This is a genomic window from Candidatus Poriferisodalis multihospitum, assembly GCF_028283155.1.
Classification (GTDB): Bacteria; Actinomycetota; Acidimicrobiia; order Acidimicrobiales; family Poriferisodalaceae; genus Poriferisodalis; species Poriferisodalis multihospitum.
The window spans coordinates 1-42,537 of record NZ_JAPYOK010000073.1 but is presented as its reverse complement, the minus strand read 5'-3'; the positions used below and the strand labels follow the sequence as shown (position 1 = coordinate 42,537).

33 protein-coding genes, 2 tRNA genes, 1 other RNA gene and 1 pseudogene are annotated in these 42,537 nt (G+C 68.8%); 25 read left to right on the top strand and 12 right to left on the bottom strand.

Annotation, left to right across the window (positions count from 1 at the left end):
• The 4 genes from VI480_RS06935 to VI480_RS06920 form a co-directional block, all read left to right on the top strand.
• Nucleotides 1-626 (top strand): NAD(P)-binding protein (locus VI480_RS06935; protein ID WP_323672092.1); only part of this gene is annotated, 626 nt, incomplete at its 5' end.
• Nucleotides 514-1,224, top strand: coding sequence for a hypothetical protein (locus tag VI480_RS06930; protein ID WP_323672091.1), 711 nt, complete (start codon nt 514-516; stop codon nt 1,222-1,224). The genes VI480_RS06935 and VI480_RS06930, both read left to right, overlap by 113 nt.
• Nucleotides 1,225-1,389: 165 nt before the next feature.
• A complete protein-coding gene (locus VI480_RS06925) occupies nt 1,390-3,003 on the top strand; it encodes an AMP-binding protein (protein ID WP_323672090.1) in 1,614 nt (537 codons plus the stop codon).
• A gap of 24 nt (nt 3,004-3,027) precedes the next feature.
• Entirely contained in the window at nt 3,028-3,846 is an 819-nt protein-coding gene (locus VI480_RS06920) for a PaaX family transcriptional regulator C-terminal domain-containing protein (protein WP_323672089.1), read from the top strand.
• A 118-nt stretch (nt 3,847-3,964) separates the two neighbouring features.
• Here the strand turns inward: VI480_RS06920 and VI480_RS06915 are convergent, their stop codons facing one another.
• Nucleotides 3,965-6,319 carry an FAD-dependent monooxygenase gene (locus tag VI480_RS06915; RefSeq protein ID WP_323672088.1) on the bottom strand — a complete coding sequence of 785 codons (2,355 nt, stop codon included), beginning with the start codon at nt 6,317-6,319 and terminating at the stop codon, nt 3,965-3,967.
• A gap of 165 nt (nt 6,320-6,484) precedes the next feature.
• Between VI480_RS06915 and VI480_RS06910 the strand changes: the two genes are divergently transcribed.
• The 9 genes from VI480_RS06910 (at nt 6,485) to VI480_RS06870 (ending at nt 19,865) form a co-directional block, all read left to right on the top strand.
• Nucleotides 6,485-7,195: an SDR family oxidoreductase gene (locus tag VI480_RS06910; RefSeq protein WP_323672087.1), complete on the top strand. Its 711-nt coding sequence runs from the start codon at nt 6,485-6,487 to the stop codon at nt 7,193-7,195.
• Nucleotides 7,192-8,016 (top strand): enoyl-CoA hydratase family protein, encoded by an 825-nt coding sequence (locus VI480_RS06905; RefSeq protein WP_323672086.1) that lies wholly within the window; start codon nt 7,192-7,194, stop codon nt 8,014-8,016. Before VI480_RS06910 ends, VI480_RS06905 begins: the two co-directional genes overlap by 4 nt.
• Before the next feature lie 49 nt (nt 8,017-8,065).
• Nucleotides 8,066-8,473: a RidA family protein gene (locus tag VI480_RS06900; RefSeq protein ID WP_323672085.1), complete on the top strand. Its 408-nt coding sequence runs from the start codon at nt 8,066-8,068 to the stop codon at nt 8,471-8,473.
• Nucleotides 8,474-8,523: 50 nt separating this feature from the next.
• On the top strand, nt 8,524-13,380 hold the full coding sequence (locus tag VI480_RS06895) for a hydantoinase B/oxoprolinase family protein (protein ID WP_323672084.1): 4,857 nt from the start codon (nt 8,524-8,526) through the stop codon (nt 13,378-13,380).
• A 114-nt stretch (nt 13,381-13,494) separates the two neighbouring features.
• Complete coding sequence (locus VI480_RS06890) at nt 13,495-15,774, top strand: beta-propeller domain-containing protein (RefSeq protein ID WP_323672083.1); 2,280 nt, start codon at nt 13,495-13,497, stop codon at nt 15,772-15,774.
• Between the two features lie 48 nt (nt 15,775-15,822).
• Nucleotides 15,823-16,749 carry a PAC2 family protein gene (locus VI480_RS06885; RefSeq protein WP_323672082.1) on the top strand — a complete coding sequence of 309 codons (927 nt, stop codon included), beginning with the start codon at nt 15,823-15,825 and terminating at the stop codon, nt 16,747-16,749.
• A 74-nt stretch (nt 16,750-16,823) separates the two neighbouring features.
• The gene (gene aroC / locus VI480_RS06880) at nt 16,824-17,927 is read left to right on the top strand and encodes a chorismate synthase (protein WP_323672081.1); all 1,104 of its coding nucleotides are present in this window, start codon (nt 16,824-16,826) and stop codon (nt 17,925-17,927) included.
• Nucleotides 17,928-17,937: 10 nt separating this feature from the next.
• Entirely contained in the window at nt 17,938-18,678 is a 741-nt protein-coding gene (locus tag VI480_RS06875; RefSeq protein WP_323672080.1) for a sulfite exporter TauE/SafE family protein, read from the top strand.
• A 32-nt stretch (nt 18,679-18,710) separates the two neighbouring features.
• Nucleotides 18,711-19,865, top strand: a complete 1,155-nt coding sequence (locus VI480_RS06870; protein ID WP_323672079.1) for a PatB family C-S lyase — start codon at nt 18,711-18,713, stop codon at nt 19,863-19,865.
• A 123-nt stretch (nt 19,866-19,988) separates the two neighbouring features.
• Here VI480_RS06870 and VI480_RS06865 read toward each other — a convergent pair whose 3' ends face one another.
• The 4 genes from VI480_RS06865 to xseA form a co-directional block, all read right to left on the bottom strand.
• Nucleotides 19,989-20,819 (bottom strand): SURF1 family protein, encoded by an 831-nt coding sequence (locus tag VI480_RS06865; RefSeq protein ID WP_323672078.1) that lies wholly within the window; start codon nt 20,817-20,819, stop codon nt 19,989-19,991.
• Nucleotides 20,820-20,828: 9 nt separating this feature from the next.
• Nucleotides 20,829-22,790: a S9 family peptidase gene (locus VI480_RS06860; RefSeq protein WP_323672077.1), complete on the bottom strand. Its 1,962-nt coding sequence runs from the start codon at nt 22,788-22,790 to the stop codon at nt 20,829-20,831.
• A gap of 282 nt (nt 22,791-23,072) precedes the next feature.
• Complete coding sequence (gene xseB / locus VI480_RS06855) at nt 23,073-23,315, bottom strand: exodeoxyribonuclease VII small subunit (RefSeq protein ID WP_323672076.1); 243 nt, start codon at nt 23,313-23,315, stop codon at nt 23,073-23,075.
• Between the two features lie 6 nt (nt 23,316-23,321).
• Complete coding sequence (gene xseA, locus VI480_RS06850) at nt 23,322-24,716, bottom strand: exodeoxyribonuclease VII large subunit (RefSeq protein WP_323672075.1); 1,395 nt, start codon at nt 24,714-24,716, stop codon at nt 23,322-23,324.
• A 107-nt stretch (nt 24,717-24,823) separates the two neighbouring features.
• On the opposite strand from xseA, the gene VI480_RS06845 reads away from it, so the two are divergent.
• Nucleotides 24,824-24,913: transfer RNA gene (locus VI480_RS06845), tRNA-Ser, on the top strand.
• Nucleotides 24,914-24,955: 42 nt separating this feature from the next.
• On the opposite strand, the gene tadA is transcribed toward VI480_RS06845, so the two are convergent.
• The 4 genes from tadA to ffs all read right to left on the bottom strand — a co-directional run bounded on the left by tadA (nt 24,956) and on the right by ffs (nt 26,722).
• Nucleotides 24,956-25,402: a tRNA adenosine(34) deaminase TadA gene (tadA, locus tag VI480_RS06840; RefSeq protein WP_323672074.1), complete on the bottom strand. Its 447-nt coding sequence runs from the start codon at nt 25,400-25,402 to the stop codon at nt 24,956-24,958.
• Between the two features lie 55 nt (nt 25,403-25,457).
• A complete protein-coding gene (locus VI480_RS06835) occupies nt 25,458-26,456 on the bottom strand; it encodes a sterol desaturase family protein (protein ID WP_323672073.1) in 999 nt (332 codons plus the stop codon).
• A gap of 19 nt (nt 26,457-26,475) precedes the next feature.
• Nucleotides 26,476-26,564: transfer RNA gene (locus VI480_RS06830), tRNA-Ser, on the bottom strand.
• 59 nt (nt 26,565-26,623) lie between these two features.
• Nucleotides 26,624-26,722, bottom strand: an RNA gene (gene ffs / locus VI480_RS06825) — signal recognition particle sRNA small type.
• Nucleotides 26,723-26,824: 102 nt separating this feature from the next.
• Between ffs and dnaX the strand changes: the two genes are divergently transcribed.
• From dnaX to VI480_RS06810, 3 genes are all read left to right on the top strand, one after another.
• Complete coding sequence (gene dnaX / locus VI480_RS06820) at nt 26,825-28,597, top strand: DNA polymerase III subunit gamma/tau (protein WP_323672072.1); 1,773 nt, start codon at nt 26,825-26,827, stop codon at nt 28,595-28,597.
• A 102-nt stretch (nt 28,598-28,699) separates the two neighbouring features.
• Nucleotides 28,700-29,293, top strand: coding sequence for a recombination mediator RecR (gene recR, locus VI480_RS06815; RefSeq protein WP_416246660.1), 594 nt, complete (start codon nt 28,700-28,702; stop codon nt 29,291-29,293).
• A 92-nt stretch (nt 29,294-29,385) separates the two neighbouring features.
• Nucleotides 29,386-29,775, top strand: coding sequence for a hypothetical protein (locus VI480_RS06810; protein ID WP_323672071.1), 390 nt, complete (start codon nt 29,386-29,388; stop codon nt 29,773-29,775).
• Between the two features lie 61 nt (nt 29,776-29,836).
• On the opposite strand, the gene VI480_RS06805 is transcribed toward VI480_RS06810, so the two are convergent.
• A complete protein-coding gene (locus VI480_RS06805; protein WP_323672070.1) occupies nt 29,837-31,033 on the bottom strand; it encodes an acetyl-CoA C-acetyltransferase in 1,197 nt (398 codons plus the stop codon).
• Between the two features lie 160 nt (nt 31,034-31,193).
• Here VI480_RS06805 and VI480_RS15645 point away from each other — a divergent pair.
• From VI480_RS15645 to VI480_RS06765, 6 genes and pseudogenes are all read left to right on the top strand, one after another.
• Nucleotides 31,194-32,470 (top strand): annotated as a pseudogene (locus VI480_RS15645) (zinc-binding dehydrogenase).
• Nucleotides 32,467-32,901, top strand: coding sequence for a methylmalonyl-CoA epimerase (mce, locus tag VI480_RS06785; protein WP_323672068.1), 435 nt, complete (start codon nt 32,467-32,469; stop codon nt 32,899-32,901). The pseudogene VI480_RS15645 and the gene mce overlap by 4 nt, the downstream one beginning before the upstream one ends.
• A 145-nt stretch (nt 32,902-33,046) precedes the next feature.
• On the top strand, nt 33,047-34,126 hold the full coding sequence (locus VI480_RS06780) for a BMP family ABC transporter substrate-binding protein (protein WP_323672067.1): 1,080 nt from the start codon (nt 33,047-33,049) through the stop codon (nt 34,124-34,126).
• A gap of 62 nt (nt 34,127-34,188) precedes the next feature.
• Nucleotides 34,189-35,343 (top strand): ABC transporter permease, encoded by a 1,155-nt coding sequence (locus VI480_RS06775; protein WP_323672093.1) that lies wholly within the window; start codon nt 34,189-34,191, stop codon nt 35,341-35,343.
• Nucleotides 35,340-36,389 carry an ABC transporter permease gene (locus VI480_RS06770; protein WP_323672066.1) on the top strand — a complete coding sequence of 350 codons (1,050 nt, stop codon included), beginning with the start codon at nt 35,340-35,342 and terminating at the stop codon, nt 36,387-36,389. Before VI480_RS06775 ends, VI480_RS06770 begins: the two co-directional genes overlap by 4 nt.
• Entirely contained in the window at nt 36,386-38,035 is a 1,650-nt protein-coding gene (locus VI480_RS06765) for an ABC transporter ATP-binding protein (RefSeq protein ID WP_323672065.1), read from the top strand. The genes VI480_RS06770 and VI480_RS06765 overlap by 4 nt, the downstream gene beginning before the upstream one ends.
• On the opposite strand, the gene VI480_RS06760 is transcribed toward VI480_RS06765, so the two are convergent.
• On the bottom strand, nt 38,032-40,086 hold the full coding sequence (locus VI480_RS06760) for a bifunctional aldolase/short-chain dehydrogenase (RefSeq protein ID WP_323672064.1): 2,055 nt from the start codon (nt 40,084-40,086) through the stop codon (nt 38,032-38,034). The two genes, VI480_RS06765 and VI480_RS06760, sit on opposite strands and share 4 nt — an antisense overlap.
• A complete protein-coding gene (gene mtnA, locus VI480_RS06755; RefSeq protein WP_323672063.1) occupies nt 40,080-41,204 on the bottom strand; it encodes an S-methyl-5-thioribose-1-phosphate isomerase in 1,125 nt (374 codons plus the stop codon). Before mtnA ends, VI480_RS06760 begins: the two co-directional genes overlap by 7 nt.
• 91 nt (nt 41,205-41,295) lie before the next feature.
• Between mtnA and VI480_RS06750 the strand changes: the two genes are divergently transcribed.
• On the top strand, nt 41,296-41,502 hold the full coding sequence (locus VI480_RS06750; RefSeq protein WP_323672062.1) for a hypothetical protein: 207 nt from the start codon (nt 41,296-41,298) through the stop codon (nt 41,500-41,502).
• A 16-nt stretch (nt 41,503-41,518) separates the two neighbouring features.
• A partial coding sequence (locus VI480_RS06745) for a fatty acid--CoA ligase family protein (protein ID WP_323672061.1) occupies nt 41,519-42,537 on the top strand: 1,019 nt, incomplete at its 3' end.

The window sequence follows — 42,537 nt, the reverse complement described above, 5'->3', positions numbered from 1 at the left end:
TGACGCAGCGCAGGATCGCAATCATCGGCGGCGGCATGTCGGGGCTGGGCGCAGCGTGGGCGCTGGCACAGCATCCGGACCGGTTCGACTTCCGGCTGTTCGAGGCCAACGATCGCCTCGGCGGCAACGCTTTCACCGCCGACATGCCGCAAGACGACGGCACATCGATCCCGTTCGACATCTCGGTCACGGCGCTCATTCCGTCGGTCTATGACCACGTCCTGCTGCTGCTGGAGCGCTTCGGCATCGAGCTGTTCGAGACGAAGTTCAACTACAGCGTGAAGTACCAGGGCGGCAGGTACGCACACGACTTCGACTCCGCCATCAGGGACCAGCTGCAGCCCGAGATCGAGCGTTTCCAGCGCCTGCTGCGACGGCTGCACTCGTTCGGCCGCCTCACCCGGGCACGGTCGAAGCTTCTCAATGCGCTGAACCCGTCTGGAGTTCTTCGACATCGAATCGGCGACGCCCATGCAGACCTGGGACCAGGGCACGCGGCGCATCTACGAATCCATGACGGCGGACTTCACGGACAAGATCCTCCTGAACCGGCCCGTGCGCAAGGTGTACCGCGGGGCGTCGGAAGTGGTGGTGGAAGACGCCGACGGGGCGCGCGAGACCTTTGACGAGGTGATCTTCGCCGCCAACGCCAACCAGACCCTGATGATGCTGGACAAGCCCACGGCGCTGGAGCGCTACCTGCTGACGTCGGTCCGCTACGAGAGCGAGCTGCACAACCACACGCTGGTGCACTGGGACTCGTCGGTCCTGCCCGACGACGAGGTGGAATGCCTGCGAACTCGCACCAATCACGTCGAGCAGTACGGCGCCAGGCCCGACAACTACGAGATCACCTACATCATGCACAACCAGCAGCCCTGGGCTCACGGTTCCGACAAGCCCTGCCTGGTGACCTACAACCCGATCTCGCCCATCGACGACGCCAAGGTCATCAAGCGCTGGTGGTTCCAGCACGTCGTTCACGACATACGTCAAGTGGCCTTGCTCGTGCCGCTGTTCCGCTTCGTCCAGGGCAGGCGCCGCAGCTGGCACTGCGGGGCCCACACGCTGGTGAACAGCCAGGAGACCTGCTTCGTGACGGGGCTGGCGGCAGCCACACAGCTCGGTGCGGACTACCCGTTCGATGATGCGAACGCCCGCGAGGTGTTCAACTACTACGGCGGCATCCTGCACGGCTCCCGATTCCGGCGGATCAAGGCCTAGCCGCCCGCACGGCCGCCCGCATCGTGCGGCTGCGGCGGTCGAGCCGGGCGTCGTCGCGTACCTGCGGGCGCACTTGGAAGTTCTTGCACTGCGCCACGTCTCGATATAGCGTTCGATTAGAGATCGTCACTTCAACAGCACTTCAAAGGCACGGTGCGGTTGGACATGAGCGCAGACTTGGAAGTAGCGACAGCGCACGTCGACCGTTTCGTGCTGGACGGACTGCCGCCCGCCGAGCACTGGCCCGAGATCCGGCTCGACGAATCGCTGTACTGCTACCCGGATCGGTTGAATGCCGCTGCCGTCTTGCTGGATGGAGCGATCGAACGGGGCTGGGGACCTCGTCTTTGCACGGGACTCGGCGACGACGTGTGGACCTATGCCGAGGTGGCCGACTGTGCCAACCGCCTCGCTGCGGTGCTCGTCGACGACTACGGCATTGTTCCGGGCAATCGGGTGCTGCTGCGGGGGCCGAACGCCCCGTGGATGGTGGCTGCCTGGTGTGCGGTGCTGAAGGCGGGCGCCGTGGCGGTCACCACCATGCCGTTGCTGCGGGCCGGCGAACTCGCCATGGTGATCGCAAAGTGCCAGCCCGCCGTTTCGCTGTGTGCCGAGGGCCTTGAAGTCGAGCTCCGTCGGGCAACGAACGGTCAGATCGCCGTCTGGGGCCCGAACGGAGGTCTCGACGCAGCGGCCGCGGGCAAGTCCGGCGACTTCCCCGCAGTGGACACGGCCGCCGCGGACCCGGCATTGCTGGCTTGCACCTCGGGCACCACCGGCGTCCCCAAGGTCGCAGTGCACTTCCATCGTGACCTGCTGGCGATTGCCGACGGGATGGAGCCGATCCTGCAGGCACGCAGCGACGACGTGTTCGTCGGGAGCCCACCGCTGGCCTTCACGTTCGGTCTCGGCGGGGAGGTCGTCTTCCCGATGCGGGCAGGTGCGTGCACGTGGTTCTGCGAAGAGCCAGGCCCCGCCGCGCTGGCGGAGCTCATCGCCAAGCGACGGGCCACCGTGTGCTTCAGCTCGCCCACTGCGTACCGGGCGATGGCGGCGCTCGATCCCCGACCGGACCTGTCCTCGCTGCGCTGCGGCGTGTCGGCCGGCGAGTGGCTGCCGCAGTCGACGTTCGAGCTCGTCGAGCGCGAGCTCGGCCTCAGGCTGACCGACGGGATCGGCGCAACCGAACTGCTGCACATCTTCATCTCGGCGGCCGGTGACGAGATCCGGCCCGGTTCGACCGGCAAGCCACTGCCGGGGTGGGAAGCGGCGATCTTCGACGCCGGCGGCACTCCCGTCCCAGACGGTGAAGCAGGGCTGCTCGCTGTGAAGGGGCCGATCGGCTGCCGTTACCTCGACGACGAGCGTCAGACCGTCTATGTGCGCAACGGCTGGAACTTCACGGGCGATGTCTATGTCCGCGACGCCGACGGCTACTTCTGGTACCAGGCCCGCGCCGACGACATGATCATCAGCGCCGGCTACAACATCGCCGCCCCCGAGGTGGAGGAGGCCCTGCTGAGCCACGAGGCAGTCGCCGAGGCGGGAGTGATCGGCACGCCTGACGCACATCGGGGGATGGTGGTTCATGCATTCGTCCACCTGCGCGACCCATCGTCGGCCACCGACTCGCTGGTGTGCGAACTGCAGAACCACGTGAAGGCCTCGATTGCCCCCTACAAGTACCCTCGCCGGATCACCTTCTGTGCCGAGCCGCTGCCCACGACGCCGACAGGGAAGCTCCAGCGGCGTGGGCTGACGGCGCTGGCCGGCGAGTAGCGGCGGGACAGGGTCCAGGACCCTATGACGAAGTCACCACGAGACCGCATTCTCGATACCTACGGGCTGTTCGCCCGTGACTACGGCGGCTGGGTCGCCGTCAGCGGACTCATCGCATTGCTGCGCGAGCTCGACGTCGACGCGCAGGCAGTGCGATCCGCGGCGTCTCGCATGAAGCGTTCGGGCCTGCTGGTACCCGAGCGAGTCGACGGCAAAGCTGGCTACGCGCTGAGCGCCGACGGGCGGGAGATCCTCGAAGCCGGCGACCGGCGCATCTTCGGCAACGGAGCTCGGCCCAGCGACGACCGATGGCTGCTGGTGCTGTTCTCGATCCCCGAGCCAGAGCGCAGCAAGCGCTACCTCATCCGTTCAAGGCTGGCTCGCCTCGGGTTTGCGCCGGGCCCCGCCGCGTCGTGGTTCGCGCCGGCCTCGCTCGCAGACGAAGCCCGCACGATGCTGCGGCGCAGCGGGCTCGACGGCTACGTGTCGTTCTTCGAGGGCGACTTCCGCCCACACGGCGATGAGCCCCATGTCGCGGCCGGGGCATGGGATCTCGACGTGATCAACAAGATGTACGGCGAGTATCTGGCAATGCAGCAGCCGATCTTCGAAACGTGGATGGCCCAGCCCGGCTCAGATAGCGACGCATTCGCGGCCCACATGAACAACATCAGCGCGTGGCGACCCCTGCCGTACGCCGACCCCGGTCTGCCGCCCTCAGTCACACCAGCCGGCTGGCTCGCAGACGAAGCCCGCGAGACGTTCACCAAACTGCACCGCCAGCTCCGCCCCGGAGCCCACCGCTTCTACCTCCAAACGCTCGCCACCGCCACCCGCCGCTAACCGACCGAGCCCAAACGCACAGGTGCTCTAGCGGCGGGGGCGGCAGGGAATTCTGCGACGTTGCGACCTGCCGGATCGCTGGTCGCAGAATTCCCTGCCGCCCCCGCTGCGGGCGCGACTACCGCAGGTCGCGATCGATCAAAGCGTCCGGCACCTGCTCGCGCCGGCGGCTCGTACGCCCCTGCCAGTACTGGATCGGCCAAGGCTGCTCGCTGCGGCCGAGATCGATCGCCGCATTCAGCGTCCAGTAGGGATCGACGAGGTGCGCCCGGGCGATCAGGCAGATGTCGGCTCTGCCCGCCATCAGCACGGTGTTGACGTCATCGATGCTGGAGATGGCGCCCACGGCCATCGTCGGGATGCCGACCGTGTTGCGGATCGCCTCGGCGAACGGCGTCTGGTACAGCCGCCCGTAGGCGGGTTGACCGGAGGGGTCCACCTGGCCGCTGGAGACGTCGATGATGTCCACGCCGGCGCCCTTGAGCATGTCGCTCAGCTCGATGGCCTCCGATCGGCTGAACCCGCCCTCGATCCAATCGGTGGCCGAGATCCGCACCGACAGCGGCTTGGCATGCGGCCAGGTCTCCCGAACCGCCTCGGTGACGCGCAGCAGGAAGCGGGCCCGGTTCTCGAGCGAGCCGCCGTGGTCGTCGCTGCGCTGGTTCGTGACCGGCGACAGGAATGACGAGAGCAGGTAGCCGTGCGCGGCATGCAGCTCGACGAGGTCGAACCCGGCGTCGACCGCTCGCCGGGTGGCCGCCACAAAGTCGTCGAGCACGGCATCCATCTGGGCATTCGACATCTCGGCCGGCATCTGGCTGCCCGTCCGGTATCGCATCGGCGACGCAGAGACAAGCGACCAGTTGCCGGCTTCCAGCGGGACGTCCTCGCCTTCCCACGGCACCTTCGTGGAGCCCTTGCGGCCGGCGTGCCCGAGCTGCATCCCGATCTTGGCGCCGGTGAAGTCGTGCACGAAGCGGGCGATGCCGGCCCACGCCTCGGCCTGCTGGGCGTTCCAGATGCCGGTGCAGCCGGGAGTGATGCGCGCGTCGGGTGAGGTGCAGGTCATCTCGGTCATCACGAGAGCGGCACCGCCGACGGCGCGGCTGCCGAGGTGCACCTTGTGCCAGTCGTTCGGCATACCGTCGACGGCGCTGTACTGCGCCATCGGCGACACGCCGATGCGGTTGTGAAAGGTCACGTCCCGCAGAGAGAACGGGTAGAAGATCGGCGGCGTGTCGGGGGTCGGCGGTTGGTGAGCGGGCGGCTGCTGCCCTGCGAACCACTTCAGGGTCTCTTCGTGGTAGCGGGCGTCGCGCTCGCGCAGGTTGTCGTAGGTCACCCGCTGCGACCTGGTGAACAGCGAGAACGCGAACTGCTCGAAGGGCCGGCGGCGGTGGTGATCGACGTGGCTGAACCAGTCCTCGCTGGTGGCCGCGGCTCGCTGCAGGCTCTCGATCTGGGGCCGCCGGTCGGACTCGTAGTTCTTGAGCGCAGTGGAGACGTCGCCAGTCTCGGCCACGGCATCGGCGAGCGCGATGGCATCCTCCAGCGCCATCTTGGTGCCGCTGCCCACCGAGTAGTGAGCGGTGTGGGCGGCATCGCCTAGCAGAACGACGTTGTTCACGACCCAGGAACCGCACGAGATCCGGGGGAAGCTGATCCATCTCGAGTTGTTGCCGATGAGGGGCCGGCCCCCCAGGTGACGGCTGAAGATCTGGCTGCACCAGTCCAAGGCGTGCTGATCAGATTCGCCTGGGCTGAGGCCTGCGTCGTGACCTCCGAGCTGCAACAGTTGCCAGGTCGCTTCGGCCATCTCCACGATGAACGTCGAACGAGTCTCGTCGTAGGGGTAAATGTGCGCCTGCACGGTGCGATGCGCCGCGTCATCGCTGTGTTTGATGTCTTCGCTGTGCTCGATGTCTTCGAGGAACAAGTCCTCGAAGATGAACGTGAACCGGTCGAAGGGGGCGTCGGTGCCAGTCCAGATGTACCTCGCCGAGCCGCCGCGAATTACCGGGTGCAGGTCGTCGGCGTAGCGGGTTCGGGTGCCGCTGTTGACGCCGTCACCGGCGACGACCAGGTCGACCTCGCCTGCCAGGCCATCGACATCAGCCTCGGTCTCGAACTCGACACAAATTCCGAGCTCGAGGGCTCGGCTCGTCAGGATCTCGAGCAGCCGCACCCTGGACAGCGCGGCGAAGCCGTGACCGTCGGAGGTGATCGTCCGTCCCCGGTAGCGGACGTCCATCGCGCCCCAGTAGCGGAACTCCGATTCGATCGCAGCGATCGAATCGGGATCGGTCTCGGCGATGTTGGCGAGCGTCTCGTCGGAGAACACCACGCCGAACCCGAACGTGTCGCCGCGGCGGTTGCGCTCGTACACGGTGATGTCGTGGTCCGCGTCTTGCTTGGCCAGCAGGATGCTGAAGAACAGGCTCGCCGGACCGCCCCCGATGCAGGCGATCTTCATCGAGGCATCCGTTCGGGGTTCATCGTCGGCTGGACCATCCATGACATCGCGGGAAATTTGCGATGTGAAAAACAGTAGTACGGTCTTGGGAATGGTGAGCCCCGCCGCTGTCCGCCAGCACTCGCCCGCCCATCTAGCCGGCGGGTGTGCCCTCGAGGCGGCGGCATGAGCACCGTGGTTGTCACCGGGGGGACCCGCGGGATCGGCGGGGCCATCAGCGCTGAACTTGCCGCCGAGGGTCACCGTGTCATCGCGCTGGCGACCACTGAACCCCCGGCGCCGCTGGACGGCATCGACGCCCGTATCTGCGACGTGACCGACGAGCAGCAGGTCGCCGCAGTGTTTTCTGACATCGGCGCAGTGGATGTCCTCGTGAACAACGCAGGGGTGTCGGGATCGAATCGGCTTGGCCGCACAACGCTGGAGGAGTGGAACCGCAACATGTCGGTCAATGCGACCGGCGCGTTCCTGTGCACGCGAGCGGTGATCGACCGGATGCTGGAACGCAACGCCGGCAAGATCGTGACCGTTGCGTCTATCGCCGGTGTCGAAGGCGCCCCTTACATCGCCGCCTATGCGGCGTCCAAGCACGCGGTCATGGGCCTCATGCGAGTCGTGGCGGCCGAAGTGGCCGGCACCGGGGTCACCGTCAACTCGGTGTGCCCCACCTTCGTCCGCACCGAGATGACCGTGGCCACCATCGCCAACATCGCCGAACGGACCGGCAAGAGCCTCGCTGATGCCGAGATCGCACTGGCCAAAGCCACGCCGCACGGCCGGATCATCGAGATCGCAGAGGTCGTCGACGCGGTGATGGAGCTGCTGGCCGGCGACCTCAGCGGCCAAGAGCTCGTGCTCGACGGGGGCCCGTCATGACATTTCGCGCGTCAGCAGCCTTCACGGACGACTGGGAGCACTTCGACGTCAGCCTCGACGACCGGGTGGCCACGATCACGTTCCAGCGCCCCGACAAGCTCAACGCTCTGACCTTCGATGTCTACGCCGACCTGCGGGACCTGTTCCGGGAGGCGCCGCTGCGCGGCGACATCGACGCCATCGTCATGACCGGCGAGGGCCGGGGCTTCTGCTCGGGCGGGGACGTCGGCGAGATCATCGGCGAGCTGGTGAAGTTCGATCCGAAGCAGCTGCTCGAGTTCACCCACATGACCGGCGCGGTGATCCAGAACATGCGCGAGTGCCCGATCCCGATCATCGCCGCCATCAACGGCACGGTCGCCGGGGCGGGAGCGGTGATCGCGCTGGCGTCGGACTTCCGCATCTGCGTGCCCCACGCCAAGTTCCGGTTCCTGTTCACCAACGTCGGGCTGTCGGGCGGCGACATGGGTTCTGCGTACCTGCTGCCCCGCCTCGTCGGGCAGGGGCGGGCCACCGAAATCCTGATGCTCGGCGATGCCGTGACTGCCGACGACGCGGTTCAGATCGGCCTCGCGAACCGGGTCGTCGCCCCCACCGAGCTGCTGGAGGAATCCACGGCGCTGGCGCGGCGGCTCGCTGACGGGCCCCGGCTGGCCTATCAGGCCACCAAGCTGCTGATCAGCCGGGAGGCGGACATGAGCCTGCCCGCCGCCATCGAGCTGGAAGCCATGACCCAGGCGCTGCTCATGCGCACCGACGATCACGCAGAATTCCACCGTGCATTCGGCGCTTCGGAGGCGCCGAACTGGACTGGACGATGAAACGAAGGCGCGAACACGCACGACGATCTCGAGACGCAGGGACGCCACAATGACGACACCGCACCGGATGATCAGCCCCGAATCGATGTCCCCCTCGCCGGGCTTCTCCCACGCGGTCGTGCTGGCCGACGGGCGGACGGTGTACCTCGCTGGCCAGATCGCGGCAGATCCGACTGGTGCCGTGGTCGGCGACACATTCGCCGAGCAGTACGACGTGGCACTGGGCAACGTCGTCGAGGCGCTGGCGCATGCCGGCGGCGAACCGCACGACATCGTGTCGATGGTGGTGTACGCGACCGATGTGCAGGCCTACCGCAGCGATCTTCGCGGCGTGGGGGCCGCCCATCGCAAGCATCTCGATCGACACTTCCCGGCCATGGCGCTGCTGGGGACGACTGGGCTGGTCGAACCCGATGCGATGGTGGAGATCATCGCCACGGCCGTCGTGCCCGGTTGAGAGCAGGCCGTGAGACGGACCTCGCCAAGGACGGCACGTAGGGTCCTGCCATGAGCCGAGCAACCCTTGGCTGGGACTTCTGGGTGGATCGTGGCGGCACCTTCACTGATGTCGTGGCCCGGCGGCCCGACGGCAGTCTCGTCTCGCACAAGCTGCTGAGCGAGGACCCGCGCCGCTACGACGACGCAGCCACCACCGCCATCGCCGACCTGCTCGAAGTGCCTCGGGGCGAGCCGCTGCCGCCGGACCGGATCCGGTCGGTGAAGATGGGCACCACGGTGGCGACCAATGCGCTGCTGCAGCGCCGCGGCGTGCCGACCCTGCTCGTCATCACGGCGGGATTCGGTGACGTGCTGCGCATCGGCTACCAGACCCGCCCGCATTTGTTCAAGCTCGACATCGTGCTGCCCGAGATGCTGTATTCGGAGGTGCTCGAGGTCGACGAGCGCATCGCCGCGGACGGCACGGTGCTGTGCCCGTTGGATCTGGCGGTGGCCACAGACAGCATGGCCGCGGCGCGTGAGCGCGGCATGGAGGCCGTAGCCATCGTGCTGGTGCACGGCTACCGGCACATCGGGCACGAGGCAGTGCTGGCCGCCGCTGCGCGCGAGATCGGTTTCAGGCAGGTCTCGGTCAGCCACGAGGTGGACCCGCTGGTCAAGATCGTCCCCCGCGGCGACACCACCGTGGCCGACGCCTACCTGTCCCCGATTCTGCGGAGCTACGTCGATGCCGTGGCATCGAGAATCGGCACAGTCGACGCGGTCGCGTCGAGAATCGGCACCGCCGCATCTTCTGAAGGGCCGCAGCTGCAGTTCATGCAGTCCAACGGCGGTCTGGCCGATGCTCGGCGTTTCACCGGCCGCGATGCATTGCTGTCGGGTCCTGCCGGGGGTGTCGTCGGCATGGCCCGCACCGCCCAGGCAGCCGGCTTCGAGCGGCTCATCGGCTTCGACATGGGAGGCACGTCGACCGATGTCTCACACTTCGCCGGCGAGTTCGAGCGGGCGAACGAGACCGAGGTGGCGGGCATCCGCGTCCGCACCCCGATCATCGACATGCACACGGTCGCCGCAGGCGGCGGATCGCTGCTCACCTTCGACGGCAGCCGCCTGCGCGTCGGCCCCGAATCGGCCGGCGCCGATCCCGGACCGGTCTGTTACGGCAACGACGGTCCGCTCGCGCTCACCGATGCCAACGCGGTGCTGGGTGTCATCCGGCCCGAGTACTTCCCGGCTGTCTTCGGCGCTGACGGCAGTCAGCCGCTCGACGCTGAAGCTGCCGCCCGCGGCATCGCCGATCTGGCCGACCGGATCGGCGACGCGAGCGGCGTGCGACGCAGTGCCGCTGAGGTGGCGTTCGGTTACGGCGAGATCGCAGCCGAGAACATGGCCAACGCCATTCGCAAGATCAGCACTGAGCGGGGCCACGACATCACCGCGTACACGCTCGTCTGCTTCGGCGGTGCCGGCGGCCAGCACGCCTGCCGGGTGGCCGACCGGCTCGGCATCACCACCGTCCTCATCCACCCGCACGCCGGAGTGCTCTCGGCGCTCGGTATCGGGTTGGCCGATGTCACCGACTTGCGTGCCGAGCCGGTCGAATCCCCCCTGGATGAAGAACTCATTGACGAGCTGCACCGGCGACTGGCCGCGGCCGCTCCTGGGGCCATCGACGCCGTGGCTGCAGCGGGCGTGTCGCCCGATCGGATCGAGGTGACCGGCCGTCTCGCCGTTCGCTACCGAGGCTCGGACACGACACTTGAAGTGCCATTGGGCACAGCGGATGAGGTTGCACGCGACTTTGCGAATGCGCACCGGACGAGGTTCGGCTTCAGTCCGCCTGGGGCCGCGAACTCTGCTACGGCGCTGGTGGTCGATGCGCTGCATATCGAGGCCCGCGGCCAGGCCGTCGATCCGCCGCCGGCCGCACCGCCGGCGGGCGACCGCGAGCCATTGCTTGCCACGCACCCGACCTACATGGGTTCGACCGCAGACGCCGCATCAGATGGCGCAGCGTCGGCCGATGGCGAGACCCGGCCGACCTGCGAGCGCTACGACACGCCGTTCTGGGACCGCACCGCCATGGCGCCCGGCACGGTGGTGGCAGGCCCGGCGGTCATCGTCGAGCCGAATGCCACGACGGTGATCGAGCCGGGCTGGCAGGGCACCATCACCGGCCGCGGAGATCTCGTGCTGGATCGGGTGGTGGCCCGACCCTCACGTGTGGCGATCGGCACCAGCGTCGATCCGGTGCAGCTCGAGATCTTCAACAACCTGTTCATGAACATCGCCGAGCAGATGGGCGTGGTGCTCGAGCACACCGCGGTGTCGGTGAACATCAAGGAGCGGCGCGACTTCAGCTGCGCGCTGTTCGACCTCACCGGCGAGCTGGTGGCCAACGCACCGCACCTGCCGGTGCACCTCGGCTCGATGAGCGAATCCATCCGCACCGTCATCGAGCAGAACCCCGACATGTCGCCCGGCGACGTGTTCGTGCTCAACAACCCTTACAACGGCGGCACGCACCTGCCGGACGTGACAGTGGTGCGGCCGGTGTTCGACGCCGCAGGCCACGAGCGCATTTTCTATGTGGCCTCCCGCGGTCATCACGCCGACATCGGCGGCTGCGTGCCCGGATCGGCGCCGGCCGACTCCACCACGATCGACGAGGAGGGGCTGGTCCTCGACAACCTCCAGATCGTGACCGAGGGGCGCTTCCTCGAGGACAAGGTGCGCGAGGTGCTCGCCAGCGGACCGTGGCCGGCGCGCAACCCCGACCAGAACATCGCGGACCTGCGCGCCCAGGTGGCTGCGTGCGAGCGAGGCGCAGTCGAGCTGGCGCGCATCGTCGACTACTACGGCCTCGACGTCGTGCACGCCTACATGGGCCACGTCGCCGACAACGCCGAGGAGATGGTGCGCCGAGTCATCGACGCACTCGATGACGGCAGCTACCGGATGGAGCTGGACGACGGCAGCGTGATCTGCGTGCGCATCTCGGTGGATGCCGACCAGCGCAGCGCGGTGGTCGATTTCGCCGGCACCAGCGGCCAGCATCCGGGCAACTTCAACGCTCCGGTGGCGGTGTGCCGCTCGGCGGTGCTCTACGTGTTCCGCTGCATGGTCGACGACGCCATCCCGCTGAACGCCGGCTGCTTGCGGCCACTCGAACTCGTGGTGCCCGATCCGTCGATGCTGTCGCCCCACCCGCCTGCAGCGGTCATCGCCGGCAACGTCGAGACGTCCCAGCAGATCACCGATGCGCTGTTCGGCGCACTGGGCGTGGTGGCGGCCTCGCAGGGCACCATGAACAACTTCATCTGGGGCAACGCCGCCCACCAGTACTACGAGACCATCTGCGGGGGAGCGGGTGCCACCGCGCGCCGCCCGGGTGCCGATGCGGTGCACACGCACATGACCAACACCCGCCTCACCGATCCCGAGATCCTCGAACAGCGCCACCCGGTGCTGCTGGAGCGATTCGAGGTGCGCCGAGGCTCGGGCGGCCGTGGGGCGAACGACGGGGGCGACGGCGTCGTGCGGCGCCTGCGCTTCGGCGAGCCCATGACGGCCAACCTGCTGTCGAGCTGCCGACGGATCGCCCCGTTCGGCGTCGCCGGCGGCGAGGACGGTGCGCGCGGGCGCAATCTGCTCGAACGGGCACATGGCACCGTCACTGAGCTGGCCGGCTGTGCCCGGGTGGAGGTGGGCGAGGGTGACGTCGAGCTCGTGGCCCGGATGGCCGAGCTGGGGCCTGCATTTGCCGAGCGTGCGCCCAAGTACGACCGCGATGCCAGCTTCCCGCACGAGAACTGGGCCGATCTGGCCGATGCCGGGTTCCTGGGCCTGTGCGTGCCCAAAGAGGTCGGCGGGCTGGGTGCCGATTTCGTGGGCTACGCGCTCGTGGCCGAGGAGATGGGTCGGCACTGCGCCACCACGGCATTGACGTTCAATATGCACACGGCGACAGCGCTGCTCTCGGGCCCGATCGCCGACGCCTTGCTGGCCGGCGAGCGCGGACGCGAGCTGGATCCCGACGGGGCCATGGCCGCGCACCTTGCCGAGACCCGCCCGCACCTGTGGGAAGGCATGACTCAAGGCACCGTCATCCATTCCCAGCCGTTCTCCGAGGGCCAGGCGCCGGGCGCCCGATCGGGCTTCAGCACCGTGGCGGTGCCCACCGAGGGCGGCTATCGCGTGACGGGCCGCAAGATCTTCGCTTCGCTGAGCGGTGCTGCTCACGTGCACAACGTGCTGGCGGTGGTGGAGGGCGATCCCCACATCCGCCTGCTCGGCGTGCCGGCCGACGGCGACGGCGCCGAGATCGTCGGCGACTGGGATCCGATCGGCATGCGCGGCACCGACTCCCGCACGCTGGTGATGGACGGCGTGTTCGTGCCGGCCCGCAATGAGGTGCTGCCGCCGGGCATGTTCAACGCGATGGTGGAGCGCTTCCCGCAGTTCTACATGACCTTGTCGTTCAGCTATCTGGGGCTGATGCGGGCCATCCTGGATGCCACCCGCACCTACCTGCGGGGCGAGTCGGGGGTGAAGGCTTCACGCGATCATCCGATCAAGCAGACCGGCTGGGCGCAGCTGCAGCTCATCTACGACCGGGCGCAGTCGCTGACCTACCGGGTGCTCAGCGAGCTCCGGGCCGATCCCAGTCCCGAGGAGCTGCGGCGGGCGCATGTGGCGACGGTGACCACGATGGAGAGCGCCCCGGAGATGGCATCGCTGGCGTTGCGCACCTGCGGCGGGCGATCGCTGCTGCGGCCCGGCCGTCTCGAGCAGCACTACCGCGATGCCCGCTGCGGGGCCACGATGCTGCCGTGGAGCACCGAGGAGCTGCTGGTGCGCCTCGGCCGCAACGGCCTCTACGACGACCTCACGGACGACAGCTGAGCCGAATCAGCGTGACTTTCGATCTACGCACGCGTCAGCCGGAGAAGCGGGTCGTCATCGCAACGTAACGTCGGGCGTGGAACCCTCGAGGGGCGCGTGGCGTCGTGTGAATTGATGACGAACCCACCCAAGCGCAACAGAACCGGACGGGCGCTCGCGGTGCTGGCTGCTGTGAGCCTGCTGGCCGCAGCTTGCGCCAGCGACCCGAGTGACGGTGCCGTCGACGAGCCGGTACCGGACACCGCCGAACCCACGCCGACTGACAACGCGGACGACCCCGAGCCTGACCCTGACTCGTCTGACACGGCCCGTGCCGGGACCGACGACGACCCGGCTTCCGCCCCCGATGAGCCTGCCGGCGACGACCTCTCTGAAGAGACACCAAGCGGCGATGAGCCCGGCACCGATGAGGCCGGCGCCGCGGTGGCGGCAGCGGCGTTGCGCCAATTCGACGAGTGCGATGCCGTGCTCAGCTATGTCCAGGAGCACGCGGCTGCGGCTGTGGGCCCGTGGGGCCTGGGCGGCGACTTCGGCTTCGGGGGCGAGGTGCTGGAGGCTGAGGCGGCTGCCGATGACTCGGCGGGGGCCGGAGCCGTCTCGGCGCAACCGGGGGTCGACTACAGCACGTCCAACGTGCAGGAAGCGGGAATCGACGAGCCCCACGTCCTCAAGACCGACGGCCGGCGCATGGTGGTGGCGAGCGAGAACCGCGTGCACGTGGTGGACGTGACGGGCCCCGAGCCGACACTGGTCGCTTCTGTCCAGCTCGACGACCACTGGGTTTCGAACCTGCTACTGCACGGCGACCGTGTGCTCGTGTTCGCCTCGCAGTGGGACATCGTCGTGCCGTTCGTCGAGCCGGGCGGCGAGACCAGCGGCACCGAACCGGCACCGAGCTGGGGACCCACGACCGAGGTCGTCGAGATCGATCTGAGCAGCTCCACTCCGCGGGTCACCGGACGGCTGGACATCGAAGGCAACTACATCGGTGCTCGCCTGACCGATGGCGTGGTGCGAGTGGTCACCACCTCACGCCCCCGTGCGATTCACTGGGCCACCCCCGAAACGGCCGACCTCGGCGCGCAGGAACGGTCGGCTGGGATCAACCGTGATCTCATCGCCGGCACCACGCTCGACGACTGGCTGCCGCGCTTCGTCTTGAACGACGCCTCCGGCACGGCCGTCGCAGGCGGGCGCCTCGTCGATTGCGGTCGCGTCTGGGCACCCCCGCACTACGCAGGCCCGGGCACGCTCAGCGTCACCACCATCGACATTGCTGCCGACGGTCTGGCCGGGGCGATGGACACCACGACGATCATGTCCGACGGCAGCACGGTGTACGCCTCGCACGATCACCTTTACGTGACCACGACGCGCTGGCACGACTGGGGCGTCGAGCCGGCAGGTCCCGGCGACGGCGCACCCGTCGAGACCGAGATTCACATGTTCGACACCAGCGGGCGAGCCACGAGCACCTACGTCGGCTCGGCGTCTGTGACGGGCACGGTGCTGAACCAGTACTCGATGTCTGAGCACGAGGGCCATCTGCGCATCGCGACCACCACCGCCCAGCCGTGGTGGACCTGGCGCGCAGAGGTCGCCCCCGAATCGGAGAGCCTCGTGACGGTGCTCGCGGCCGGACCCGACGGCCTCGCAGAGGTCGGCCGCGTCGACGGGCTCGGTGTGGGCGAGCGAATCTACGCAGTGCGGTATCTGGGCGAGGTCGCCGCGGTCGTGACGTTCCGCCAGATCGATCCGTTGTACCTGCTCGACCTGTCCGACCCGACCGCGCCCGCCGTGCGCGGCGAGCTGAAGATCACGGGCTACTCGGCGTATCTCCATCCGCTCGGCGACGACCTGCTGCTCGGCGTCGGCCAGGAAGCCACCGAGGAGGGCTTCACCGTGGGCACCCAGGTCTCGCTGTTCGACATCGCCGACCTGGACCGGCCGGAGCGCATCGCACAGTGGACCGCGCCGGGCGGCCACAGCCAGGTGGAGTTCAACGCGCTCGCCTTCCTGCATTGGCAGCCGAGCGAACTGGCCGTGCTGCCGCTGAACCAGTACCCGTTCGACGACAGCGGCAGCGAGCCCCCGTTCCTCGGCGCCGTGGCACTGGGCACGGCAGGCGCGGAGCTCACCGAGCGAGCACGCCTCAGCCACGCCGACCCGCCGGTGCGCAAGTGCCGCGAGTCGCGGGAGATCCTGGTCCGACCTGATGGCACCGAAGAGCCCGGCCCGTGGGAGCGCTACTGCTGGTTCGACACCGACTGGCAGGCGCAGGTAACCGCCAGCGCCGTGGTCGGTGACCGGCTCTACCTCGCATCGCACAAGGCACTCGAATCGGTCTGGCTGGACTCGCTGGAGCGTGCTTCGCTGCTCACCTGGGCGCGCTGACCGACAAATCCGGGCGCGATCTGCGCACGCATCGGCCATAGTGAGGCCGTGACCGGGGCCGAAGATCCATCAGAGCAACCGATCGTCGTGTGGGACGGTGCGCCGAACCTGCACAACCCGCTCCTGCTGGTGGCGTTCGAGGGCTGGTTCGACGCCGGCGAATGCGCCACTGGCGCGCTCACGTGGATCCGTGAGCGAAGCGAGGCACGGCGGGTCTGCCATATCGACCCCGAGGAGTTCTTCGACTTCCAGGAGAGCCGCCCGCACATCGAGATCGCTGCCGACGGGGAGCGACGCATCCGCTGGCCGGAGATCGAGTGCCACGTCGTGCCGGCTGCCCCGCCGCACGACCTCGTGCTGCTGTCGGGCATCGAGCCGCGGATGCGCTGGCGCACGTTCTGCGAGGGAGTGGCGGAGATCGCCCGTGGACTCGGCTGCCAGATGGTGGTGACGCTCGGGGCCATGGTCGCGGGCGTGGCCCACTCGCGGACCGCCTCGGTCAAGGGCAGCGCCGCCAACGGGGAGCTGGCCGCTCGCCTGGGCCTCGACAGCCCCACCTACCAGGGCCCCACCGGCATCATCGGCACGCTGCACGACGTGCTGGACCGGGCTGCGTTTCCTGTGGTGTCGCTGCGCGTGGGGGTGCCCCATTACGTCGCGGGCCCGCCGAATCCCAAGGGCACGCGGGCACTGCTGGCCCATTTCGAGACCGTCACCGGCGTGCGGACCGGGTACCGCGAGCTGGACAGCAGCGTGCAGACGTGGGAGCAGCGGGTCGATGAGGCGGTAGCGCGAGATCCCGAGATCGTGGCGTATATCCGGCAGCTCGAATCCGAAGCAGACCGCACTGCGGAGGAGAACCTGCCGAGCGGCGACGACATCGCGCTGGAATTCCAGAAGTTCCTGGCCGAGCAGCGCGAGTCGCCGCCCGGCGAGACGCCCCCGGACGAGACAGCGCCCGACAATCGAGACTGAGCGCAGCGGCCCGCCGGTCGCAGAATTCGCAAAATGCCGCCGTTGGCGCGCAGTTGCCGTCGTAGGGTTCTGACATGGGCGGCAGCACGTTCGGGGAGCGCTTCGCGGTCACCACGTTCGGCGAATCGCATGGCGGGGCGCTGGGGGTGATCATCGACGGCTGCCCGGCGCGCATCGAGTTGAGCGAAGCCGATGTGCAGGTCGATCTCGACCGCCGCCGTCCCGGCCAGAGCCGCATCGTCACCCAGCGCCAGGAGGCCGACCGGGTGACGATCCACTCGGGAGTCTTCGAGGGACTCACGCTGGGCACGCCGATCGGCATGACCGTGGCCAACACCGATGCTCGGCCTGGCGCATATTCCGAAATGGCCACCAAGTACCGGCCGAGCCACGCCGACTACACCACCGAGGCCAAGTACGGCATCCGCAACTGGCAAGGGGGCGGGCGTGCATCGGCCCGTGAGACCGTCGGCCGGGTTGCGGCGGGCGCGGTGGCTCGCAAGATCCTGGCAACGGTCGGGGTGGAGGTGCTGGGCTGGGTCAGCTCGGTGCGCGACATCACTGCCGACGTCGATCCCGCGGAGCTGACCCGCGACGACGTCGAGGCCGACCCGACCCGTTGCCCTGATCCCGCCGCCGCAGCCCGCATCACCGAAGCCATCGACGCTGCCCGCCACGACGGCAACTCGCTGGGAGGCGTGGTGGCCTGCGTGGCGCGTGGCGTGCCGCCGGGCTTGGGCGAACCGGTCTTCGACAAGCTCGACGCTGAGCTTGCCGGCGCGGTGATGTCGCTGCCGGCTGCCAAGGGCATGGAGATCGGCAGCGGCTTCGCCGGCACGCTGATGACCGGTCGCACGCACAATGATGAATTCGCGCCCGGCCCCGACGGACGGCCGGTCGCCGTGACCAACCGCAGCGGCGGCATCCAGGGTGGCATCAGCAACGGTGCCGACATCGTGCTGCGCGTGGCCTTCAAGCCCACGGCCACGATTGCCTCCGAGCAGAAGACGGTCACGAACGCCAACGAAGCGACCGTGCTGGCCGCTCGGGGCCGGCACGATCCGTGCGTGCTGCCGCGGGCGGTGCCGATGGTCGAGGCCATGGTCTGCTTGGTGCTGGCCGACCACCTGCTGCGCCAGCAGACCACCCAGCTCGCCGCGCCACCATCTTCTGGCTGACGGAGCGCCGATGGACGCCGCCCAGATCGCGCTCGTCGCGGGCGCGGGCGTGGTTGCCGGCGTGGTGAACGCAATGGCAGGCGGCGGCTCGCTGCTGACGGTCAGCTTGCTCACGGTGGTCGGCGATCTCGGCGGGCTGACGGCGAACGGAACCAACCGGATCGGCGTCGTGGTCCAGAATGTGGCGTCGGTGGCGGGCTACCGCTCCGAAGGCGTCTCGGGGTTGCGCCGCTCGGTGCCCGTGCTCATCCCGGCCGTAGTGGGCTCGGTGATCGGCGCCTATGCGGTCTCGAGCCTGCTGAGCGACACGGCCTTCGAACGCGTCTTCGGCATCTTGATGGTGCCGCTGCTGATCCTCAGCCTGAAGCCTCCCAAGGCCCGCAGCGAGCACATCACCTGGCCGATGTGGCTGACCGTAGTGGTGTTCTTCCTGATCGGTGCCTATGGCGGTGCGTTTCAGGCCGGCGTGGGGCTCGTGCTGGTGTTGGCGCTGTCGCACGCCGGGCTCGACTTGGTGAACGCCAACGCGGTCAAGGTGGTGGTGATCGCCGTGCTGACGGTCGTCGCGGTGCCGGTGTTCATTTTGAACGACCAGGTGCACTGGGGCTTCGCCCTGATCGTGGCGGCGGGTTTCGCCGTGGGCGGCTGGCTCGGTGCGCGCTGGGCGGTGCGCATCGGCGAGCGGCTGATCCGCCCGGTCCTGGCCGTCGCAGTCCTCGGCCTCGCCGGCCGCATGATCGGCCTGTACTGAGAACCTGACGGCTGGGCGCGTAGGGTCACGCCGTGATATTCGAACTGGACGCTGAACGGGTTCGGAACCGCCCCGGCATCAAGTGGGGACGCGAAGGCCCGGACGTGCTGGCGGCATGGGTCGCCGACATGGACGTGGAGCTGCCCGCAGTCGTGCTCGACGCCGTGCGCGAGCGCATCGACTCGGGCGGCCTGGGCTACGACTTCTACGACCAGCCGATCCCCGTGCTGCGGGTCTTCGCCAAGCGCATGAGCGAGGCGTTCGGCTGGCAGGTCGACCCGCTCGACGTCGTGCGGGTGCACGACGTGATCCAGGGCTTGGAGCTGGCCATCACCTACTGCACCGAGCCCGGCGACGGCGTCATCTTCCAGACGCCCGCCTACCCGCCGTTCTTCTCCAGCGTCGAGGGGCACGGGCGCCGGGTGGTACCCAATCCGCTCATCCGCCACGACGACGGCTGGCGGCTCGACCTCGACCACTTCGAATCGGTGGCTTCGGCGCCCGATGTGACCGCGGTGATCCTGTGCCAGCCGCACAACCCGTGCGGCATGGTGCTCGACGCCGACGACATCGCTGCGGTGATCGACATTGCCGAGCGCCACGACCTGGTGGTGATCTCCGACGAGATCCACTGCGACTTGGTGTATGCGCCCCGCCGGCACCTCCCGGTGGCTTCGGTCAGCGAGCTGGCCTCGGAGCGGACCGTCACCGTCACCGCTGCCACGAAGTCGTTCAACATGGCGGGCCTGCGCATGGCGTTCCTGCATTCGGCGTCGTCGCGCTACGGCCCGATTGTCAAGAAGATCCCCAAGCGGCTGATCGGCGGCATCGGGATCCTCGGGCAGGTCGCCACCATTGCCGGCTGGACCGAGGCGCTCGACTGGCTGGACGAGCTGGTGGCCGGCTTGGACAGCAATCGCCGCCTGCTGGCGGAGCTGCTGGATGAGCGGTTGCCCGAGGTGCAGTGCCGGCCGCCCGATGCCACCTACCTGGCGTGGATGGACTGCCGCGAACTGGGCCTGGGCGACGATCCCGCTTCGGTGTTTCTGGGGCGGGGTCGCGTGTACTTGAACTCCGGGCTGGACTTCGGGCCCGAGGGCGCGGGCCATGTGCGGCTGAACTTCGCCACCTCCCCGGCCATGCTCGATGAGGCCACCGCTCGCATGGCCAAAGCCATCGGCCGCTAGGCAGCGCTCGCCCGCGGCGGAGGCGGCAGGACCCTCGGCGACCAGCAATCCGGCTGGTCGCAACGTCGCCGATTCTCCTGCCGCCTCCGCCGCTATGACGTGGGTGCCGTACCGTGCATGCGCTCAGTCGTCGGCGATCTGCTCGGAGTCGCCTTTGCGGGCTTGGTGGCGGAGCACGAGCGTGTAGCCGACAATGGCTACGGCGGCGAAGCTGAACCACTGGAACGTGTAGCCGAGGTGCGGTCCGGCGTCGAGCTCCGGCGGCAGGGGCTGGGGCACCGCAAGACCGGGCATGTTCGCTCCGAGTTTGATCCGCGAGCCGCTAGCGCGCCGTGCGCTGACGAGCTCGAGATACACCGGTACGAGGTCGAGCGTGGTCTGCTGATCGATGCGTTCGACGTCTGTCCTCGCGAGCGAATCCAGCCGTCCTTGAGCTGGGTCGGACGGTCCGAGCAGGCCTCGCTCCTGGCTGACGCGGACGCGGCCAGTGATCTGGCTGGTTGGCCCGAGCCGGGATCCGACGACGCCGACCTGGCCTTCGAGCCACGCTGCACAGGCCCGCTGAGGCAACCACCCTGCCGTGAGAAGCACGCCGAATGGCTCAGAGTTGTCACGGGATGTTGCCGCCGCCGGCAGAGCAATGTGGCAACCGGCCTGGCCGTTGAGACTGCGGTTGCGGATCAGCACGCTGTCTTGCCAGTCGAAGCGCTCCACCTGCAGGGTCACCAATCGGTGTTCGAGCTCGTCTGGGAGATCAGCGTCGTTAACGGCGTCGAAGAAGCGGTCGGCGTCGAGCGGTGGCATCTCCGTTCGCTCGGCGACAGCGGCGTTGCGGTCGCTCACTTCGTTGTGGCGGCTGAGCTGCCAGAAGCCGGCGATCACGAAGATCACCAGCAGGCTGGCGGCAAGTGCGTGGCCGGCCAGCCAGATCGGCTTCCGGGCGAAGCTGTACACGGCCTGAACCTATTGGGGCTGCTGCTGACGACCGCCGCGCACCTCGACGCGGGCGATGTCGCCTGCTGGCTCGAAGCCCAGCACCTGGCCGAGGAAGGACAGCTCGGCTTCGAGCGCCGCCACAATGTTGGGCCCGCGCCGGAAGCCGTGCCCCTCGCCCTCGAACAGCAGGTAGGCGTGCGGCACGCCCGCATCTGCCAAGGCCGCCACAACCTGTTCGGACTGGCTCTGGGGCACCACCCGGTCCTCGGTGCCCTGCAGCACGATCATCGGCGTCCGCAGCTGGTCGGTTCGCCAGATGGGCGATCGCTCCCGGTACAGGTCGGCCTGCTCGGGCCAGGGACCGATGAGTCCGTCGAGATACCGGGCCTCGAACTTGTGGGTGTCGCGGGCGAGGGCCTCGAGATCGGCGACCCCGTAGCGGGAGATGCCGGCGGCGAACACGTCGCTGCCGGTCAGCGCGCACAGCGTGGTGTAGCCGCCGGCCGAGCCGCCCTTGATGACCAAGCGCTGGGAGTCCGCAGCACCCGCGGCGGCCAGGTGGAGTGCCGCGGCGATGCAGTCCTGCGTGTCGACGACTCCCCACTGGCCCCGCAGCAGGTTGCGGAAGGCGGTGCCGTATCCGGTGCTGCCGCCATAGTTCACGTCCACCACGGCAATGCCGCGGGTGGTCCAGTACTGGATGCCCAGGTCGAGCGAGCTGCGGGCCGAGCCGGTGGGCCCGCCGTGGCTGAGCACCATGAGCGGCGGTGGATCGTCAGGCTGTGCGGTCACGGCTGAGTTGGCAGGCGGGAAGAAGAACGCGTGAGCTTGGCGTCCCTCGTTGCTGTCGAAGGTGAATGGCTCGGGGACCGACACATCGCTGGGCTCGAGTGCTGATGGTTCGCTCGCGCTGAGCTGGCGGTGGGTTCCGTCGGATGCGATCTCCATGACAGCTGCGCGACGGGTCCAGCCGGCCGCCACGGTGACGACCGATCCGCCGGCCGTGACCACCAGGCGACCGAAGTCGGTGAACCCGCTCGGAATCTCCTCCAGCTGCCCGTCGCGGATGATGCCCAGGTGGCCGACACCGCCTGAGGTCCAGGTGCACCACAGCATTCCGTCGATGCTCCAGCCGTAGGTGGCCTGCGCGAAGACCCATGCCGGCACGCCGAACTCGCGGCCGTGCTCCCCGCCGGCCGCTGCGTCGCCGAGCATTGATTCGGTGGCACCCGTCTCGGTATCGACGCGGTGGATCGACCACCAGCCGTGGACATCGGTGACGGTGTGCAGCTCGCCGTCGGGGCTCCAGGCCGGTTGGCTCAGGGCGGGGCCGTCGACCAGTACCCGGTCGGTCCCTGGCACCGCCATGCCGCCGTCCAGGTCCACCAGGTGCAGGCGCACATGGTCCCACGGCATGTTGGGGTGATCCCAGCTCAGGTAGGCCAGTGCGCTGCCATCGGGTGACGGTCGTGGCGACGAGTAGAAGTCGGCGCCGGTGGCCACCACGCTGACCGTCCCGTCGAGGTGGATCGCGACCAGCTCATTGCGCGGCTCGTTCCCGGTGCCGTCATGGGATTCGCGCACCCATACGCTGACCGGGCTGACGGCCGCGCCGCCGGGACTGCCGGGCGGTGCGGGCACCAGCGCGGGGTCGGCGTATCGCAGCCCCCGCGGGATGTCCGGTTCTGGCGTCACCGCACGCGGCGCGGCCGCTCCCGTCGCGTCGAACAGCCGCACCCGGTGGTCGCTCATGCAGCTGGCCAGCACGAAGTGGCTGCCGTCGGCTGCTTCGAACGGCAGCCAGGCGCCGCCGCCGTATTCGTGGACGGCAGTGCGGATGTCTGCCTCCGCGGAGTGGGGAACGTCGACGGGCCCTGCACCGGGCTCGTCGAGTCGCACCCGCACCACGGAACCTCGCCCGTGGTCGAGGGGTCGCTCTTCGACCCAGTAGGCCCATGCGCCGGCTATGCGCGGCTCGGTCCGTCGCACAGCACCTGCGGCAACATCGGCCGCCTGCAGCGGCGACGGCCACGCACCATGCAGAAAATCCCCGGTGTTACTGGGGTATCGGGCCGCATCATCTTGACAATTCGATGGCGAACTCATAGGTTCCTCATTGGTTCAGACGAGCCGTCGCGGTCACTCGCAGTGGGCAGACTCCGCGGCGGCGTGAGCGTGCGCTCCGGGTTTTCCACCGGCCCGTGACGCGCCAGTGGACCGGGGGAGCGCCCACCAACTCCCTCGGTCCACACATGCCCGTATGGCCATTTCTCAGGAATCTTCCTCGACCGTGGTGGCCGGATCGTGCTGGGCGAGGATGCTTGTCAGCGACAGCTCAGTGGCACGCAGGCGCCCTTCGCAGTGCGCGATCAGCAGCGAGGCTCGTTCGACCTTCGATGCCAGCGTGTCGATGTCGACATCGTCGTTCTCGAGGCTGGCCAGGATGGTTTCGAGCTCGGCCATTGACTCGGCGTAGCCGCCGAGGTCGCCGTCATGTGTCACAGCATCGGTCATGGGTTCTCAGTCCCTCAGGTCGGTGGTCTCGGTTGTCGGTTTGCCGGCCGGTGCGCTCGCCTCCGCACTGACCGTGCTTGCGAACCTGGCGCGGGCTGTCTCGGTGACGATCGTGTCGCCAGTGGCTGGCATGTCACGCACGATGCTGCCGTCGGCCGCTCGCGTGATCGAGAAACCCCGGGCCAAGGTTCGCTCGGGCGCAACTGCCGACACCAGTGCCGATGCAGAACGCAGCTGAGCCTTCGCGGTGCCGAGGCGGCGCGCCGAGGCCCGTTCCAGCCGGGGTCGCAGGGCACGGAGCGACACCGTGCCGCGCTGCACATGGGCATGACTGCGCTGCAGCGACCGGCGCGCGCCGGCGAGCTTGCCGGCTGCAGTGCGGCAGTGACGCTGCGTGTGGTGGCCCAGCCGTAGTCGGGCCTCGCCGAGCCACGCCCGCGGGCGGGCGAGGCGGCGTTCGGCCAGCAGGCGCAGCACACTCCGTGCCGTCGCCAGGCGTTCGTCGAACCCAGCCACATGGGCAACGAGCGCGGCGGCGCAGGCGGTCGGCGTCTTGGCAGCCGTGTGCGCTGCTTGGTCGGCCACCGACGTGTCGGTCTCGTGGCCGATCCCGCAGAACACCGGCAGCGGGCACAGCGCGATGGCCTTCGCCACGCTCGCGAGGTCGAACGCCAGCAGGTCGGTGCGGTCGCCCCCGCCGCGCACCACAGCGATCACATCGACCTCGGCCCGCCCGAGCGTGCGCAGCGCCGCCACTAAGTCGGCCTCGGCCGTGACGCCCTGCACCCGGGCGTCGCACAGCAGCACTTCGAACGCGTACCCGCTGGCCCTGAGCTCATGGACGAAGTCGGCGTGGGCCGCGCTGCCGTCGGCCGTGACGAGCCCGACGCGCAGCGGCACCAGCGGCAGTGGCAGAGCGGCATTGCGTCGCAGCAGGCCCGATTCGGCAAGCTCGGCAAGGATCCGCTCGCGATCGGCTGCGAGCACGCCGAGCGTGAAGTGCGGGTCGACACCGCTCATGATGAGCTGCACCTGCCCGCTGCCGGCGTAGTACTCCACTTCGGCGCGGATGCGCACCTCGATGCCGTCGTCGAGTGTCAAACCGCCTGCTGCAGCGAGGTCGCGGTTCACCAGGCGCTGGCGCCCCTTGAACAGCGCCACCCGCATGCGTGCGCCCCGGCGATCGTTGCCGGAACCGGGCTCGATGAGGTTGAAGTAGATGTGGCCGCTCGCCGCCACCGAGTAGCCGATGATCTCGCCGCGCACCCAGACCTCGCCGGGAAAGGCCCGCTGGATCGTCTCGCCGACGGCGGCCGTCAAGTCCGAAACCGACCACGTGCCGTCGGGCTGGCCTGCCGGGTCTCCGGCCGCGGCCCTGGTGCCTTCGACAGCGCTGCTCACGGCTCTGAGGCTGTCACGAATTCGTCCGCGTCGCGACCGAATTACGCCGCGCCAGCCGGGCTGCAAGCCGAGCGGTCAGCCGCGCAGGCGTCGATAGGGTGCGCTGCGGAAGGTTGCCAGAGCGGACGAATGGGGCGGTCTCGAAAACCGTTGTGGCCTTCGGGTCACCGTGGGTTCGAATCCCACACCTTCCGCCATCTGCTGGCGCTGGCAAGCGCCGCGTGGCAGCGAGCAACCGCTCAGCGGTAACTGCCGAAGAAGTCGCTGAGCAGCTCGCCGCACTCCTCCTCGCGCACACCGCCCACGACCTCGGAGTTGTGGTTGAAGCGCGGGTCCACAAGCAGGTTGTAGAGCGTCGCCGTGGCGCCTGCCTTGGGGTCGTAGGCCCCGAATACCACCCGGGGCACCCGGGCCGCGAGCAACGCCCCGGCGCACATGGGGCATGGTTCGAGCGTCGTCGCCAGGGTTGCGCCGCTGAGCCGCCAGTCGCCTATGGCCGCGGCGGCATCGCGCAGGGCCAGCACCTCGGCGTGCGCGGTGGGATCGTTGGTGGCCTCGCGCTCGTTGTGGCGCGCAGCGATCACCTCGCCGTCGACGATCACCACAGCGCCGACCGGCACCTCGCCCGCCGCCGCAGCCTGCCGGGCCTGTTCCAACGCCAACTCGATGGCTGTTTCGTCCGTCACACCAGCAGTGTGGCCGCTGCTGCGCGGCGTCAGGCAGCAGTGTCGGGCAGCGGTTTCAGGCGGCAGTGATGCCCCGCCGCCTCTTCGCCCGCTCGCGCATCCGGGCGTGGGCCTCGGGTGTGCCGTCGTGGAAGGTGCCGAACAGCTTGTCCAGCGGCACGGGCCGGTTGCCGTAATTGCACTCGAAGTAGCGATGGTGCAGGTGGTGGAAGTAGTCGGCTCCGGCCATCGTCGGCCCCTCGCGCTTGCCGATCTCGAATCGCTCGAATCCCGAGTGCGAGAACGAGGTGGCCACAGCGTTGGACAGCAGGGTGAGGATCAGGATGAAGGGGTGAGCGGGCACCACCCACCACAGCACGATCATGCTGAGGTACATCATGTGCTCGACGGGGTGCATCGACAGCCCGCTCCACGGCCCGGTGTTCACGTTGCGGTGATGCAGGTAGTGCACGTGGTCGTACACCCAGCGCATGTGCAGCACCCGGTGGATGCAATAGAAGTGCACCACCGACCACAGCGACGCGATCACCGTGAGCGCGCAGATGTAGGGCCACCAGGTGCCCCACTCCACCGACGGAATCCAGTCGTTGGCGTAGAACCACAGGGTGAGCGCCTCATATGCCGACCAGACGCCGCAACCGCTGACCAGGCACCAGAAGATGTTGTCGCGGGTCTGGTTGTTCCACAGGAACGCCCGGTTGGTGGTGCTGAGCCACTGGCGGTTGTACTTGTAGCGCTGCTGCTGCACCCGCCGGACGTACAGCGCAACGTGCAGCGTCCCCGCGACCAGCGTGAACAGCACCGCGTTGCGGACGTAGATCTCCAATATCCACCTGGGGTGCAGGCTGGCCATGCGCTCCATGGAAGGCGTGAAGAAGTTCCACACCACCGCGGACATCGCCACCCAGAGCATTCCCTGCGGGAGCATCATCAACGAGATGTGCCGAAGCGTCGCCAGCGGCCGCGGCGGCCAGTCCAGGATCGTGGACACCGAGATGGGCAGGTCCGGCTCGTAACCCTTGGCGTCCCGAGTGGGCAGCCCGGAACTGGTCATCACTGCTCAGTCTGACATGCGGAGAGTGTGGGATTCGAACCCACGGAGGCCGATGAAAGCCTCACACGCTTTCCAAGCGAGCCCATTCGTCCACTCTGGCAACTCTCCGTACCGTTGCAGGGATCGCACGACGATCCCTGCGAAGCAGGCGTGTCGCCGTCTGGCGAGGCGGCCAGGCGATCTGCGGCACACAACGAGGTCCGCTGAGAGCTGCTGCCTCCCGGCCCTGACTCGGTTCACGGGTCGCCGTCGCACAGGACCCGGCCGCCACGTCAGACGGCGACACGATCCGAACGATAACCGCAGAGCGCTTGGCCGCCCAACCAGCGGGCGCAGCAACTGGCTGGACTGCTTAGGATCGCCGCGAGATGCAGCACCAGTCGCTTTACCGGAGGTTCCGGCCTCAGCGGTTTGCGGAGGTGGTCGGACAGCCGCACTTGGTTCGGGCCTTGCGCAACGCCGTACGCGAGGACCGCGTCGGTCACGCGTACCTGCTGAGCGGTCCTCGCGGCACCGGCAAGACCTCCACCGCTCGCATCCTGGCCAAGGCTCTCAACTGCGAGGCGCTCACCGGCGACGGGGAACCGTGCGGTATCTGCGACAGCTGCATTGCCGTTGCCGCGGGCACCTCGATGGACCTCATCGAGCTCGACGCTGCGTCCAACAACTCGGTGAACCACATCCGCGACATGACCGAGAAAGCGGCCCTGGTCAGCTCGGGGCGTCGCAAGGTGTACCTGCTCGACGAGGTGCACATGCTCTCTGCGGCGGCGTCCAATGCGCTGCTCAAGACCTTGGAGGAACCGCCGTCGCACGTCGTGTTCATTTTGGCCACCACCGATCCGAACAAGGTGCTGCCCACCATCCGCAGCCGCACCCAGCAGTACGAGCTGTCGCTGGTGGGTGCGGACGAGATGGCGCCGCATGTGCGAGCCATTGCCGAAGCGGCAGGTGCGCCGGTCGATGATGCCGTCGTCGACTATGTGACCGAACGGGGTGCCGGGTCGGTGCGCGATGCGCTCTCGGCGCTCGACACGGTGCTGGCGGCCGGCGGCATCCCCGACGATCGCGCCGATGTGAACGCGCTGGTGCAGGCGCTGGCACGCGCCGACCTGGCCGCGACGCTCATCGCCGTGGCCGAGGCCACGGCCGCTGGCGTCGACGCCCGTGATCTGGCCGAGCGCACCGCACGCCGCCTGCGTGACATGTTCCTGGTGGGCGCAAGTGTGGAGCCCGCTGAGCTGCCGCAAGCCGACATCGTCTCGGCGCGAGAGCTGAGCGACGTGATGGGCCGCCGCAGAAACGTGCGGGCACTCGAGGCGCTCGGCAGCGCCCTGGCGCAGATGCCCCAATCGGCCGACCGCCGCCTGACTCTCGAGACAGCGCTGGTGGGCCTGCTCGCCGACGAAGCGCTAGGTGCTGGAGCGCCCGAGGCTGCGCCGCCCGCCTCTGCGCCAGCCCGTGGCGGAGCCGGTGCTCCAGCGCCCCCCACCGCCGGCCCCGCTGCCGCCCGGGCAGCAATGGCCGCAACCACAGCGCCCCCCTCGCTGGATGCCCCACCCGCTGCTGCGCCGGTGCCTCCCGAACGGCAGCCGGACACGTCGGTCGAGGCGGCTGTCGCGCCCGCACCCCCCGTAGCGCCGCCCGACGCAGCATCGCAGCCGCCCAGGACGGCCGAGCCCGCACCGAGCGCTGGCTCTGCGATGTCGGCCGCCGCGCTCCAGCGCATGTGGGAACCCCTGGTGGTCGGGAAGCTGCGTCCGGTGGCAGCAGGCCTGTTCCGTGACGCGACCGTTCTCGCCCACGAGCGCAATGTGGTGACCGTCCGGCTGACTGAAGGCGTGCCCCTCGCTCAGGCCCGGCGTAGAAGCAATGAGGTGGAGCCCATCTTGTCGGAATTGCTCGACCAGACTGTGCGTCTTGAGGTGAGCGACGCGGGCGGTGTGCCGGTGCCGGCCAGCGCTGAGCCACCGCAATCGGCGGCGTCGACCTCAACCGAGGACGCCTCATCCTCGGCCGCGCAACAGACCGCGGCCGGCGGCCCGACCGCATCAACAGCCTCGCAGGAGGACAAGGTGCAGCGGATCGTGGATCGCTTCCCGGGCTCGGTGGTGGTCCGCGACGACGAGAGTGCGGACTGACAGCCTTGAGACTCGAACTGGTAGGTGCGCATGCCATAGCTGCGGAGGCGGCAGGGGACTCTGCGACGTTGCGACCTGCTGGATCGCTGGTCGCTGAGGGTCCTGCCGCCTCCGCAGCGGGCTCGCCTAGACGAACTCAGCCGCCTGCCCGGCATCGGCCCCAAGGGCGCCCAGCGCATCACGTTCTGGCTGCTCAAGCGGCCGGCTGCCGACGCTCACCGCCTCGCCGCAGCCATCACTGCAGCGAAGGACCGGGTGGGTTTCTGCAGCCAGTGCTGGAACCTCAGCGAGACCGACCCATGCCCCACCTGTGCCGACCCGGCGCGGGCCAACGGGATGATCTGCGTGGTGGAGGAGCCGCGGGATGTGGTGGCAATGGAGAAGGCGGGCTTCCGGGGCCGCTACCACGTGCTCGGCGGCGCCCTGAACCCGCTCGAAGGCATCGGGCCCGAGCAGCTGCGCATCCGCGAGCTGCTCGCCCGCCTCGACAGCGAGTCGGTCGCCGAGCTGATCGTGTGCACCAACCCGAACATCGAGGGCGACACGACCGCCATGTATCTCGCGCGCCAGCTCGAGCCGCTCGGCGTGCAGGTGACCCGGCTCGCCAGCGGCCTGCCCGTCGGCGGCGACCTCGAATACGCCGACGAGCTCACGCTCGAACGAGCCCTGAGCAACCGCCGCACCCTCACGCCCTAGCAACCCAGCCGGTAAATCGCTGGACGGGTGAGCCGTGCCTGCCTACGGTCCGGCGGGCACTTCCCCGGCGGCCTGCACTCCCAAGGAGTGCCATGGCTGCCTTCGATCCCCACAACCGAACATCACACGACTTGCCGGTTGCGGTGTTCCGTCCGTCGCCTGCCGAACGTGTGATGGTGGCGGGGCCGTGCCACGCCCGAGCACTGTGCCTCAGCGCTGGCGCGTCGCCGCGAGGCGTCGCTGCGGTGTTCGTCGATCCTTGCGGGGTGCTGCTGGCGATCGCCACCGCGCCAGCGGCCGTGGTCGGTGCGATGCTGGTCGACCCGGCTCCGTTCGCACGGCTGACCGAGCTGCTCAGCGCGACCCGCATCTACTTGGAGGTTCCCGCCGCTGACGCTGCCGCGGTCAGCGATGCCGTGCAAGCCGCGCTCTGGCCGCTCTGTGTCGCCACCGAAGTGCTCGCCCGACCCGAGGCCGCCTGATCCGGCTCGCGCCCCTGCCGTTGCGAAGCGTCGGTGAGGTGGGATCGACTGGACTGGGCGGCTATGCAACCCGCAGGATGACGGCATCGCCTTGGCCGCCGCCTCCGCACAGCGCCGCTGCACCAAGGCCGCCGCCGCGGCGGCGCAGTTCGCTGGCGAGGGTGAGTGCCAGACGAGCACCGGACATGCCGATGGGATGGCCGAGCGCCACCGCACCGCCGTTTGGGTTCACGATCTCCGGTGCCACGCCTAGGTCCTCCGTCGACGCCACGGCTACCGCAGCGAAGGCCTCGTTGATCTCGAACAGCGACAGGTCGGACACGTCGAGGTCAGTGCGGTCGAGCGCACGGCGGATCGCATTCGCCGGCTGGTGCAGCAGGCAAGTGTCGGGCCCCGCAACCATGCCGTACGACACGACTTCGGCCAGCGGCTCGATGCCGCGCTCGGCAGCCGCCTCGGGCGACATGACCACCAGTGCGCAGCCGCCGTCGGAGATCTGCGATGCATTGCCGGCCGTGACCGCACCGTCGGATGCGAACGCCGGCCGCAGGCCGGACAGGCTCTCGGGCGTCGTGCCGGGCCGGATGCCCTCGTCGTCGAGCACCGTCAGCGGCTCGCCGCGGCGCTGGGGGATGCTGACGGCCACGATCTCGTCATCGAAGCGGCCGTCCTTCTGCGCTGCCGCCGCGCGCTCGTGCGACTGGGCGGAATACTCGTCCATCGCGCTGCGCGAGATCCCCGCACTGGCCGCATCCCGCTCGGTGCCGTCGCCCATGTGACCGTCGTCGAAGGCGCACCACAGGCCGTCGTGGATCATCGCGTCGAGCACCGCACCTGAGCCCATGCGCATGCCGTTGCGGCCGTCCGGCAGCAGGTAGGGCGCATTGGTCATCGACTCCATGCCGCCGGCCACGACCACGTCGGCGTCACCGGCTGCGATCATCTGGTCGGCCATGTAGATCGCGTTCAGACCCGACAGGCACACCTTGTTGATGGTGATGGCCGGCACTTCCATGGAGATGCCGGCATGGGTCGCAGCCTGCCGGGCCGTGATCTGCCCCTGACCGGCCTGCAGCACCTGTCCCATCACCACGTAGTCGACATCGCCGGCCGAGACGTGGGATCGCTCCAGTGCTCCTTCGATCGCAATGCCGCCGAGCTGCGCGCCGGTCAAGCCGGCCAGCCCGCCGTTGAACTTGCCGATCGGCGTGCGTGCGCCCCCGACGATGACCGAACCAGCCCTTGCACCACGAGCCATTGCAACCCCCTCGTCTGCACCGACGCCCCGGCCCACGGGCTAGGCGACCGATCTGTGCACGGCGAGTGTACGAAACGGCCTGTGAGGCTGCCCGAGCACCGGCTGCGCCGTGCAAGAAAGTGGAACTCGCAGCTCTCTCGCACCGTTAGCGTTCGGCCCCGTGAAGCAGTTCGCAGATGCCATCGCCGCCGGCGCATCGGGCCCCGAACTCGAGGCCATGCCCATACCGGAGAGCTTCAGGGCTGCTTATGTGGTACGCGACGAGCAGACGATGTTCGAAGGCCGGGCCTCGGCCGACAAGGACCCCCGCGAGGCCACCCACATCGGCGAGGTCGCCACGCCCGAGCTCGCGCCCGACGAGGTGTACATGGCGGTGATGGCCAGCGCCATCAACTTCAACACCGTGTGGACCTCGATCTTCGAGCCGCTGCCCACGTTCGGCTTCCTGGACCGGCTGGGCCGGGAGAGCCGCTGGGGTGCCCGACATGCGCTCGACTACCACGTGCTCGGCTCAGACGCCTCCGGAGTTGTGCTGCAGTGCGGTTCGGCGGTGCGCAATTGGCGCCCTGGTGACCGGGTGGTCGTTCACTGCAACTACGTCGACGATCAGGATCCTGCCGCCCACGAAGACTCGATGAAGGCCTCCAACCAGCGGATCTGGGGCTTCGAGAGCAACTTCGGCGGACTGGCAGACCTCACCATCGTCAAGGCCAACCAGCTCATGCCCAAGCCGGCGCACCTGTCGTGGGCGTCTGGGGGGCCACCGGCGGGCTGGGCGGCTACGCCTGCCAGCTCGTGCTCAACGGCGGCGGCGTGCCCATCGGCGTGGTCAGCTCGCCCGACAAGGCCGAGCTGCTCGGCCAGCTCGGCGTCGAGCACGTCATCGACCGGAGTGCCGAGGGCTACCGGTTCTGGAGCGACGACCACACCCAGGACGAAGGCGAATGGCGGCGCTTCGGCAAGAAGGTGCGCGGCCTCATCGGCGACGATCCCGACATCGTGTTCGAGCACCCGGGCCGCTCCACCATGGGTGCATCGGTGTTCGCCGCCAAGCGGGGCGGCACCGTCGTGACCTGCGCCGCCACCAGCGGGTACATGATCGAGTACGACAACCGGCATCTGTGGATGAAGCTGAAGCGGATCGTGTCGAGCCACTTCGCCAACTACGCCGAGGCGTGGGCCATGAATCGCCTGATCGACCAGGGGCGCATCCAGCCGATCCTGTCCAAGACGTTCACGCTCGACGACACGGGCCTGGCCGCCTGGCAGGTTCACCACAACCTGCATGAAGGCAAGCTCGGCGTGCTGTGCCTGGCCTCCGAGCCGGGTCAGGGCATCACCGATCCCGACAAGCGTGAACGCATCGGCGAAGACCGCATCACGCTGTTCGCCCGTCACGCGGCCTCGCTGGAAACCGCTGAAGGGGCAGCCCGATGATCCTGACCGAGATCGATCACGTCGCTATTGCCGTGAACGACCTGGACGCCGCCGTCGCGTACTACAGCGAGGCGTTCGGAGCCGAGGTGGCCCACCGGGAAGTCGTCGACTCTGACGGCGTGGAAGAGGCCCTGATCAAGGTGGCCGACAGCTACATCCAGCTCACCGCCGCAACCCGTCCCGATTCGCCGATCGCCAAGTTCCTGGAGCGCCGGGGCGAGGGCTTGCACCATGTCGGATACCGCGTGGACGACTGCGCTGCCGCCCTCGAGGCCATGATCGACGCGGGTGCCGTGCCCATCGACACCGCGCCCCGGCCGGGCTCGCGCGGCACCACGGTCGCCTTCGTTCACCCGAAAGGCAATCTCGGCACCCTTGTGGAACTCGTGGAGGAACCAGAGGCTGAGCCGGCAGGCGAAGCCGGGGCCTGAGCGGCCCGTGAGCGAAGCGAACAAGAGCGGGAAGCAACGGGCTCGCTAGCGGGGAGGTTCGCGTATCGGCGCTGCCTCTAGGCTCGCCCGTGTAGGGCGCGGGCGCACGAGACGCTTCCCGCCGCCTGCGCTCAGGGAGGAACCAATGACCGTACTCACGAGACGATTCGCGATCGTGTTCGCTGTGCTGGCGGTGTTCGCCGCGGCATGCACCGGCAGCGATGAGCCTGCGGCAACCACCGCTGCGGCACCGGCGACGACAGCCGCGGCCGAAGAGCCGGCCGACGACATGGACGACGCTGAGCCGTTCAAGATCGGGCTCGTCACCGACACCGGCAAGGTGGACGACAAGAGCTTCAACCAGTCGGCATGGGAAGGTGCGGAGCAAGCTGCCGCTGCGCTGGGCGCCGAGGCGAACTACATCGAGACCGAGGAAGCCAAGGACTACGAGAACAACATCGGTCTGTTCATCGAAGACGGCGTCGATGTCATCATCACGGTCGGATTCGGCCTCGGCGATGCCACCATTGCTGCCGCACAGGCCAACCCCGGCATCTATTTCATCGGCGTCGACCAGTTCCAGGCCGAGGCGCTGCCCAACTTGGCCGGGCTGATCTTCCCTGAGGACCAGTCGGGATTCCTGGCCGGCGCGCTCGCCGGCATGCTCACCGAGAGCAACATCGTGGGTGCCGTGCTGGGCACCGATCTGGTGCCGCCCGTCGTGGCCTTCAAGGAAGGCTGGGAGCACGGTGCGCGCTACACCAACCCAGACGTGCAGACGATCTCGACATATCACCCCGGCGGTCTTGACGTGGCCTTCGGCGACCCGGACTGGGGTGCGGCCACCGCCCGCCAGGCGCTCGACCAGGGCGCGGACATCATCTTCGGCGCAGGCGGTGCCACCGGCAACGGAGCGCTCATCGAGATTGCCTCGCAGGAAGGCGCCTACTGCGTCGGCGTCGATACCGATCAGTGGAACACGGTGCCCGAGGCACGGCCCTGCTTGGTGACGAGCGCAATGAAGCTCATCACCCCGGGCGTGGCTGACTTGATCGCAGCAGCGCACGACGGCAGCTTTGCCGGGGGCAATTTCCTCGGCGAGGTCGGTCTGGCACCGTTCCATGACTTCGATGGCATCGTCACCGACGACATGCGGGCCACGCTCGCCGACGTTCTTGCCGGCCTGAACGCCGGCGAGATCGACACCGGATGGCCGCCGGGCTGATCGGACGCCGCACGAGTTGAGCTGGGCGCCGTGGGCCGCGGGCACCTCACCCGACGGTGAGCATGCCCGCCGGCCCAGCGGCGCCCGCTCCTGCGCAGCAGCCTGAGGCGTCCGGCGGCGCCAGCGATGCTCGGCGCAGTTCGACGCGCACGATCCTGCGCGCTGCGGCGGTCCCCGTGGCCTCGGTGGTGCTGGGGCTGCTGCTCGGTGCCGTGCTCATCGCGGTACAGGGGCACTCGGTCTCCAGCGCGTACAGCGCGCTGGTGCTCGGCGGGGCGGGCGACGCCGACGCGCTGCTGCGCACCCTGCAGAAGGCGACGCCGCTCGTCTTCGGCGGCCTGGCCGTTGCCTTCGCCTTCAAGGCGGGCCTGTTCAACATCGGCGGGCAGGGCCAGCTGCTGGTCGGCGCAGCATTCGCCGCGGGCGTGGGCTTCGGGCTCGAGGGCGTGCCGCTGGTGGTGCATCTCCCGCTGGCGCTGCTGGTCGGTGCTGCTGCGGGCGCCGCATGGGGCGCCATCGCCGGGGTGCTGAAAGCCACGTCGGGTGCCCACGAAGTGATCGTCACGATCATGCTCAACTTCGTGGCCGGCAATCTCACCGACTGGCTGGCGGCGAATCCCTGGCAAGACCGATCAGGCTCCAACATCATCGCCCGGACCCCGCTGGTGGAGCCGTCGGCGGAGATCCCCACGTGGGGATGGCTGCCGGCAGGCTTCGTGCTGGCGGTGATCGCCGCATTCGCCTGCTGGTTCATCCTGGAGCGCACCACCTACGGCTTCGAGGTGCGCAGCGTGGGGGCGAACCGTCACGCCGCCCGCTACGCGGGCATCTCAGTGGGCTGGATCATGGCGTCGACGATGGCCGTGGCGGGACTGCTGGCCGGCCTCGGCGGAGCCATCGAGTCGCTCGGCGTCGACGGCCGTTTCGAGGCCGGTGTGAATGTGGGCCTTGGCTTCGAGGGCATCACGATTGCGCTGCTGGCCCGCACCAACCCCATTGCCGTCATTCCTGCCGGCCTGCTAGTGGGCATGATGGAAGCGGGCGCCGCCAAGATGCAGTTCGAGTCGGGGGTTGCGCCCGAGATCATCGACGTGATCCAGGCGCTGATCCTGCTGTTCGTGGCGGCGCCGTTGATCGTGCGCTGGCTGCTGCGGCTGCGTGATCGGCCCGATGCGCCGGATCGACGCCTGACGCTCGGTGCGGGGTGGGGCCGATGACCGCCGGCGTCGGCCCGGATCTGGCGACGGCGTCGGGAGTTGCCGGCGTGCGGGGCTGGTCGCCGCAGCGCATGTGGTCGGTGGCGGGGGCCGTCGTGCTGGTGGCGTGCGTGTGGGGCTTCTACGCCTGGGACGGGGCGCAGACCACAGCAGTGCTCGGGGGCACCGTGCGCGCCGCCACCCTGCTGGTGCTGGGCGCGATGTGCGGGATGATCGGCGAGCGCTCGGGCATCGTGAACATCGGCATCGAAGGCCAGTTCCTGATGTCGGCGTTCACGGCGTTCACCGTCGCGTCGATGTCGGGATCGCTGTTCCTGGGTGTTGTCGCGGGCGTCAGCACTGGCCTGGCGATGGGCTGGATGCTCGCTGCGATGTCGGTCGGGCTGCGAACCGATCAGATCATCGCCGGCACGGTCCTGAATATCGCGGCACTAGGCCTGACCTCGTTCTTCTACGACCGGGGGCGTTCGCTGGGCCAGCCGAAGTATCAGTCGATCGAGCTCGGCCCGCTCGCCGATCTGCCCGTCGTGGGCACGGCGCTGTTCAACCGCCCGCCGCTGACGTACTTGGCGCTCGTGCTGGTCGTGGTGCTCCACGTGCTGCTGCTGCGCTCGGTGTGGGGAATGCGCACGACTGCTATCGGCGAGCACCCCGGTGCCGCGGCCACCGTGGGCATCGATGTGATCCGGCTGCGCTACTGGAACGTGACGCTGGCGGGCGGCTTGGCCGGCCTCGGCGGCGCGTACTTGGCGCTGGAATCGGTGGGCACATTCACCCGGGCGATGTCTGGCGGGCGGGGCTTCCTGGCGTTGGCCGTGATGATCTTCGGTCGCCGCACCCCGCTGGGCGCCTACGCGGCGGCACTGTTCTTCGGCTTCACGACGGCACTGCAAGGCCAGTTCCAGCTCAACGACACGTTCGACATCCCGGCGCAGTTCGTGGGGATGCTGCCGTTCGTGGTCACGATCATCGTGGTGGCCGCGGCAGGCCTGTTCGGCCGCATGCGCGACCCGGCCGCGCTGGGCCAGCCCTACGAGGTCAGATGATGGTTGCGACCGCCGAGGCTGCCGTTTCGCAGGCCGAGCCCGAGGTGCTGCTGGCCGGACACGGGATCACCAAACGCTTCGGCCCGGTCGTGGCCAACGACGACGTCTCGGTCGAGCTGCGGCCCGGGCGGATCCTGGCGCTGCTGGGCGAGAACGGCGCGGGAAAGAGCACCCTCGTCAACGTGCTCTTCGGCCTGCACCGCCCCGATGCGGGCCAGGTCGTGATTGCCGACGAGAACGTGGAGCTGTCGAGCCCGCACGACGCCATCGCCCGCGGCGTCGGCATGGTGCACCAGCACTTCCAGCTCGTGCCGCCGATGAGCGTGGTGCGCAACATCGTGCTCGGGGCCGAGCCGCGCAAGCTCGGCATGATCGACGTGACCCAGGCGCGCCGCCGCGTGCTGGAATTGGCAGACCGGTTCGGGCTCCATGTCGACCCCGATGCAGCAGTGGAGGACCTGCCGGTCGGGGCACAGCAGCGGGTCGAGATCCTCAAGGCCCTGTACCGCGATGCGAGGGTGCTGATCGCCGACGAGCCGACCGCAGTGCTCACCCCGCAGGAGACCGACCACCTGCTCGATGTGCTGCGTGGCCTGACCGCCCAAGGCGTGGGCATCGTGTTCATCACCCACAAGCTGCGCGAGGTCATGGCCGCAGCCGACGACATCGTCGTGCTGCGCGAGGGCAAGGTGGTGGGCACCACCACGCCCGCGCAGACCAGCGAGGCGGCACTGGCGGAGCTGATGGTGGGCCGCGCGGTGGATCTGCACGGCGACCGGTTCGAATCGGGCGCCACCGGCGTCGGGTCGGCAGTCTCGACGCCGGCTGCCCCCAGCGACGAAACCCCGATCGCCGAGGCTGGCGAGCGGCCCGTGGTGCTCGACATCGCTGGCCTCTGCGCCGATGACGACCGCGGTCAGCGTGCCGTCGACGAGCTGTCGCTCGAGGTGCGCGCCGGCGAGATCGTGGGGGTCGCCGGCGTGGAGGGCAACGGCCAGCGGGAGCTGGTGGAAGCCATCACCGGCCTGCGCCACGCCACGGCCGGCACCGTGTCGATCAGCGACCGGGACGCGTCGGGTGCCCGGCCGCGCCAGGTCACGGTGATCGGCGTGGGGCACATCCCCGAGGACCGGGCCAAGCACGGCCTCATCGGCTCCTACTCCGTGGCCGACAACTCTGTCCTGAACCGCTACTTCAAGCGGCCCTTCGCAGCCGGCGGCATGCTGCGGCGCGACCGCATCGACTCGCACGCCCGCGATGTGGTGGCCACCTTCGACGTGCGCACGCCGGACGTGGAGTCGCCGGCCGACAGCCTGTCGGGCGGCAACAAGCAGAAGCTCATCGTGGGCCGCGAGTTCTCCGACGAGATCGATCTGTTGATCGCGGCGCAGCCCACCCGCGGCATCGACATCGGTGCCATCGAGTTCATCTGGCACCGCATCCGCGAGCGTCGCGACGAGGGCACGGCCGTGCTGCTGGTGTCGGCCGAGCTCGACGAGGTGCTGGCACTCAGCGACCGGGTCGTCGTCATGTACGAGGGCCGCATCGTGGCCACGGTCGACCCCCGCACCGCCACCCGCGAGGAGATCGGCCTCCTCATGGCCGGCGCGGCACCCGGCACAGAAAGCTCAGTAGCCGGCGGCTAGACAACTCGATCGCTGCCGCCGTCCTGGGGGATCTGGGCACCGGTGGTGTGCGCGAACGCGGGGCCGCACATCTGGGCGATCAGCGCGCCGACGTCGGCTGACGCCAGTTCGCGGCCGAGCAGGTTGCGCCTCCGGTACTGCTCGGGAGTCAGCCCGTAGCTGACGGCGCGCTGGGCGATGAGCTCGTCCGACCACAGCCCCGTGTCGAACACGCCGTCGGGATGCACGACGTTGACGGTGATGCCGTCGGGCGCCCATTCAAGCGCCGCCACGCGCGCGAGCTGCGTCAGCGCCGCCTTCGATGCCGAGTAGGCCGCTGCGCCTTTGCCGGGTGCGGGCACGTTCTTCGAACCAACGATGACAACACGACCTCCCGCCGGCGAGTGCCGCATCACCCGATGAGCCGCGGCGAGGGTGTTGGCCGCGCCGCTCACGTTGATGTCGAATATCTGCTGCCATGCCGTGCCGAGGCCGGAGTCATCAACGAGCTCTTCCAGCGGCGCCGACGGACCGAAGATGCCGGCCGCCGCTACCACGATGTCGATGCCGCCGAAGCGCTCGACTGCGTCGGCAACCGCTTCGGTCATTGCGTCGGCATCGGTGACATCTGCCTCGATGCCGAGCCACGCCGAACCGTGCAGTGATGACGGCCGATCGCTGTCGCCGCCATCTTCGTGCGTGATACCGGCGTCGATATCGATGCCGACCACTGCCGCCCCGGCTGAGGCCAGCGCCGCGGCTGCGGCCTGTCCGATGCCCGAAGCAGCGCCGGTCACCAGCGCCACCTGGCCGGCCAAACCTGCCGGCGCGCCGGCCCGTGCCAGCTTCGCCTGCTCGAGCTCCCAGTACTCCACGTCGAACAGGTCGGCTTCGCCGAGCGCGACGTAGCCCCCGAGAGTCTCGGCGGCGTTGATCACGTCGATGGTGTGCCGGTAGATGTCCGCGGCGATGTCGCAGTCGACTGCGCGCCGCCCAACGGTCCACAGCCCGAGATCGGGGTCGAGGATCACACGCGGTGCCGTGTCCAGCATCGTGAGCCGTTCGCCCTCGGCATGACGGTCGGTATTGCGCTCGAAGTAGGAGCGGTAGCTCCCGACGAAAGCAGCGACATCGCGGCCCACCATGGGAAATTGCTTCGTGCGAATGATGTGATCGGGCGTGGCTGGCCCGCGGCATGCCACCGATGCCAAGTCGTCGCGGGCGCAGAACGCGTCAGCCCGGTCGTCACGCACGGCTCGCAGCAGCATCGGCGCGCCTGCTGCGGCCGAGACCGCGGTCCGCAGCTCCGCCACCGTCTTCACTGCGTCGAGGCTGACGCGATGTGTGCTGCGCCCCCCGGCCGCATTCGCATCGATCTCGCCGAATGAGGTGACACCCCCTTCTGCAAGGCACTGCTCGGCCTCGCTGATCCGATCGATCATGGAGTCATACGCCTGGCGCGCCGTCTCGCCGAAGGTGAAGATGCCGTGGTTCAGCAGGACCATCGCTTCGGTGCCGTCGTGGGCCTGCGCCTGCCATTCGTCCGCGCAGCGGCGGGCCAGATCGAAGCCGGGCATCACGTAGGGCACCACGACGGCCCGGTCGCCCCACAGGTCACGCACCCGCGCGTCGCCTTCTGCGGTATTGGTGAGTGCCAGCACGGCATCGGCGTGGCTGTGCAGCACCGCCCGGTGAGGCAGCAGCGCATGCAGGATCGCTTCCACCGACGGGTTCGGGGCGCTGGCGTCGAGCAGGTGGATCCGCAGCTGGTTCACCATCTCGGTGTCGCTCAGCTCCGCCAGCTCCGCCAGGCGCCGGACGGGCTCCAAGCGCAGCGGCGCGAAACCGGGCGGTTCGATGGTTGCGAGATCCCAGCCGCTGCCCTTGACCCACAGCGTCGGCACCGGTTCGCCCCAGGCGTCGGTGCTGCGGCCCTTAATGGACGTGTTGCCGCCGCCGTGCAGCACCAGCGCCGGATCGGCGCCCACCAGGCGCGATCCGTAGGTGATCTCGCCGAGGTCGCCCAGCTCGGTCCAGCGCGTCGCCTCGTCGGCATCCCAGCGATTCAGCACCGGCCCGTCCCCGATCCGGCTGGTTCGACCTCGGCCAACGCTTGGGCAATGGATTCGCCGTACGGCGGTCGCAGCACGCCTGCGTCGGTGATGATCGCCGTGATCAGGCGCGCAGGAGTCACGTCGAATGCCGGATTGACGGCCTTCGCATCTTCCGGCGTCAGACGCTGCCCGCCGGCGTGATGAACCTCATCGGGGCTCCGCTGCTCGATGACGATGCGGTTGCCCGATGGCACAGCCGCGTCGATGGTCGTGGTCGGCGCCGCGACGTAGAAGCCGATGCCCGCATCGGCGGCAGCCAGAGCGTGGGCCAGCGTGCCCACCTTGTTGGCAGTGTCGCCGTTGGCAGCGATGCGGTCCGCGCCCACGATCACGGCGTCCACCTCGCCTTCTGCGATGAGCGATGCCATGGCACCGTCGGGTACGACCGATACGTCGATGCCCGCGTCGGCCAGCTCCCACGCTGTGAGACGGGCACCCTGCAGGAGCGGGCGCGACTCTGCCGCCAGCACGCGCACCGGCTCACCGGCAGCAGCCTTCGCATAGAACGCGGCCAGCGCTGTTCCGATGCCCGCGGTTGCCAAGCGCCCTGCGTTGCAGTGCGTCGCGATCACCGTGGCCTCCGCGAGCACCTCACGCCCGAGCCGACCGATCTCGGCGCATGCCTTCGCGTCTTCGGCGCCGATGGCCAAGGCCTCATCCAGCAGCCGCCGCCGCAGTTCGGCAACGCTGCCTGCACTGCCGTTGTCGCTGTCGGTGCTCGCGCTGATGAGCTCTTGGGCGGCGAGCGCAGCATCGATCGTGCGATCCACTGCCCACCGCAGGTTCACCGCCGTCGGGCGGGCGTCGCCGATCTCGTGCCGCAACCGCTCGAGCAACTCGCGTGCCGCGTCCAGCGAGTCGGGTTGCGCCTCGTCGACGCCGACAACCAGCGCAAGCGCCCCGAACGCACCGAGCGCGGGCGCCCCCCGGATGGCAAGCCGCCCGATGGCATCCACGGCACTGGCCACATCACGCACATCGAGCAGCACCAACTCGGCCGGCAGCCGCGTCTGATCGATGATCTCGATGCTGTCGCCCGTCCAGCGCAGCGTCGGCGTAATGGCTGCCGTTTCCATGCAGCCGACAGTCTCGCGCCCACGTGCGGCAAAATTGGCAGTGAGTTCGCGATGCAGCCAAGTACCTTGTCCCGACACGAGGAGAGCGGTCGTGACACCGGACGAGACACGGGACTTCCTGAACGAGATGTTCAGCCAGATTGGCGACCGCTTCGACCGCGTCGATACGCGCTTCGACCATGTGGACGAACGCATGGATCAGATGGAACAGAAGGTCGATCAACGCTTCGAGGAACTGACCACGGTCAACAATTCGCTGATCGACGCGGTGGCTGACATCAACAAGCGACAGGGCTGAATACCTGAATCGACTGGTGGCGCTGGCGCTGGCGGGCGGCGAGCGGTTCGTCGCCGAACTGCAGCGCGTCTGGGAGGCCGGCGACGCGGTGCTGCCGGTCGATCAGCGGCTTCCCGGCGGGGCCCAGCAGTCACTCGTCGAGCGCATGGGCGCCAGCGTCGTGGTGGACAGCACCGGCCGTCACCGCCGCCGTGGCGGCTGGCCGACCGAATCGGGGGATGCGCTGGTCGTGGCCACCAGCGGCAGTACCGGCGAGCCGAAAGGCGCGGTGCTCACCCACAGCGCCATCGAGGCCAACGCCATGGCCACGAGCTCCGCGCTGGCGGTCGACCCCAGCACCGACCGTTGGCTGGCATGCCTGCCCCTCGCCCACGTCGGCGGGCTGGCCGTGGTGGTACGAGCACAGCTGACCGACACCCCCGTAGACGTTCACGATGGTTTCGATGCCGCTGCTGTCGAGGCGGCCGCCCGCCAGGGCGCAACGCTCACCTCGCTGGTGCCCACCGCCCTCGCTCGCATCGACCCGTCGGACTTCCGGGCGATCCTGCTCGGCGGCTCCGCCATGCCCGCTCAACGCCCCGCGAACACCGTCGCCACCTACGGCATGACCGAGACCTTCAGCGGCGTGGTGTACGAAGGCTGGCCGCTCGAGGGCGTCGAGCTGCGCATCCGGAACGACGAGGTGCAGCTCCGCTGCCCGATGCTGCTGCGCTGCTACCGCGACAACTCAGATCCCCGAACCGACGACGGCTGGTTCCCCACCGGTGACGCCGGCGCCCTGTCAGAAGAAGGCCAGCTCACAGTATTCGGAAGAGTCGACGACATGATCACCACCGGCGCCGAAAAAGTCTGGCCAGTAGCAGTAGAACGGATCCTCGCCGACCTGCCCGGCATCGCCGAAGTAGCAGTAGTAGGCCGCCCCAACTCCGAATGGGGCCAAGCCGTCACCGCCGTCATCGTCCCCACCAACCACGCCCAGCCCCCCGACCTAGAGGCACTCCGCGACGCCGTCAAAGAGCACCTCCCCGCCTACTG

Bases quoted from the DNA above. Each gene is read 5' to 3' on its own strand.
- VI480_RS06930 (WP_323672091.1), top strand. From the start codon at position 514: ATGACGGCGGACTTCACGGACAAGATCCTCCTGAACCGGCCCGTGCGC.
- VI480_RS06925 (WP_323672090.1), top strand. From the start codon at position 1,390: ATGAGCGCAGACTTGGAAGTAGCGACAGCGCACGTCGACCGTTTCGTG.
- VI480_RS06920 (WP_323672089.1), top strand. From the start codon at position 3,028: ATGACGAAGTCACCACGAGACCGCATTCTCGATACCTACGGGCTGTTC.
- VI480_RS06915 (WP_323672088.1), bottom strand. From the start codon at position 6,319: ATGAAGATCGCCTGCATCGGGGGCGGTCCGGCGAGCCTGTTCTTCAGC.
- VI480_RS06910 (WP_323672087.1), top strand. From the start codon at position 6,485: ATGAGCACCGTGGTTGTCACCGGGGGGACCCGCGGGATCGGCGGGGCC.
- VI480_RS06905 (WP_323672086.1), top strand. From the start codon at position 7,192: ATGACATTTCGCGCGTCAGCAGCCTTCACGGACGACTGGGAGCACTTC.
- VI480_RS06900 (WP_323672085.1), top strand. From the start codon at position 8,066: ATGACGACACCGCACCGGATGATCAGCCCCGAATCGATGTCCCCCTCG.
- VI480_RS06895 (WP_323672084.1), top strand. From the start codon at position 8,524: ATGAGCCGAGCAACCCTTGGCTGGGACTTCTGGGTGGATCGTGGCGGC.
- VI480_RS06890 (WP_323672083.1), top strand. From the start codon at position 13,495: ATGACGAACCCACCCAAGCGCAACAGAACCGGACGGGCGCTCGCGGTG.
- aroC (WP_323672081.1), top strand. From the start codon at position 16,824: ATGGGCGGCAGCACGTTCGGGGAGCGCTTCGCGGTCACCACGTTCGGC.
- VI480_RS06875 (WP_323672080.1), top strand. From the start codon at position 17,938: ATGGACGCCGCCCAGATCGCGCTCGTCGCGGGCGCGGGCGTGGTTGCC.
- xseB (WP_323672076.1), bottom strand. From the start codon at position 23,315: ATGACCGATGCTGTGACACATGACGGCGACCTCGGCGGCTACGCCGAG.
- VI480_RS06835 (WP_323672073.1), bottom strand. From the start codon at position 26,456: ATGACCAGTTCCGGGCTGCCCACTCGGGACGCCAAGGGTTACGAGCCG.
- dnaX (WP_323672072.1), top strand. From the start codon at position 26,825: ATGCAGCACCAGTCGCTTTACCGGAGGTTCCGGCCTCAGCGGTTTGCG.
- VI480_RS06810 (WP_323672071.1), top strand. From the start codon at position 29,386: ATGGCTGCCTTCGATCCCCACAACCGAACATCACACGACTTGCCGGTT.
- VI480_RS06805 (WP_323672070.1), bottom strand. From the start codon at position 31,033: ATGGCTCGTGGTGCAAGGGCTGGTTCGGTCATCGTCGGGGGCGCACGC.
- mce (WP_323672068.1), top strand. From the start codon at position 32,467: ATGATCCTGACCGAGATCGATCACGTCGCTATTGCCGTGAACGACCTG.
- VI480_RS06780 (WP_323672067.1), top strand. From the start codon at position 33,047: ATGACCGTACTCACGAGACGATTCGCGATCGTGTTCGCTGTGCTGGCG.
- VI480_RS06775 (WP_323672093.1), top strand. From the start codon at position 34,189: ATGCCCGCCGGCCCAGCGGCGCCCGCTCCTGCGCAGCAGCCTGAGGCG.
- VI480_RS06770 (WP_323672066.1), top strand. From the start codon at position 35,340: ATGACCGCCGGCGTCGGCCCGGATCTGGCGACGGCGTCGGGAGTTGCC.
- VI480_RS06765 (WP_323672065.1), top strand. From the start codon at position 36,386: ATGATGGTTGCGACCGCCGAGGCTGCCGTTTCGCAGGCCGAGCCCGAG.
- mtnA (WP_323672063.1), bottom strand. From the start codon at position 41,204: ATGGAAACGGCAGCCATTACGCCGACGCTGCGCTGGACGGGCGACAGC.